The sequence below is a fragment of the Actinoplanes sp. NPDC051494 genome, from assembly GCF_044454705.1.
Lineage (GTDB): Bacteria > Actinomycetota > Actinomycetes > Mycobacteriales > Micromonosporaceae > Actinoplanes.
Genome location: NZ_JBITDZ010000016.1, coordinates 1 through 56,338, shown reverse-complemented (window position 1 = coordinate 56,338; position 56,338 = coordinate 1). Strand labels below are relative to the sequence as shown.

Sequence of the window (56,338 nt, the reverse complement as noted above, 5' to 3'; positions counted from 1 at the left end):
GTCGTCGGGGTGCACGCGCGCCGGATCCGGTCGTGGCGGCCGGTCGTGCGGTGGGGCGTGACCGTCGCGGCCGTCCTCGTGGCGCTGACGCCGCTGATCGTCGTCGGGCTGCGGCAACGCGACGACCAGCTGTCCTGGGTGCCGCCGTTGACGCCCGACGTCGCGTACGCGTTCCCGGCCGCCCTGGTCGGCTCGCCGCAGGCCGCGTGGATGCTGATCGGCCTGGTCACCGTCGCGGTGTGGCGCCCGCTGCCGCACACCCGGGCGATGCTCGCGCTGGCTCTCGTACCCATCGCCCTGATCGCCGTGGTGTCGTTGTCCGGGGCGAACTTCTGGGTGGCGCGCTACCTGCTGATCGTGCTGGCCCCGATCGCCCTGGTGGCCGCCCGCGGGCTCAAGCGCCTGGCCGCCGACCCCCGGGGCGACGCCCGGGTGCCCGCGGTGCGGCTGGCGGTGGTCTGCGTGATCTTCGGGGTGGCGGCGCTGCCCGGCCAGGCCGCCGTCCGCGGCCGGACCGTCAAGAACGGCACCGACCTGCGCTCCACCAGCGCGGTCGTCGCGCAGCAGCGGCAGCCCGGCGACGTCATCGTGTACACGCCCGGGTCCCGTGTGCTGCGGCCCGGCACCGACTACTACCTGCGCGACGTGCCCGGGCGGCCGATCGACATCCTGCTGCTGCGCACCGCGTCCGACGCCGCCTCGCTGCGCGCCGACGAATACGCCGACGCGGCCGCCCGGGTGAGCGGGTCGCCGCGGGTCTGGCTGCTGGTGTCCGGACGCCACAACGACCCGGCCGCCACCCGGCCCGACCTGGCACCGATGCTGGGTTACGCGTACCGCAGGACCGGGATCTGGCAGGTCAAGGACGGCACCCTGGCGCTGTTCACGCGGACCGGGCCCTGATGGCCCAGCGCACCTACGGCCGGATCCTGCGGACCAACGTCTTCTCGTTCTTCAACACCGTGCTGTTCGTCATCGGCGCCGCCCTGCTGGCCCTGGGCCGCTACAGCGACGCGCTGATCAGCGTCGGGCTGGGACTGATCAACGCGGTGCTCAGCGCGGTCCAGGAGATCCGGGCCAAACGCAAGTTCGACCGGCTCCAGCTGCTGGAACGCTCCCCGGTCTCGGTGCTGCGCGAGGGGCGGGAGACCCTGCTCGACGTCGAGCAGGTCGTCGCCGGCGACGTGCTGCTCATCCGCCCCGGCGACCAGATCGTGGTCGACGGCCCGCTGCAGGAGGACGGTGCGGTCGAGGCCGACGAGTCGCTGCTGACCGGTGAGTCCGAGCCGGTGGTCAAGAAGCCCGGCGACGACCTGCGCTCGGGCAGTTTCTGCGTCGCCGGGCAGGGCCGCCAGCTCGCCCGCGACGTCGGCGCGGACAGCTACGCCGGCCGGCTCACCGCCCAGGCCCGCCAGGACACCACCGACACGACGCCGCTGCAACGCCGGATCGAGTTCGTCGTGCGGCTGGTCATCACGCTGACCGTGCTGATGAGCGGGGCCATCATGGGACAGGCCGTGATCGAGGGCGTGACGCTGCTGCGTACCGTCCAGATCGCCGCCGTCCTGTCCGGGCTGATCCCCTACGGCCTGTTCCTGCTCATCGCCGTCGCCTACACCGGCGGCGCCGCCGCGCTGGCCCGGCACGGCGCGCTGGTCCAGCGGGTCAACGCGGTCGAGTCGGTCAGCAACGTGGACGTGGTCTGCACGGACAAGACCGGCACGCTCACCACCGGGGAGCTCAGCGTCGACCAGGTCCGATCCTACGGCGGGCACGACGCCGGGACACTGCTCGGCGGGTTCGCCCGCAGCGTCACCACCGCGAACCTCACCACCACGGCGCTCGCGGCGAGCCTGCCCGGCACCGCCTGGACGGTACGCAACGAGGTGCCGTTCACGTCGGCGAAGCGCTGGTCCGGGCTCACCACACCGGACGGCACGTGGATGCTCGGCGCCCCGGACGTGCTCGCCCCCGACCTGCCCTGCGACGAGCTCACCGCGCGGGGGCTGCGGGTGCTGGTGCTGACCCGTACCGGCGCGCCGGGAGCGGAACCGGAGCTGGCCGGCCTGGTCGCGCTCGCCGACCGGTTGCGGCCCGAGGTCACCGACAGCATCAGCCGTTTCCACGCCGAGGGGGTCGCGGTGAAGGTGCTCTCCGGCGACGACCCGCGGACCGTCGCCGCGCTCGCGGTCCGCGCCGGGCTCGGCGACGGCGAACCGGTGGCCGGCCCGGCGCTCGACGACCTCGACGACGCGGCCCTGGACGCCCTCGTCGCGCGCACCACGGTGTTCGGCCGGGTCGCCCCCGAACAGAAGGAACGCATCGTCCGGTCGCTGCGCCGCCAGGGCCGGTACGTCGCGATGATCGGCGACGGGGTCAACGACGCCCGCGCCCTCAAGAGCGCACAGGTCGGGGTGGCCATGCGCAGCGGCAGCGCGGTGACCCGCGACGTCGCCGACATCGTGCTGCTCGACGACTCGTTCGCCGCGCTGCTGCCCGCCCAGCGCGAGGGCCGGCACATCGTGAACGGCATCGCCACCTCGATGTACGTGTTCCTCGCCCGGGTCGCCTCCCAGGGCCTGGTGATCCTCGCGGTCACCATGCTCGGCCTGGGCTTCCCGTACTCCCCCGCGCAGGTCGGCCTGACTCTGCTCACGGTCGGTGTCCCCACGTTCTTCCTCACCCGCTGGGCGCCGTCCACCCCGCCGGACCCGCGCCCGCTGATCGGCCTGGCCCGGTTCGTCATCCCGGCCGCGCTGGTCACCGCGGGATTCGGCACCGCCGTCTACGCCGTGCTGTACCAGTCCGTCACCACGTTCCTGACCACCGGCGACAGCCCGGCGGACGTGGTCACCGCGTTCGAGGAGTACACCGGTCTGGCGCGTACCGACACCGATTTCGTCGCGGCGTCCGCCGCGATCGGCGCCCAGACCGGCCTGTCCACGTTCTTCTGCCTGGCCTCGTTCGTCCTGATCCTGTTCCTGGCCCCGCCGGTCCGGCTGTTCGCCGCGTGGACCCCACCGACCACCGACCGCCGGCCCACCGTGCTGGTCGCGGTCCTGCTGGTCGCGTTCGCCGCCGTCCTGTTCGTCCCGGCACTGTCCACCTACTTCGGACTGACCGGTCCCGGCCCGGCCGTCTTCAACGCGGTGCTCCCCGCCCTGGCACTGTGGTTCGCCGCGCTGAGCGCCGCGTTCCGGTTCCGGTTGCTCGACCGCGTCCTGGGCCTGCCCGTGCGCTGATGCGGGTGACGCCGCCGCCCGCCGCCGGCCCCGTCCTGAGTCCGGGCAGCTCACGGGGCATCGCCGGGCGGACGGGGCTGCTAGATTGTGCGCCGTCGCATTCAAGATCAACTGGCGGGGGCAGCACAATGGGGATCTCACGGAAGGTCGCAGCGGCCGTACTCACCATCACCGCCGCCGTCTCCGTAGCGGTGGCGGGCGTCGGGACACCGGCATCGGCCGCGAGCACGGGCTGCAACACCGGCTCGAAGCTGACCTGGAACAAGAAATGGTGCAAGACCGGGACGATCAAGCCCAACAAGCAGCACGACCTGCGCGTGTACGGCCACCAGTGCAAGGGCACGAAGTGGCGGGTATGGGACGTCGGCACCGGCAAGACCGTCGCCAGCGGCACCAGCAAGGGCAGCGACCGCACGCTCGACAAGGTGATCAACGGTCTCTACGGCACCTACAAGGCCGAGATCCCCAGCGGCTGCACCAACGACTCCATCAGCCTGTACGACTTCTGACCGGCGGCGATCAGCCCGGGGCGGTGACGCGGTAGATCGCTCCGGCGAGGTCGTCGCTGACGTAGAGGGCCTGGTCGGGGCCCTGGACGGCCATGACCGGGCGGCCCCAGCGGGAGCCGTCGTCGTTCTGGAAGCCGGTCAGCAGGGTCTGCTGGGCGGCGAGGGTGCCGTCGCGCCAGGCGAAGAACGACACCTCGGGGGCGCGAGGCGGTTTGCGGTTCCAGGAGCCGTGGACACCGACCAGCGCACCCTGACCGTAGTCGCCGGCCAGGGTGGCGAAGCTCAGGCCCAGCGGCGCGGAGTGGGCGCCCATGCCCTGCTCAACCGGGGGCAGGGCGGCGCAGTCGAGCTTCGACCCGTCCGGGTTCAGCTGGATGTCGCGCACGAACGGGCGCCGGGTGTAGCTGAGCGCGGTGTCCGCCTCGCCGGGGTTCACGTCCGGGTCCGGGTTGCAGTACGGCCAGCCCAGGTCGCGGCCCTGCTCCAGGCGGGCGAAGGGCTCCAACGGGTGGTCGTTGACGTAGGACTGCCGGACGGGGCCGCTCTTCTCGTACGGATATCCGATGTTGTCCCTGTTGTTGACCGCGGTCCACACCGCTCCGCCGGGGTCGACCGCCAGGCCGGTGCCGTTGCGGACGCCGCGGGCGAAGACCTCGGGTTCGCCGCCGCCGGCGGGTGCGCGCAGGATGGAGGCCCGTTCCGGGGTGGCGTCGCGGTCCCCGGCCGAGACGTTGCCGGTCGAGCCGACCGAGATGTAGAGCTCGCCGTCCTTGCCGACCGCCACGCTCTTGAGCGCGTGGGCGTAGGCGCCGCCGAGCTCGGGGCTCTTCTCGTCGGGCAGGCCGTCGACGACGACCTGGCGGCCCGAGACCGTCCCCTCGCGGTACGTGAAGCTGTCCACCTGATCGCTCTCGGCCACGTACAGCGTGGTGTCCGTGAAGGCCAGCCCGTGCGGCTGGTTCAGCCCGTCGATCAGGGTGCGCTGCGCCGGTGCGGTGTCACCCGGGCCGGGAGTCAGCTCGACGACGTCGCCGGACTTCGGCCGCGACACCAGCAGGCGGCGGTCCGGGGTCCAGGCCAGCAGCCGGGGGTTGGCCAGCCGGGCCCAGACGGTGACCGTCCAGCCGGCCGGGGCCCGCAGCTGCCGGGTCTCGTCGAACGGCGCCGCACCGGTGCCCGCGAGGGGCCGCACAGCGGTGTCGACCAACGCCGGGCTGCTCGGGGAGGCAGCCGGGGGCGGCACCGCCGCGGACGAGGAGCAGGCGGCCAGCGACGGCACCAGACCTACGACGAGCGCCGCACGCACGAGTGATCTCATGGCGCATCTGTACCCGTTTGTCCGCGGCGATGCAAGGATTCCTGGTTGCGCGGCCACCGCGCCGCCTTGATCATCGACGCGTGGGAATCGACCTGCGGTGGCGCTCCCAGACGACCCCGGGACGGACCGGGATCCCAGCGTTCAAGCTCGCGTCGAACGACCGGTGGCTGGTGACCGTGCGGGAGATCGACGAGGCACTCGCGGCGTACGCGAGCGCACCCGCCGAGCTGCGCACGACCCTGGAGGCCGATGCGACGTGGGCGAGCTGGCTGGCGTGGCTCGCCGTGGCCCGCGAGCACGGCGGCTTCGAGGCCGAGTAGCCGGGTCAGGAGGTGAGCGCCGAGCTGGGGGTGAGGTCGCGCCAGGCGCGGACGACCGGGAGCGTGAGCAGCAGTCCGGCCACCGGGATCAGGAACGCCCAGCGCAGGCCGATCGGCTCGGACAGGGCGCCGAGCAGCACCGTGCCCAGCAGCGCGCCGCCGTAGTTGAACAGGTTGACCCGGGCGATCACCTCGTCGCTGCGGCCCGGTGCCGCCGCCCCCGCGACGCTGAACGCGAGCGGCACCAGGATGCCGACCCCGATGCCGGTCAGCGCGAACCCGGCGATCGCCACGCCGACCGAGGCGAACGCCACCACCAGCGCGCAGCCGGCGGCGCAGATCAGCAGGCAGGCGGTTGCCGCCACGGTCACGCCGAGCCGGGGCACGAGGTGGTCGCCGGCGAGGCGGGCGGCCAGGATCGCGGCCTGGTAGGCGGCGTAACCGAGCGGGACGACCGCGGCCGACGCGGCGAGCGAGTCGTCGAGGTAGACCGAGCTCCACGTGCTGACCGCGGAGTCGGTGAGGAACGCGGTGAAGATGAGCGCCCCGCAGAGCATGACGACCCGGCGGGTGCCGGTGCCGGTGGGATGGCCCGGCACGTGGGGCTGCACCGTGCGGCCGGGTTCGAAGTTGGGCCGTCCGGCCAGGGCCGCGACCGCCGCGAAGATCGCCGCAAGGCCGACGCCGAGCGCGGTGGCCGTGCCGGTCGCGGCGACGCCGGACATCAGCAGGGCCGCAGCGATGGCGGCGGCGGTGTACGCCGCGAAGAGGCGGCTCATGACGCTGCGGCCGAGCCGGGCCTGGACGAGCACGCCCTGCATGCTGAGGCTGGCGTCGACCGCGCCCAGCCCGACGCCGTACGCGATGAAGCTGGCCGTGAAGAACAGGTTGGGGGTGTGGACCGTGGTCAGGGCGAGACCGGTCGCCACGACCAGCAGGCCACCGGTGAGGGCGGTGCGGCTGCCCCGGCTCGCCGCCACCCGGTCGGCCAGGACCGAGCCGCCGGCCGCGGCGAGCACGACCAGGAGCAGGATCACCGAGACGTACGTGTCGTCGATGTCCTGCCGGGCCTTGAACGTGGGCAGCGCGGTGACCACCGCGGCATAACCGAGGCCCTGGGCGGCGTAACCGCCGGCGATGAATACCGTGCGCCGCATCAGGGAATCATTGTCGTCGGCGCACCGGTAGGACAATGCCGGTTCGTCTGATGTTTTCCTCGGCGGCACCGGGTAGGCGTCAGCCGCGCACGGCCGCGACCGCCCGGTCGTAGAACTCCTCGACGGGCCGGGCGCCGCCATCCTTGATCCAGGCCTCGACGGCCGCGTCGAGGCAGGCCAGCGCACTGGCCACAATGGCCGTCGCGCGCGGATCGGTGACGCTGCCGGGCGCCACGCCGAGGCGGCGCTCGACGTCCGGGACGAGCTGACCGTGCCAGCGGGACTGTTTCTCCATCTGGCGCGCGCGCAGCGACGGCGTCCCGTGGAACATCTCCGACGTCTTCCGCGCCCACTCGGGCGTGAACTCGCCCTCCTCGACGACCGTCTGCAGCGCCGCCCGCAACGCCTCCCACGGCCCCTCGGACGCCGGCCGGGCCTCGAGGAGCTCCTGGATCCGGGCACCCCGCTCGGCGACGTCCCCGAGCGCGATGTCCTCCTTGGTGGCGAAGTAGCGGAACAGCGAGCGCCGGGAGATGCCGGCCTCGGTGGCGATCTGTTCCATCGTGACCGCGTCGAAGCCCCGCTCCAGGAAGAGCCGCATGGCCGTGGCCGCGATGTCCGCCCGTACCGCCTGACGGGTCCGTTCCCTGAGCCCCATGACGCCGATCATAGCTTCGGTGCCATTCTGGCACTGAGTGCCACACATGGCGTACAGTCCCATCCATGGCACCCGTTGACTATCGCAAGCAGACCACCCTGATCACCGGGGCGAGCGCCGGCATCGGCCGCGAGTTCGCCCGGGCCCTGGCCGCACGCGGCTCCGACCTCGTACTCGTCGCCCGCCGCAAGGACCGGCTCGAGGAGCTGGCGGCCGAGCTGAGCGTCAGGACCACCGTCATTCCGTTCGACCTGAGCGAGCCCGCCGCCGGCGAGCGCCTCTCCGCGGAGGTCGCCGCGCGCGGCCTGAGCGTGACCAGCGTCATCAACAACGCCGGCTTCGGCTCGCACGGCCCGTTCCACACCCTCGACCCGCGACGGCTGCGCGACGAGGTCGCGGTCAACGTCGCCGCGGTGGCCGACATCAGCCGGGCGTTCGTCGAACGGCTGCGCAGCGCCGGAGTCGGCGTGCTGGTCAACGTCGGCAGCTTGGGCTCCTACCAGCCCGGACCGGGCATGGCCCAGTACGCCGCGACCAAGGCGTTCGTGCTCAGCCTCACCGAGGCGCTCTGGTACGAGAGCCGCGGCACCGGCCTGCGCGTGCTCAGCCTCGCCCCCGGCCTGACCCGCACCGAGTTCTTCGACGTGGTCGGCACCGACTCGATGGCCCGCTACGGGCGCTTCGAGACCCCACAACAGGTTGTCGCGTACGGCCTGAAGGCCCTCGACCGCCGCAATCCCCCGCCCAGCGTGCAGTCCGGCGTCACCAACCGCGTCGCGATCCGCGCCACGCGCCTGCTGACCCGGCGCCGCGTGGTCATGATCGGCGGCCTGGCGGACCGCCGGTAGACAGTGTCTACGCGCATCTGGTAGACACTGTCCATGCCCGACGACCTGCGCACCCGCCTGGTGTCAGCCGGCGTCGCGCTCGTCGCCGAGAGCGGCACCGAGGCACTGTCGCTGCGCGAGATCGCCCGGCGCACCGGCGTCTCGCACGGCGCGCCCCGCCGATACTTCCCCACCCACCGCGAACTGCTCGCCGCCGTCGCCCGGGTGGGCTACGACGACCTCACCACCCGGGTCGCGCGGTTGCCGGTGCACGGCGACCCGGGGGTGGACCTGCTCGCCCTGGCCCGGCTCTACCTCGACTTCGCCCGCACCGACCGGGGCATGTTCGAGCTGATGTTCCGCCACGAGCTGCTCACCGGCAACAAAGAGGGGCTCCGGGCCGCGAGCAAGCCACTGTTCGGCGTCCTCATGCAACGACTCGGACCGGAGCGGCCCGACGCCGCCGTCGCCGCCGGGGCCTTCTGGGCCAACCTGCACGGCATCGCGCAACTCTGGCTCTGGGACAGCCTGCCGATGATCACCGGCAGCGACGATCCGGACGCGCTGCTGCGTGCAGCCGTCTCCGCGCACGTGAAACCGGAGCCATGCTGATCCCCCGCCTGCTGCGCGCGTCCCTCCTGCCGGTCGGCCACCTCGCGTTCCGCCCGACGATCGAGGGTCGCGAGCACGTCCCGGCGCAGGGCCCGGTGATCCTCGCCGCCAACCACATCTCGGCGCTGGACAGCTTCCTGATCCCGCTGTTCAGCCCCCGCGCGGTCGCGTTCCTCGCCAAGGCCGAATACTTCACCGGCACCAGCCCCAAAGGCCGCCTGACCAGTGCCGCGATCACCGGACTGGGGGCGATCCCGGTGCCCCGGGGCGCCCACCGGGCCGCCCAGGCCGCCCTGGAGACCGCGCTCGGGGTGCTCAACGAGGGCCGGGCGTTCGGCATCCACCCCGAGGGCACCCGGTCCCGCGACGGCCGGCTCTATCGTGGCCGTACCGGCGTGGCCTGGCTCGCCATGGCCTCCGGCGCCCCGGTCGTCCCGGTCGCGGTGATCGGCACCGACCGGGTCCAGCCGATCGGCTCCCGCTTCCCCCGGCCGGGCAAGGTCACCGTCCGCTTCGGAGCGCCGCTGAGCTTCCCGCAGGTGACCGCCGGTGCGGCCCGGGTCCGCCGGGACGCCACCGACGACATCATGGACGCGATCGCCAAGCTCTCCGGCCAGGACCGTGCCGACGGCTACAACGACCCGCCGGCCGCCGACGTCAAGCAGCCTTGACGGCGAGGCCCACGGTCACCACGTCACCGACGTCGACACGCTCGGCCGCACGGACCACGGCCTTGACCGGCACGACGTACCCACCGTCCCTGGGCCACAGCGACGTCGTCCACTCGGTGGCGCCTATCCGGGCCGTCACCGGGATCATCCCCCAGCCGTAACTGACCGTTCCGGAGACCGCGGCGATCCGTTCGCAGCCGGTCTCCGGCACGGTCACGAAATGGAAGGGCGAGGGACCGCGCCAGTACCAGAGCTCGCCGCTGAACTCGATGAACATGCCCCCAGTGTGCCGCCCCGGCATTGACGGATCGACTACCGTGACACACATCGACGTCGGCCTTTGCCATTGAGGCGGTCACCCGTGCGCATCCCCCGCCCCTCCCTCGGTGCCACCGCCGACGTCGTCGGCCTGGTCCTCGCCGCCATCGCGGCGATCTCGTTCCTGGTCGGGCACGGCGGCTGGCTGCTCGGCCTGAGCTGCGCGGTCCTCGCGGCCGGCGGCGTCGCCCTGCCGCTGTGCTGGCGGCACCGCCGCGCGGTGCTGACCGGCGTCGCCGTCCTGCTCGTCGCCCTCGGCGCGGCCGGCATCGGCGCCGCGACCGGCCGCTCCACTCCCGCGAGCCCCACCGAGGTGGCGGCGGAGCTCAGCTTCAACCCCCAGCTCGAACCGGTGCCCTACTGCTATTCGTTCTCCGGCACGGGCACCATCCCGGACGGCCACCAGCTGCTCATCTTCGACCGGGGCACCGACCCCGACGACCCGACGACGCCCTACTACTTCCACAAGCAGGCCGAACGTACCGAAGGCGGCTGGGTGGCCCGGCGGCTCGGCATCGGCGGCGTGCCCACCGCCGCCGACCCCGACTTCGACAAGGGCGCCCGGATCGATCTGTACGCCCAGCTGGTCACCGAGGAGACCGCCCGGGTGCTGCGGGACCGGTCGAACATCGCCATCTTCCCGGAGAACCCCGCCTCGCAATGGCTGCTGCGGGAGCTGCCGGGCCGGACGCAGGACACCCTCCAGCTGGTACGAGCGTCCGGCACCGGCGACTGCGTCCCCGACTAGCTCCGCAGGCTGGGCAGCACCTTCGCGCCGAACGTCTCGATGAACGCGGTGAGGTCCTGGCCCACGTGGTGCAGATAGATGCGGTCGAAGCCGAGGTCGGCGTACCCGCGCAGCCACTCGATGTGCTGGTCCAGGTCGGCGGAGACGTTCACGACCTTCTTCACCTGCTCGAGCGTCACGCTCTCGCCCACGACGTCGAAGTGCTCGGCCATCTCGAGGTCCCAGCAGATCGGCGGCGGGAAGACGTTGGTGCGCCACTGGTCGTACGCGATCGCCTCGGCCTCCTCCTGCGTGCCCGCCCAGCTGAGGTGGACCTGCAGGCAGACCGGCCCGCGGCCGCCGTTGTCGCGGTAGGCGGCGATCATCTCGCGCAGCCGCTGCTCGGGCGCGTTGACCGTGACCAGCCCGTCGGCCCAGGTCGCGCACCACTTGGCGGTCTCGACGCTGACCGCGGCGCCGATCAGCGCCGGCTGCACCTGCGGGCGGGTCCACAGCTTGGCGCGGTCCACCGCGACCAGTCCCTCGCGGCTGACCTCCTTGCCCTCCAGCAGCCCGCGGATGACGTCGACGGAGGCCAGCAACCGGGCGCTGCGGACGTCCTTGCGCGGCCACGGTTCGCCGGTGATGTGCTCGTTGCTGTACTCCCCGGTGCCCAGCGCCGCCCAGAACCGTCCCGGGTACATCGTGGCGAGCGTGCTGATCGCCTGCGCGATGATCGCCGGGTGGTAGCGCTGTCCGGGCGCGTTGACCACGCCGAAGCTCAGGTTCGTGGCCTGCAGCGCGGCCCCGAGCCACGACCAGGCGAAGGCGGACTGTCCCTGCCGCTCGCTCCACGGGGAGAAGTGGTCCGAGCACATCGCGGCGTCGAACCCGGCCCGCTCGGCGGCGATGACCGCGGTCAGCAGGTCGGCGGGCCCGATCTGCTCATGGGAACAATGGATTCCGTAGTCCGTCATACGGTGCGTACCTACCCACCCGCGGCGCCCGGCAATCGGCCGGGCCGGAGACCGGACCCGTGGTCGCCGATGTGGGGCAGGACACTCATCTGATCACGCCGTGGCGCATCCAGCAGCGACTACACCGGCGAACGCCGGGTATGAAGCCGATCGTGAGTGTCGTTCCGCAGGAGTTGGTCCACAGCGCGCCCATGCTCGATGTCCTCCGGGACGAGCAAGCTTCCTCAGCGGTGAGGCTGCTGGCAGCGGCCTTCGACGGACCCGACGAACTGGCTGCCCTGGCAGCCGTGCACGGCCTCGGGGCCGTCCTGGACGACGAGGCCGACGCCGTTCTCTCCAGGCTCCTGTCGCATCCCCGCACGTTCCTGCGCGAACATGCCGCCTGGGTGCTCCAGTCCCGGTTGCCCCGGTTCGACGCCATCGACCGCCTCGTCGAGGTGGTCGCCGTGGGCGGGTTCTCCGGCATGGTGGCCCAGCGAACCCTGGAGAACTGGGGTCGTCCGGCGGGTGAGCACGTCACCGCCGCGCTGATCCGGATCCTGGCCGAGGTACAGGACCCGCGGGTCCGCGCACGCGTGGTCGAGACCCTGGGCCTGGTCGGTTCCGAGTCGGCCGGCCGGACGATCCGCCGGATCGCTCTCGACCCTCACGAGAGCCTGGCGGCCCGGGTCCGGGCGGTGGCGGCCCTGGGCGACCGGCACGGCGACATGGCCGCGGCCGAGGCGATCGAGTCCCTGCGAACGGGGGACGGGGAGCTCGCCGCGGTGGCGCGACTGGCCGCCGCCGACCTTGCCCTGGTGAGCGGAGCCGTTCCGGCCGACGACGAGCCCGGCTTGCGGATCGCCCAGTTGTTCCTGCACGCGGACATCGACCGGAGGCTGAGCCGGGCCGGCGCGGGGGACAACGGCGGCGTCGCCACCCTGCTGGTCCGGCTCGGCGACGCACTCGCCGCCCAGCCCGGTGTGGGACGGGTGCTGACCATCTCCCGCGGCACCCCGGAGCACGCGCTTGCCGCTCTCACCAGCAGCGAGAAGCACGTACTGGCGGCCGTACCCCTGCTCGGACCAGCGGTGCACGCGGTAGAAGCATGGCCGGCCCGGGTCGCTGTGCGGCGAGGCATCCGCCGCCTGTTGCGTACCCACCACGTGAATGTCATCCATCTGCGGATGGCGGAGGTCGGCAGTCTGGCAGCGGCTGAGGTGGCGGCGGAGATGGGCATCCCGGTCGTCTTCACGCTGGCACCTGATCCACACACCACCATCGACGCCCTGCAACGCGCCGGCGGCCTGCGCCCGGACAACTTCGGTTCGGTCGACGAGCGGGAGCACTACTGGTTCCGGGCCCGGCTCGTGCAACGGCTCGCGGCCGGCGCCGAGCACGTCGTACTGTTCCCCCGCCCGCAGGTCGCCCGTGACCTCAAGGTGCTCACCGGCATCGATATCGATGGCGACGCGAGCCGGTACAGCGTCGTCGCCGAGGGCATCGACCTGCAGGTCAGCCTGGCTGCATCGGCTGAGCTGTCGGACCCGGCCGGCTCGCCCGCCCTGACCGAGCTGGAAGCTCTCGTGGCGTCGCTCCCGCCGGAACGCCACGGCCTGCCACTGGCCATGAGCGTCGGCCGGCTGCACCGGGTCAAAGGAATGGCAACCCTGGTGCAGGCCTGGGCCCGGGATCCCGCGCTGCGCGAGCGGTGCAATCTACTGATCATCGGCGGCGACCTGGCGGATCCGTCCCCGGACGAGCGTGACCAGCTCGAGCTCATCGCGCAGGTGCTGCGCGAGCACCCGGACGCCGCATCCGGTCTGCTCATCCCCGGCCACCGGCCCAACGACGTGGTCGCCCGCTGGCTCGCCGCCGCACACTCCGGCCGTACCCCTCTGATCGGTGCCGGGGGTGTCTATGTGTGCAGCAGCCTGAAGGAGGAATTCGGGCTCGCCCTGCTGGAAGCTCTGGCCGCCGGCCTCGTCGTGGTCGGACCGGACGCCGGTGGACCACCCACCTACATCGAGCATGGCGTCACCGGCATGCTCGCCCGGACCAGCGACCCGGCAGAGCTGGCCGTGGCCTTCCTCGCCGCACTCGACCTGGCCACGCTCCCCACGTCTGCCCGGGTCGCCCGGGCCCGTCACCGGATCAGCGACGGTCTGACCGTGGAGTCCATGGCGGGTACCCTGACCGGGATCTACACGTCTGTGACAGCCCAGGAGGCCCGCTCATGACCTTGCTGGTGATCAGTCCGGACTACGCTTCCCACCTGCTTCCGCTGGCCACCATCGCGACCGCGTGGCAGCGGGCCGGCGAACGGGTCGTGGTGGCGACCGGCCCGGCCACCGCGGGGCTGGTCGCCTCGTTCGGGTTCGACCACAGCGACCTCCCGCTCGGCCGCGGATCCAACCCCGGCGTGATCCGGGCCGAGCAGCAACCGGCCGGTGAGGACGACGCGCTGCGGGGGTTCTTCGCCGCGACCTACCGCGGCATGGTGGAGACGCTGCGATTCCAGGCCGAGGCGCGCCGTAACGACCTGCTGTGGGAGCCGGTCGACCGGGCGCAGGCGGTGCTGAAGGTCATCGAGCAGGTCCGGCCGGACCGGATCGTCGTCGACCACCTCGCCTTCAGCGCCCGGCTGGCCCTCACCGCAGCCGCCATCCCGTACGTGGACGTCGTGCTCGGTCACCCGTCGGCCCTGCCCGTCGCCGACGAGGTCTACGGATACCCGACAGCCTGGCCCGCCGTGTTCCGCCCCGCCGAGACCGAACTCGCCGAGCTGCACCGGCTGTGCCGCGCCGTGCGCGACGAGTTCACCACCGAGTGGAACACCGCGCTGCTGGCACTCGCACCGGCGGCCACACCCGCGACGGACGCCTTCACCGAACACGGCGACCTGGTGCTGTACAACTATCCCGCCGCCCTGCACGACCCGGCGCGCACGGGGCTGCCGCCACAGCACGCCTTTCTCGGTTCGGCCGTCCGCGACGAAACGGCCGCACCCGAGGTGCAAGCCTGGCTCGAGGCCGGCGACCGGCCGTTCGCGTACGTCAGTTTCGGCAGTTTCCTGTCCGCCCGAGCGGACGTCCTGAGCACGGTCATCGACGCCCTGCGACACTCCGGCCTGCGGGTGGCGCTGGCGACCGGATCCGCCCAGGATCTGCCGGTCACACCGGACGACTGGCTGGTGCGCCCTTACCTTCCCCAGACCGCACTGCTGGACAAGGCGGCACTCGCGGTCACACATGCCGGCAACAACAGCGTCACCGAGGCCCTCACGGCGGGAGTGCCGATGCTCGCTCTGCCTTTCTCCACCGACCAGTTCGCGGGCGCGGCGGCCGTCGAGGCCACGGGAGTCGGCGTCGCCCTGGACCCGAACGCGGCGACGGCGCACGACATCGCCTCCACGGTGCGCCAGGTGCTCGACTGCGCCCCGGCCGCCCGCGAGATCGGCACGCGGCTGCGAGCCACCCCCGGCCGGGATCGGGCCTACACCCTGGCCCGTGATCACGTACCCGGGCGCCGGGACGCCTGACGGGTTCAGAATCGCTCTAGTGTTACCGCCATGGCCGACGCTGTGTATCTCGACTGTGACACCGGTGTGGACGACGCCGTGGCCCTGGCACTGCTGCTGCACAGCCCCGGCGTGCAGCTGCTCGGCATCGGCACCGTCAGTGGCAACACCGGTGCGGAACAAGCCGCCCGCAACACCCTCGACCTGCTCGACCTGGCCGGCCATCCGGGCGTACCCGTCGCGGCCGGGGCCCGCCATCCGCTCACCGGCACCTACGGCAGCGGCGCGAGCAGTGTGCACGGTGGCAACGGCATCGGTGGGGTCGTGCTGCCCCGCGCCGCCGCCGGCCCGATCCCCACCGACGCGGCCGACCTGCTGCTCGCCATCGCCCGGGCCCGCCCGGGTGAGCTGCGTGTCCTGGCGACCGGCCCGCTGACCAACCTGGCGATCGCGCTGCGCCGCGAACCCCGCCTGCCGCACCTTGTGCGTGACGTCACCGTGATGGGCGGCGCGGTCCGGGTGCCCGGCAACATCACCCCGCACGCCGAGGCCAACATCGCCAACGACCCGGAGGCGGCGGCCGAGGTCCTGGCCGCGGCCTGGCCGCTGACGCTGGTCCCGCTGGACGTGACGCTCCAGCACCGTCTCACGGTCGAGGACCAGGATCGGCTGCGCCGGCACGGTACGCCGTTGAGCACCGCCCTGGCGGCCACGTTGACCGGCTACTTCGACTGGTACGAGGCATCGTCGGGGCGGCGCGAGGTGCCGATGCACGACGCGCTGGCGGCCGGGGTGCTGACCGGCGCGCTGACCCCGGCCGACGCCCCGATGCTCGCCCTCACCGTCGACCTCGGCGCCGATCGCGGGCGCCTGATCGAGGATCCCGCCGGGGCCCCGGCGACCCGGGTGGTCCTCACGCTGGCCGGGGAGGCGGCACCGGTCATCCGCGACCTCGCGGCCGGCGCCTGACCTCAGTGGGCGCGGTCGCTCCGGTCGCCGAGCAGGCGGGTGGCGAGCACGGCGGCCTGGGTGCGGCGTTCCAGGCCGAGCTTCGCGAGCAGGCTGGACACGTAGTTCTTGATCGTCTTCTCGGCAAGGAACATCTTCCCGGCGATCTCACGGTTGGTCAGCCCCTCCGCGACGTACTCCAGGATCCGGCGTTCCTGATCGGTCAGCGACGCGAGCTCCCGCGGCTGCTCCACACCGTTGCGGATGCGTTCCAGCACCCGCTTCGTGACGGCCGGGTCGAGCAGCGACTGGCCGCCCGCCACCCGGCGCACCGCGTCCACCAGGTCGGTGCCGCGGATCTGCTTGAGCACGTACCCCGAGGCCCCGGCCATGATCGCCGCGAACAGCGCCTCGTCGTCCTCGTACGAGGTCAGGATCAGGCCTTTGATCGCCGAGTCGATCGCCCGGACGTCGCGGCAGACGTCGATGCCGTTGCCGTCGGGCAGCCGGGCGTCCAGCACGGCCATGTCGGGCCGCAGCGCCGGGATCCGCCGGGCCGCCTCCCGCGCCGACCCGGACTCCCCCACCACCTCGATGTCACCGGCGGAGTGCAGCAGGTCGGCGAGCCCGCGACGGACCACCTCGTGGTCGTCGAGCAGGAAGACACGGATCATGCCTCTTTCCTACCGCCCGCCGGGCACACCACCAAGGGCCGAAGGTCCCCCTGCCACGCGTGCGAGAACGCCCGGGTGCCCCGCACGATGAGCACCGGGCATCCGGCGCGATGCAGCAGCTGCATGCTGGTCGATCCGAGCAGCGTGTTCGCCACCGTCCGGTGCCCCCGGTTCCCGACGACCCTCAGCCGCGCGTTGTGCGAGACCGCGACGAGCACGGCCGCGGCACCGTCCGGCGAGACCACCCCCTCGACGTCGACCAGCGGGAACCGTTCCCGCCACGGCACGAGCCGCCGGTCCAGCCGATCCCGGCGCGGAACCGCTGGTGGCCGTCCTCGGCACCGCCGGCGACCGCCCGATCGATCAGGTCGTCGCCGGCCAGGCCCTGCAACGCGTCCTGCTGACCGCGACCGCCGACGGCCGGTCCGCCCGCCGCCCCCTCGACCAGGTTGTGACGGCCTGACTCCCGGCCGAACTTCCACGCAAGTGCGTCCTTGTTTCGGGGCCCGGGATGGACAAAAGTCGACGTCTTGCTGGTGGTTGCCCGGTCGTCGACGAGAGTTCAGGACGAGGTAGAGATGAACCCCGCAGTCAAGACGATCGTGCCCCCGGATCCTACCGGTGCCGCCACACCGGTGGAGTTCGCCGGGCGGCTGCGTGCCCTGATGGCCATGCGCCGCCGCACGCTGGACAGTGTGGCCCGGCGCAGCCGCGATGCCGGGACCCCCATCTCCCGGGCCACCGTCCACAATCTGATCACCGGCGGCGGGAACCCGCGGCAGGAGAGTCTGCTGGGCTTCCTGCGGGGGTGCGGGGTGCCGCCACGCGAGCAGATCCGCTGGCTCATCACGTTCCACGACGTCTACCCGGAGGGCCGCCGGTCCCAGCCGTAGGTCCCGGATGCGGCGGTCAGGAAACTCTCAGGGTCAGCGTCGGCGGCGAGGCCACCATCACAGACGGGGACCGCACCTCGCACCACAGGACCGAACCCGCCGCCTGACCGGTCAGTCGGCGGTGCGTACCTCGTGGTGATGGGCCTCGAGGGCGTCGCCCATGCCGGCCAGGAAGCGCCGCACCGTGGCCAGGTCCTCGTCGGTGAAGTCCCGCATCACCTCGTCGGTGCGCCGGCCGAGCGGGCCGAAGAAGGCGACAGCCAGCGCCTTGCCGGGCTCGCCGTAGCGCAGGTGCACCATCCGGCGGTCGGCGCTCTCCCGGCTGCGGCGCAGGTGGCCCGCGCGTTCGAGACGGTCGATGACCGCCGTGGTCGCCCCCGAGGAGAGGCCGAGCTCCTCGCCCAGCCGGCCCGGGGTCAGCGGCGTGCCGTCGCCCTCGGCCTGCATGACCGCCATCAGCGCCTGCAGATCGGTCGGGTGCAGGCCGTTGCGCTGGGAGAACGCCTGGCCGACGTGCTGAGCGCGGACGCCGTACGACTGCAGCAGGTTGACGATGTCCTCGCGGAGCCGTTCCCGCTCCGTTCCCCGTGGCCGGTACACGCCCCCCAGTCTTGCAGATTCTGCTCCGCCGGGTAACAATCTCGATCGTCGAGATTCTTACTAGTGGAGAGGAAAGCTCGTGTTACGTACCCTGACCGGCCGGGTGACCGCCTGGATCGTGCTGGCTGTCGCCCTGCTCGCGGCCGGGGCGGTCATCGGCCTCTCCGGAGCGGTCCGCACCTCCAACGACCCGACCGCCACCCTACCCGAGGGCGCCCAGTCGACCGAGGTCGCGGCGCTGCAACGGCAGCTGCCCTCGGGACAGAGCACGTCGGCGCTGGTCGTCTACAGCCGGGGCGGGCCGGCGCTGACCGACGCCGACCAGGCCAAGATCGCCGCGGACGCGACCGCGCTGAAGGCCGCCTCGCCGCCGATCATCGCCGAGAAAGGCGACGCCGCGCTGCTCGCCGTCACGATGCCGGCCGACCTGCCCGCCGACCAGCTCATCACCCGGGTGGCCGAGCTGCGGGAGACCGCCCGCGACGGACTCCCCGCGGGGCTGACCGCCCAGGTGACCGGTGGGGCCGGATTCGCCGCGGACATCGCCGACAGTTTCACCGGCGCCAACACCACGTTGCTGATCGTCACGGTGGTCGTGGTCGCGGTGCTGCTGCTCGTCACGTACCGGAGCCCGGTCCTGTGGCTCGTGCCCCTGGCCGTCGTCGGCATCGCCGACCGCGTGGGCAGCAGCTTGATCGCGCTGCTGTCGCGGCACACCGACCTGACCGTCGGCGACTCCACCGTGGGCATCGTGACCGTGCTGGTGTTCGGCGCGGGCACCAACTACGCGCTGTTGCTCATCTCCCGTTACCGCGAGGAGCTGCACCGCTTCGAGGACCGGCGCGAAGCGATGCGCCAGGCGCTGCGCGGGGCCGGCCCGGCCGTGCTCGCCAGCGCCGCGACCGTCGTGCTGAGCCTGCTCACGCTGCTGCTGGCCAGCCTCGGTGACACCGTCGCGCTGGGTGTCACCGCCGCGCTCGGCATCGGTGTCGCCGCGCTGTTCGCCCTGGTCGCACTGCCCGCCGCGCTGGTGGTCTGCGGCCGCGGCCTGTTCTGGCCGTTCGTGCCGCGGGTCGGCGACGCCGTCAAGCACGGCCTGTGGTCGCGGGTCGGCACCGCCGTCGCCAAGCGTCCCGGCGTGGTCATCGCCGCGTCCGTCGTGGTGCTCGGCGTGCTCGCCGCCGGCATCCCCGGCACCCAGCTCGGCCTGTCGCAGACCGACCAGTTCCGGGTCAAGGCCGAGTCGGTCGAGGCCCTCGACACGCTGAGCCGCTCGTTCCCGGCCGGCGCGGCGAACCCGGCGGTCGTGGTCGCCGCCCCCGCCAAGGCCCAGGAGGTGCTCGCCGCCGTCACCGCGACACCGGGCATCGCCCAGGCCCGGATCGCCGAGCAGACCCCGGCGGTGGTCCGGATCGACGCCACCCTCATGGCCGCACCCGAGACCCCCGAGAGCTACGACACCATCCGTACGCTGCGGGGTGCGGTTTCCGCCGTCCCGGAGGCGAACGCCCTGGTCGGTGGCAGTGTGGCGACCTCGCTGGACAACCGCGACGCGGCCCTGCGCGACCTGCGGGTGATCGTCCCGGTGGTGCTGATCGTCGTGCTGCTGGTGCTCGGCCTGCTGCTGCGCGCCGTGGTCGCCGCGGTGTTGCTGATCACCACGGTCATCGCGAGTTTCGCCGCCGCACTGGGCGCCGGGGCATTCCTGTTCCGCAGCGCCCTGGGATATCCCGGACTCGACAATCAGGTCCCGTTGTACGCGTTCCTGTTCCTCGTCGCCCTCGGCGTGGATTACAACATCTTCCTCGTCACGAGAGCCCGTGAGGAAGCGGCACATCGGGGGACCCGGGACGGCATGGTGCACGCGGTCGCCGCCACCGGCGCGGTCATCACCAGCGCCGGGATCCTGCTGGCGGCGGTGTTCGCGGTGCTGGGCGTCCTGCCGATCATCACCCTCACCCAGATCGGCGTGATCGTCGGCGTGGGCGTGCTGCTCGACACACTTCTCGTACGTACCGTGCTGGTCCCGGCGCTGGCGACGCTCCTGGGTGACCGGTTCTGGTGGCCGGCGGATCCGGCCGGCCGGGGGTTGCCGCACGAGCCGTCATGATCGATGCTGGGGGTCCGCGTTCGCGCGATCCGGGGAAAAAATCCCGGCCGGCGTTGAACCCCCGGCATCGTCCGAACGGATGAGGTCCCCGGTTCGGGACAACCGCCATATTTCTTCTTTAATTTGTCCCTAAGAATGCCTCAAGAATCTCGCGCCAAATAGCTTTCCGGCCCTCATGCTCCTACCGTCTGGGAGCCAGCTCATTTGGGGGCCGGAAACGGCGTCGGCAGGCCAGGAAATGGTTGCTGACGATGAGCGCGAGACTACAGAAGAGGTATCACCCATGCGAAGGTCTTACCGCCGGGCCGCTACCCGCCGGGGTCCCGACCGTCGTGTCATCGCCGTCGGCATCGCGGTGCTCGTGGCAGTCGGTGGAGCCATCGGCTTCACGCAGATCTCCAATGCGGACGAGACCAAGGTCGCGTCGTGCGCACCCGCCGAGGCCGCGCCGACCGCGGGCGCCCAGGGCGCCGCCGACCCCAAGGTCGGCACGTACAAGGACAAGGACGGCGACGTCCAGCACAAGGGCGACGGCCAGCTCGCCAAGGGTGAACAGGCCCCGAAGGCCGAGGCGGCCGGCGAGTGCAAGGACGGCGCGACCGTCAAGAAGACCGTGAACGGGCTCGAGATCCTCGCCAACACCTGCGAGGACTCCCGGCTCGAACCGCACGACGGCTTCCAGAACGGCAACCGCTGCGTGTCCACCGAGTTCGGTGAGGTCGGCGAGGCGGCGAAGAACGCCACGCTGCTGATCACCGAATCCCCGCAGAAGGTCGGCGTGGGCGAGCCGTTCACGCTGAAGGTCAGCACCCGCAACCTGATCCGGGACCGCTTCCTCGCCGCCGGGCAGGGCGGCTACTACGTGGAGAGCTCGGTGCTCGCCGACGGCCTGGTCCGCGGCCACTTCCACACCGCGTGCCGGATGCTCTCGAGCACCACCGAGGCCGTCGACCCCTCCCCGGTCCCCGCGTTCTTCGTGGCCACCGAGGACAAGAAGGGCGGCGCGGCCCCGGACACCGTGACGATCCAGGTCCCGGGCCTGCCGCAGGAGGGCATCGCCCAGTGCGCCTCGTGGGCCGGTGACGGCTCGCACCGCGTACCGATGATGCAGCGCGCCAACCAGATCCCCGGCATCGACGCGGTCCGCGTCGAGGTCGGCGCCGGCAACGGCGGTGGCGAGGACGACGGCGACAACGGCGGCGGGAACAACGGCGGCGGCGGCGACAACGGCGGCGGTCAGGCCGACCCGAGCACTCCCCCGGCCGAGGACGACGGCGACAACGGCGGGAACAACAACGGCGGGAACAACAACGGCGGTAACAACGGCGGCGGCGACGACGACCAGCCGGACCCTGAGGAGTCGGCGTCCGCGAGCCCGGAACCGGAGACCAACACCGGCACCACCCCGCCGAAGACCCCGACCGTGAGCCTCCCGCCGACCCAGGCGGCCGGCGACGACGAGGCCGGCAACGACGACACCGGCAACAACAACAATGCCGGCAGCAGCCCCAAGCCGACGAAGACGAAGACCACGGCCCCGCCGGCCCAGTCCGCGGGCGACGGCTCGTCCGACGACGACGAGGACACCGCGGACGAGGCCGAGGAGACCACGCCGGCGCAGAACCTGAGCGGTGGCAAGACCGCCACCCCGAAGGCGAGCAGGTCCACCGAGGCCGCCGCGGCGACCACGACGGAGAACGACGACTCCGGCGCCCCGGACGACACCCAGGTGGCCGAGACCCCCGTCGCGCAGGTCCAGAACGTCGACGGCCAGAAGCTCGCCCTCACCGGCGCCAACGTGATGACGATCGCCCTCGGCGGCGCCATCCTGATCCTCGGCGGCCTGTTCGCGCTGAGCGTCACCCGCCGCAAGCGGGCCGGCGAGCGGTGAGCTAGGAACCGAACGCAACCGGCCCGGGTCGTCCCCCTGACGACCCGGGCCGTTTCGCGATCAGGTCCAGCGACACCGTCCACAACCGGCGGCCCGCGGCGGGATCAAGCGCCCACCGTTCGACGCCGTGGCTGTGCTCGAAGAGGTCCGCGTCGCGATCGACCTCGTGCTGGGAGCGCCGCCGCGGTGAGTGAGCGTCCCCAACGGGGGACTGGTCGCGCGCGCCGGTCGCGGAGGGGGTGCCGGCACCGGTACGGATGAGCGGGTGGACACCCCAGAGAGCCGAATCCCCCGGCAGGCCGAACCGGTGCTGCCGGAATTGCGCAACGCCTGGTGGGAGCACGGGGTCCGGCGCCGCGCCGAGACCGGGGTGTTCGGCGTCTTCGCCGAGTTGCCCGGGCTGGTCGGGCAGGCGGTCGCGGTCAGCTGGCGGGCCGACCGGGTGCGCACGCTCGTCGTCGCGGTCGCCACCCTCGGCGGCGGGGCGATGGCCACGTTCGGGCTGCTGTCGGCCCAGCGGATCCTGGTGGAGCTGTTCAGCGGCGGTCCGACCCCGGATCGCGTACGGGCGGCCCTGCCGGCACTGGCGCTGCTGGCCGCGACCACCGCGGTCCGGGGTGCGCTCGGGATCGCGGTGGGTTACGCGCAGAACGGCCTGGCGCCCCGGGTGAACCAGGCCGCCGAACGCCGGTTGTTCGAGACCACGACCGCGGTGGACCTGACCGCTTTCGACGCCGACTCGTTCGCCGATGACATGGAACGCGCGACCCGGGGCAGCGACGCCGCGATCGCGCTGGTGCAGAACACCGCCAACATGTTCGCCGGCCTGGTCGGACTGCTCGCGGTGGCCGTCGCGGTCGCGGTCGTCAACCCCCTGCTGCTGGCCGCGCTGGTGGTCGCCACGCTGCCCAACGGGTACGCGGCCCTGCGCGCCGGGCACCTGCGCTACGCCACGTTCCTGGCCGGGTCGGTGCGGCGCCGGCGCCTGTGGGTGCTGCAACGGCAGATGGCCGAACGGGACTCGGCGCCGGAGCTGCGCTCGTACGGCCTGCGGGGTTTCCTGCTCGGCCAGTACGACATGGTGATGGGCGCGCAGACCACCGAGGAGCTGGCCCTGGCCCGCCGGGTGACGACCACGACCAGCATCGGCGCGGTGATCAGCGGCCTCGGCCTGGGCGGCGTGTGGGTGCTGCTCGGCCTGCTGCTGTCCGGCGGCCGGATCCCGCTGTCCGCGGCGGTGACGTGTGTCGTGGCGGTGCAGGCCGCGCAGCGCGCCCTCGCGACGGTGACGTTCCAGCTCGACCGGCTCTACACCGACGGGCAGTTCTTCAAGGAGTACGTGGGGTTCCTCGAGCGGGCCCGCGCGTACGTGCCGGCCCCGCGCCCGGCCGGGTTGCCGGCCGCCCCCACGCTGGAGCAGGTGAGCGTGCGCGGCGTCCGGTTGCGGTACCCGGACAAGGACACCCTCGCGGTCGACGACGTGTCATTGACCATCCGGGCCGGGCAGACCGTGGCGTTCGTCGGCGAGAACGGCTCCGGCAAGTCGACACTCGCCGCGATGATCGCCTCCCTGCGCGAACCGACCAGCGGGACGATCGAGTGGAACGGCCGGCCGCTGACCGGCTGGGACCGCGACGCGCTGCGCTCCCGGATCGCCGTGGTGCTGCAGGATCATCACCACTGGCCGTACACCGCGGCGACGAACATCGCGATGGGTGACCTGTCGGTGGCCCCGGAGCAGTCCCGGATCGAGGCGGCGGCCGGCCGGGCCGCGGCCCACGACACGATCCTGGCGCTGTCGCACGGTTACCGCACGCTGCTGGACCGCACGTTCAAGGACGGTGAGGAACTCTCCGGCGGCCAGTGGCAGCGGATCACCGCCGCCCGCGGCCTGTACCGCGACGCCGACCTGCTGATCATGGACGAGCCGTCGTCGGCCCTGGACCCGCGGGCCGAGGACGCGCTCTTCCAGGCGATCGGCGACCGGCAGGGCCGACGGACCACGATCCTCATCACGCACCGGCTGGCGAACGTCATCCACGCCGACATGATCTTCGTGATGCACGACGGCGCGCTGGCCGAGTCCGGCACCCACGACGAGCTCGTCGCCGCGGGCGGGCGCTACGCGGAGCTGTTCGCGCTACAGGCGGCCGGGTACCAAAGACAGTCCTAACGGGACATGGTTCTTCCATCGATGTGCGGGTACGTTGCCTGCGCATGGAGATCTTCGATCAGCTGGCCGAGCTGTACCAGGGCGAGCACAGCCACAACCCCTTCCAGGCCGCACTCACCGAGCGGATCACCGCCGCGATCCCGGCCGGCGCGCCGGTGCTCGATCTGGGCTGCGGCACCGGCGTACCCACCGCGAAGATCTTCGCCGCGGCCGGTCACAAGGTCACCGGCGTGGACGTCTCCGAGGGCATGCTGCGCCTCGCCCGCGAGCAGGTCCCGGACGCCGAGTTCGTGCACGCCGACCTGCGTGAGCTCCCCGGCACGTACGGTCCGTTCGGTGCGGTGACCGCGTTCTTCTCGCTGCTCATGCTCAGCCGCGCCGACATCGAGCGGACGCTGCGCCGCGCGGCCGGCTGGCTCGAACCGGGCGGCCGCCTCGGCATCGGCATGGTGAACATGGACGCCGACAGCCTGCCGGTGGAATTCCTCGGCGTGCCGGTCACCGTGTCCGGATACCCGCAGGACCAGCTCGCGGCCCGGCTCACCGACGCCGGTTTCACCGTCGAGAGCATCGAGACGGTCGACTTCACCCCGGCGGGCGGGCCGCCGGAAAGCCAGATCTTCGCCCTGGCCAGACTCTCAAGCTGACGGTACGCGCAGAGCGGCTTCCGGCTCCCCCACCGGCTCGCGGGGCTCCCCCGCCGCCGGGTCACGGGGATCCGCCGGGAGGCCGCGCTGCCGCTCCAGCAGGTCACGGACGTCGGCCGGGGTGCCGGGGTGGCCGAACAGGTAGCCCTGGCCCAGGTCACAGCCGATCCGCTGGAGCATCCGCCACTGCCCGTCGGTCTCGATGCCCTCGGCGACCGTCTGCATCCGCAATGCCCGCCCCAGCCCGACCATGGCGTCGACCAGCGCCCGGTTGTCCGCACACGTGTCGACCTGCTCCACGAACGAGCGGTCGATCTTGATGATGTCGACGGGCAGCTGCTTCAGGTAGTTCAGCGACGAGTAGCCCGTACCGAAATCGTCGATGGCCAGCCGCACACCCAGCCGCCGCAGCGCCTCCAGGGTCTCGATGGCGGTGCCGATGTCCTGCATCAGCATCGACTCGGTGATCTCCAGGGTCAGGTTCCGGGCCGGCAGCCCGGCGTCCCGCAACGCCGCGGCGACGTCGTCGACCAGCCCCGCGTACTGGAACTGCCGGGCCGACAGGTTCACGTTGATCCGCAGGTCGGCCGCCGCCGGGATCTCCGCCCGCCACCGCGCGAGCTGCTCGCAGGCGTGCCGCAACACCCAGCGACCGAGCGGGACGATCAGGCCGTTCGCCTCGGCCGCGGCGATGAATCGGTACGGACTGAGCAGCCCCTGCCCGGGATGCTGCCACCGCACGAGCGCCTCGACCCCGGTGACCGCCCGCGTCCGGATGTCGACGACCGGCTGGTACAGCACGACGAACTGCTCCTCCCCCAGCCCCCGCTCCATGTCGACCCGCTGCTGCGCCTCCTCCAGCACCGACCGTGCCATCGACGGATCGAACACCGCGTACGCGTTCCGGCCGCCCCGTTTCGCCGCGTACATGGCCAGGTCGGCGTCGCGCAGCAACTCCTCGGCGGCCCGGGTCCCCCCGGCGATCCCGATGCTCAGCGAACAGGTCACCTCCCGGCTGCCCAACCGCACCGGCTCCCGCACGGCCACCAGCAGCCGCTCGGCAAGCCCGACCGCGGCCGCTTCGTCGGTGTCCTCCAGCAGCACCGCGAACTCGTCGCCACCCAACCGGGCCAGCGTGTCCCCGGGCCGCATCTCCGCGCCGAGCCGAGTCGCGACGGTGGCCAGCAACGTGTCGCCGAGACTGTGCCCCAGCTCGTCGTTGACCAGCTTGAAGTCGTCCAGGTCGAGCAGCAGCACCCCGATCTGCGTACCGTTGATCCGGCCGACCGCCTGCCCCAGCCGGTCCCGGAACAACGCCCGGTTCGGCAACCCGGTGAGCGAGTCGGTGAACGCCTGCCGGCTGAGCTGCTCCTCGAGCGCCCGCCGGCCCCCCATGTCCCGGAGGCTGACCACGGCCGAGCGAAGGTCCGGGTCCCCCACCCGGTTGGTCCCGATCACGTCCAGGTAGACCCAGGCCCCGTCGGCCCCCCGCATCCGCATCTCGCACCGGTCGGTGTGCCCCTCCGCCGAGGCGAGCAGGGCATCCAGCCAGCTCTTGGCCAGAGCCCGGTCCTCCGGGTGGACGAGAACCCCGAGCAGCTCCCCGGTGATCTCCTCCGGCGCCCGCCCCAGGATCCCCCGCACCGACCGGCTCACATACCGCACCCGATAACCGGCGTCGATAGCGAAGACCGCATCGGACGAAGCCTCCAGCAACCGCTCGGTCCGATACTCGGCCGACCGCCGCCGGGCATCGAGCCGCCGCCGGCTCTGCGCCCCGACAGCACAGACCGCGATGACGCTGGCGGTGATAGCGGTCAACGTGAAGACCGAGACGACACTCCCCCCGTTCCGCGCGGGCAGCAACATCAGGAACCCGGCGACGGACGCGGCCCCGATCCCGATCACCACCCGGGGCGGATACAGCGCGGCCGACGTGACGAGCAACAAAGCGACGCAGGGAAGGTAGGCGGTGACCCCCTGAGCGTCCTGAGCCGCGAAAAGCCACAGCACAGGAAGCTCGGCCGCCCACCACAGCACCAACCACTTACGCACCACCAGGCTGCGCACATACCGCCGCCACGGCAACGCCAAAGCCCCGAGCTGCACCAGAGCGGCGGTGACCAGAGCCGGCACCACCCACCACCGCAGCCCAGCCGCCCAGTCCACCCCCACCCGGACCGCGGCCAGCACCGAAACCCCAGCCGCCAGCCCCGACCCCAGCCGAATCTGCCGAGCCCAGTACTCCGCGGTGTGGTCGTCGATCCCAGCCCGCTCCATGCCGCACCCCATCGGCACCCCGAGCCCCCTCGTGAGCGGTTCGCCCACCCGGCCCGCCCCAGCCCGGCCCACCCGACCCCGCCCGGCCCCGCCCGCTTGATCCAGCCCACAGTCCAGCCGGCCTGCCCGGCCCTCCCCACCCCGACATACCCGGCCCAGCCCGGCCCGGCCTGCTTGCCCAGCTCTCCCGGCCCGACGGACCGACCCCACCCGACCCACAGCCCACAGCCCACAGCCCACAGCCCACAGCCCACAGCCCACAGCCCACAGCCCAGCCTGCTTGCCCGGCTCGCCCGGCCCGACGGACCCGGTGGACCCGACCCGGCCCGACGGACCAGGTGGACCCGGCCCAGCCCGGCTGCGGGCCCGCCCCGATATCCCACCCGCCCGAACCGGCCTGCCCCGCCGAACCGCTCGCCGACCCGCCGGCGCGACATCCCGCGCCCCGTCCACGAGCGGCATCCCGGGCAGCCCAGACACCGCGACCGGCACCTCGACGGGGACCGCCGCCGTGGACGAGACCTGAACCTCGGCCTGGGCTGTAGTTCGGAATCGCGACCAGGGAGCAGGAGTCGCGGCAGACGCTCCTCCCTTGGCCGTTGAGGAAACCGGCACCGTGGACGAAGGTTGGCCCTCAGCCACAACAGGCACCTCGGTCGGGACCGGCACTCCGCTCCCGACCTGTGCAGCGACCGGCACTCCAGCCGTAACCTCCGCCGAATCTCCCGCCCCGGCCGGAACCCGCGACCAGGTCGCTTCCTCCACCGCATTCTCCGGGCCGGCCTCAACCCGCGCTTCGGGCGGGACCTCCTCCACGCCCGACGGAGACGGAGAACCGGCCGACATTCGCCGGGGAACCCGGTGTGATGCTTGCTCGGTGGCTGGCGGCGGAGCGACCTCCCGGGCTTTTCCCTCGAGTGCGGCCGCTGCAGCCGCCCGGAAGTCATCGGGGCTCACGCCCGAGCGACGCATCTTCGCCGCGTGACGCTGCCGCAATCCCCACGCACGATGACGCTCGTGCTCACTCCGGAATTCATCAGCCGCGGCTGAATAGTTGCGACGCTTGGTGCGGTCGCGCATTTTCGCCAGTTCTACGGTGGTGAACATCTGGAGCTGCCGCATGGACCAATTGTCCTGCAGCGAACCGGCGACCGTCCAGCCCGATCAGCTGGCCAACTGGCTAAACTAAAGTTACTTCTCCCAGGCGCTCTCCCAGCTGGGATTCAGTCGCCACCTGACCCAGGGATATCAACTTTTTCCGACATTAATATGTTCAGCCTAAAAGTCGTTTCGACGACGCCCAGGAGTAGCCTTTCGATCGACCCGTACGGCATTTATTAAATCCACCGACTCGGAATTCTCGACCTGAAATGCTATCGACTCAGCGACGCCGGGCCGAGCTGCGATGGAGGGGCGCGTTCGACCACGGGTTCGCCCGCTGAGCCGGCACCTGAGTCACGCGCGACCCGGCCCGGACTCAGCTCGACGAGGCTGTCACGAGCCAGAGCCGGATGAGCTCGCGACGCGGTAGTGCGGGGCGAGGGGCGTGGCCTGCCGGAGGCGGCACCGTCGGACCCCCGCGGTGCCGCCTCCGGGTTCGGGTCAGGTTGCGGGGGTCAGTTCAGCTGGCCCTGGATGAACTCGGTGGCGTCGTCGGCGAATTTGGCGTAGTCGAGGTGGGCTGCGAGGCTGGTTCCGCCCTGGCAGAACTGGTCGTTGCGGTTGCAGAAGGACCGGGTCCGGTCCTGGAAGGTGTCCAGGCGGCCTGCTCCGCGGGCGAAGATGCCCGACTGGGTGCCGTTGGTGACGTTGAAGTCCTCGCCGGCGGTGAAGGTCGGGTCGCCGAACAGGATGACCGCTGCCACCTTGTCACCCAGGGCGGCCGGGATGGCGGCCTGACCGGTGGCCCGGCCGGCTACCGAGCGGCCCACGAGGGCGTCGCCGACCACGTTGGCTCCCTGGGAGTAGCCCATCAGAACAAAACGGGTGCCGGCGCAGGCTGCCGCCGTTCGTTGCACGTTGCCGGCCAGGGCTGTCACGCCCTGCCGGACGCTGGCCTGGTAGTTGAAGTTCGCGGGGTAGTCGACCGCTGTCGTCTTCACGGTCTGCGGCAGCTCCCGGGTGAGCTGCTGCGCCAGCGGCGTGAGCAGGATGCCCAGCCCCGGTCGTTCGGTGGTGCCCCGGGCTCCGATCACCTCGACGTCCGGGCAGGCGTTCGCCGGGGCCTGCGCCGCGAACGTCAGCGGGGCCACCACGAGGCCGGCCGCGCCGACTGCTCCTGCCGCCGCGATGGTGAGTACTTTGCGTAACCGCATGCCGTCATCCCTTCGATGGCCGAGTGGGCCAAAAACTGGCCGACAACTTCATGCACTTGGTACGCAAGAAGGGCCTGGGACGGACGTGTGCTGCTTTTTTCCTCACAGCTTCGTGCTGGTTTGATCCCGGACGCGATCGACTCCGTAGCGGGGCCGGGTCAGCTGTCGAAGTCCACGATCACTTTCGGTGAGATCGGGACGGCCTGGCATGTCAGGACGTAGCCGGCCGCCAGCTCCGCGGGGTCGAGGGCGAAGTTGCGCCGCATGCGCACCTCACCCTCCACGACCCGGGCCCGGCAGGTGCCGCAGACGCCGCCCTTGCACGCGAACGGGAGGTCCGGGCGGGTGCGCTGGGCGCCTTCGAGGACGGTCTGCCCGGCCGGCACCACCAATGCTGTCGTACGCCCGTCGAGCTGCACCGTCACCGCGCTGCCGGGACCGGCGGGCTCGATGGTCCGGACCGGTTCGGGCGGGGCCTCGTCCACCCAGAACAGTTCGCGGTGGATCCGGGCGGGCGGCACCTGCCAGCCGGCCAGCACCGCGGTGGCGTCGGTGACCATGCCGAACGGGCCGCACAGCCACCAGTGGTCCACGCCGGGGATGTCGATCAGCAGCGGGACCAGGGTGCGCAGTTTCTCCGCGTCGAGCCGCCCGGTCAGCAGGTCGGCCTCGCGGGCCTCCCGGGACAGTAGATGCACGAGCTCCAGCCGGTCCGGGTACGTGTCCTTGAGGTCGGCGAGGTCCTCGGCGAACATGACCGTGCTGGCGCGCCGGTTGCCGTACAGGATGGTGATCTGGGTGCCGGGGACCCGCAGCAGTGACGCCGCGATCGACAGCACCGGGGTTATCCCGGAGCCGGCGGCGATCAGCACGTGCCGGGCGGCGCCGGTGAGGTCGGGCGTGAAGGTGCCGCTGGGCGGGGCCACCTGGACGGTGTCACCGGGGCGGACCTTGTGCACCAGCCACGACGACACCTGTCCGCCGGGGACCTCGCGGACGCCGATCCGGGGCCGGGACCCGGCCGGGGCGCAGATCGAATAGGTACGCCGTTCGTCGTCGCGCCGCACGGTCAGCGACTGCCCGGGCCGGAACGCGAACGTCGCGGCCAGGTCGGCGGGGACGTCGAAGGTCACCGCGACGGCGTCGGCGCACAGCTGCTCGACGGCCGCGACCCGCAGCGGGTGGAACGCCACTCAGATCTCCTTGACGTGCTCGAACGGTTCCCGGCAGGCCGGGCAGCGGCGCAGGGACCGGCAGGCGGTGGCACCGAACGCGGTGATCTCCTCGGTGTCCCCGTGCCGGCAGCGGGGACAGGGCACCGGTGGGCGTACCGGGAACAGGGTCAGCGGAACGGGCCCCGCGGTCCGGTGCGGAGCGGGACCGGGCGGGGAGATCCCGGCGGCGGCGAGCTTGTCGCGACCGGCCGGGGTGATCCAGTCGGTGGTCCAGGCCGGGCTCAGCACGGTCCGCACCTCGACCCGGGGGTGGCCGGCCGCCCGCAGCGCCCCGGCGAGGTCGTCGCGCATGGTCCGCAGCGCCGGGCAGCCGGAGTAGGTCGGCGTGATCGTGACGACGACCCGGTCCGCGAGCTCCTCGACCGACCGCAGGATGCCCAGGTCGGCCAGGGTGAGCATGGGCAGCTCCGGGTCGGTGACCAGGGCGGCCACCGCGGCGGCGGTCACCAGGTGCCTCCCGGGGTGTCGCGGGCGACGCCCTGCAGCTCGGTGAGGATCTCGCGCATCGCCGGGGTGTGCCGCCCGCGGGGTTCGCCGGGGCCCCAGGCGGTGGCTTTCAGGCCGGCCGCGTCGAGCACCCGCGCCCAGACCGATTCGACCTCGGGCCGCACGGTCGCCGGGTCGACGCCGTGTCCGGTGGCGGCCAGGCGGAGTTCGATCTCGTGCGGGGTGAACAGGTCGCCCGCCGCGATCGCCTCCACCGCGTCCTGCATGCGGGCCCCGGAGAGGTCCGTGCCGTCGCCGAGGCGGACCACCCACTGGGCCGCGTACTCCCGGTGGTAGGTGACCTCCTTGACCCCCTTGGCGGCGATCGCGGCGAGCACCGGGTCGCCGCAGCGGGTGAGGCGTTCCAGGACGGCGAGCCGCCAGGACGACAGGGCCAGCAGCCGCGCCACGAGGTGGGCGAAGTCCGGGTCGGCCCGCTCCACCAGCCGTACGTTGCGGAAGTCGCCCTCGTCGCGCAGGTAGGCGAGCTGGTCCTCGTCGCGGCCGGCGTCCTCGACCGCCGCGGCCCGGGTGAGCAGCAGGCGGGCCTGGCCGAGCAGGTCGAGCGCGATGTTGGCGATGGCCAGCTCGTCCTCGATCTCGGGGGCGCGGGTCACCCACTGCTGCAGCCGGTGGGACAGGATCAGCGCGTCGTCGCCCAGCATCAGGCAGTAGGCGGCCAGGTCGGCCCGGTCCGTCCCGGGCGGCACCGTGGTGTCCAGCCCGTCGAACGGGTCGGTGAAGCCGGTGCCGTATGCCCACCGGGTGTCCTCGTCAGGATCGTCCATCGTCGCCTCAGATGTGCGGTACGGAGCCGGGTATGGAGTAGTACGTGGGGTGCCGGTACGCCTTGTCGGCGCTCGGTTCGAAGAACGCCTCCTTGTCGTCCGGGCTGGACGCGACCACGTCCGCGGAGCGCACCACCCAGATGCTCACGCCCTCGTTGCGACGGGTGTACAGATCCCGGGCGTGGTGCACGGCCATCTCGTCGTCGGCGGCCCGCAGCGAGCCGACGTGCACGTGGTTGAGGCCGCGCTTGGCGCGCACGAACACCTCGTACAGCGGCCATTCGTGGTTCATGGGTGCCGCCTTTCCCCGGTGAGAGCGCGAGCGGCATGTGCGGCGGCGGCCTCGCGCACCCAGGCACCGTCCTCGTCGGCCTGGCGGCGGCGGGCGACGCGTTCGGCGTTGCAGGGGCCGTCGCCGGAGATGATCCGGGTGAGCTCGTCCCAGTCCGGCTCGCCGAAATCGTGGTGGTCGCGGTCCGGATTCCAGCGGAGGGCCGGATCGGGCAGGGTGACGCCGAGCGCGGCGGCCTGCGGCACGCTCATGTCGACGAAGCGCTGGCGCAGCTCGTCGTTGGTGTGCCGTTTGATCTTCCAGGCCATCGACTGCGCGGAGTTGGGCGAGCGGTCGTCGGGCGGGCCGAACATCATCAGCGACGGCCACCACCAGCGGTTCACCGCGTCCTGCACCATCTCGCGCTGCCGCCCGGTGCCGCCCATCATGGTCATCAGCAGCTCGTATCCCTGCCGCTGGTGGAACGACTCCTCCTTGCAGATGCGGATCATCGCCCGGCCGTACGGGCCGTAGGAGCTTCGGCACAGCGGCACCTGGTTGCAGATCGCGGCGCCGTCGACGAGCCAGCCGATCACGCCCACGTCGGCGAACGTCAGCGTCGGGTAGTTGAAGATCGACGAGTACTTCTGCCGGCCCTCGATGAGCCGGCGGGTGAGGTCGCCGCGGTCCGCCCCGAGCGTCTCGGCGGCCGAGTACAGGTACAACCCGTGGCCGGCCTCGTCCTGGACCTTGGCGAGCAGGATCGCCTTGCGCCGCAGCGAGGGCGCCCGGGTGATCCAGTCCCCCTCCGGCTGCATCCCGATGATCTCCGAGTGCGCGTGCTGGGCGATCTGCCGGATCATCGTCCGGCGGTAGGCCTCCGGCATGTCGTCGCCGGGCTCGATGCGCTGGTCACGCGCGATGGTGTCCTCGAAGGCGCTCATCGGCGTGACTGCAGCGTGTAGTAGCGCCCGGTGACGAACGCGGCGTCGCTGAGCGAGGCGGTGGCGGCCGGGTTGGCGCCCGTACCGTGCAGGTCGCTGAACGCCGAGGTCTGGTTGACGAACACGCCGCCGGTGAGGTTCTCCGAGAGGTGGACCCCGGCGTCGAGGGCCGCTTCCCGGGCCTGGTCGAGGAAGGTCTCCGAGGTGGAGTGCACGAGCGCGGTGAGCGCGCCGTGCTGCCGGACCGTCCGGGTGAACAGCTCGAGCGGCGTGGGCGTGGTGATGACGAACGAGACCGGCCCGAACCACTCGCGGGTGTAGGTCTTCTCGTCGGAGGGGTCGAGGCGCACGACCACCGGGGTGGTGGCGTGCAGCACGCCGGGCAGCGTGCCGGCCTCGGCCAGCCGGGCCCGCACGTCGTCGTTGACGATGGCGCCGAGCGTGCCGGCCGCCCGCTGCGGGTCGCTGAGCAGCTTGTCGAGCGCGGCGCTCAGGTCGGCGCCGAACTCGGCGGGGCTCTTGTGCCCGGCGTCGGTGTCGATGCCGGCCGGTGCGATCAGCAGGTTCTGCGGGGTGGTGCACATCTGCCCGCTGTACAGCGACAGGGAGAACGCGAGGTTGCGCAGCATGCCCTGGTAGTCGGCGGTGGAGTCGAGGATGACCGTGTTCAGGCCGGCCTTCTCGGTGTACACGACCGCCTGGCGGGCGTTGGCCTCCAGCCAGTCGCCGAACTCGCTGGACCCGGTGAAGTCGACGATCCGTACGTCGGGATGGGTGGCCAGGGTGGCGGCGATGCCCTCGCCGCGCTGCTCGACGGCGAGCGTCACCACGTTCGGGTCGAGGCCGGCCTCGGTGAGCACCTCGCGGCAGACCTGCACGGTGATCGCGAGCGGCAGCACCGCGCCGGGGTGTGGCTTGACGATCACCGGGTTGCCGGTGACCAGGCTCGCGAACAGGCCCGGATAGCTGTTCCAGGTGGGGAACGTGGTGCAGCCGATCACCAGCGCGACGCCGCGGCCGACCACCGTGCTGGTCTTCTCCAGCCGTAGCGGATCGCCGCCACGCTGCGGTTTCGACCAGTGCGCGACCGCCGGGATCCGGGTCGACTCGGCCAGCGCGACCGCGACGGCTTCCAGTCCCCGGTCCTGCGCGTGCGCGCCACCGGCCTGGAACGCCATGACGAACGCCTGCCCGGTCGTCACCTGCACGGCGTGCGCGAGCTCGAAGATCCGCGCGTTCAGCCGGGCCAGGATCTCGGCGGCCACCCCGGCGCGTCCGTGCGGCCCGGCGGCACGCCACCCCGGGGTCGCCGCGCGCGCTGCCGCGATCAGGTCGTCCGGGTCACCTTTCGGATAGGCGACGTCCGCGTCGAGCTCGGTCGACACGGTCGTGGTGGCACCGGGCACCTCGATCGGGAACTCTGCCCCGAGCAGCGCCCGGAACGCGGCCTCGCCGTCGGGCGCGGCCTGCTCGCCGTACACGGACTTGCTGGGTGACTCGGGGTACGCGGACCAGTAGTCCCGCGCGGCCGCGGCCTCGATCGCGCGGTCCAGCAGGTCGCGGTGCCGCTCGTAGAACTCGGTGGGGCTTGTCACCAGCGCTCCTTTGCGATTGGCTGTGTACCTATTTACCGTCCGTTCGGTCGGTTAATCAAGACCTGAGGCACAGATGGCACTTCCTCCGCACGACCGGCAGAGACGTGGCCGGCCCGGTCATGACCTCGACGCGGTGCTGGCCGCGGCGGTCGCGCTGTTCAACGAGCGGGGCTACGACGCGACCAGCATGGACGACGTGGCCCGCGGTCTGGGGATCACCAAGTCGAGCGTCTACCACCACGTGCGTGGCAAGCAGGACCTGCTGCGGATGGCGATCGACCACGCCCTCGACGGGCTGGACGACGCGATGACCCAGGTGCGCGGGCTGCCCGACGCGACCGCGCTGGAACGCCTCGAGACGCTGATCCGGCTCAGCGTGCTCGTGCTGACCTCCCGGCTGCCGTACGTCACGCTGCTGCTGCGCGTGCGCGGCAACAGTGACGTCGAGCTGGCCGCCCTGGCCCGGCGGCGCGCCTTCGACCACGACGTGACCGCGCTGGTGAAGGCGGCCCAGGCGGAGGGCTCGGTGCGGCCCGACGTGGATCCCGCGACCGCCGCCCGGCTGCTGTTCGGCATGGTCAACTCGCTGGTCGAGTGGTACAGCCCCGGGCGCGGCAACGCCGGCACGCTCGCCTGCACCGTGACCGCCCTGGCCTTCGACGGATTGCGGACCCGCCACCTCTAGGAGTTGATCATGCAGGATCGCACCCCCCGGCGGGACGCGCTCGACCCCGTCGAACGGGCCTCCGTCCCCGAACTGCGCGAGCTGCAACTCTCCCGGCTGCGCTGGTCGCTGTCGCACGCGTACGCGCGGGTGCCGGCGTACCGGACCCGTTTCGACGAGCACGGCGTGCACCCCGGCGACCTGCGGTCGCTGTCCGATCTGGCCCGCTTCCCGCTCACCGACAAGGCCATGCTGCGCGACAACTACCCGTACGGCATGTTCGCGGTCCCGCGGGCCGAGATCTCCCGCCTGCACGCCTCCTCCGGCACCACCGGGCGGCCCACCGTGGTCGGCTACACCCGCTCGGACGTGCGCACCTGGGCCCGGCTGATGGCCCGCTCGCTGCGCGCCGCCGGGGGCCGGGCCGGCGACCGGGTCCACGTCGCGTACGGGTACGGCCTGTTCACCGGTGGCCTCGGCGCCCACTACGGCGCCGAGGAACTGGGCTGCACGGTCATCCCGGTGTCCGGCGGCATGACGGAACGTCAGGTCATGCTCATCACCGATCTGGCCCCCGACGTCATCATGGTCACGCCCAGCTACATGCTCGCGATCGTGGACGAGATGCGCCGGCAGGGCGTCGACCCGCGCGGCACGTCACTGCGGGTCGGCGTGTTCGGCGCCGAACCGTGGACCGAGGACCTGCGCGCCGAGATCGAGGACCAGCTCGACCTGCACGCCGTCGACATCTACGGCCTGTCCGAGGTGATGGGCCCCGGCGTGGCGGTCGAGTGCGTGGACACCAAGGACGGCCTGCACGTCTGGGAGGACCACTTCTACCCGGAGATCATCGACCCGCTCACCGGCGCGGTGCTGCCCGACGGCACGCCGGGCGAGCTGGTCCTGACGTCGCTGACCAAGGAGGCCATGCCGGTCGTGCGGTACCGCACCCGCGACCTGACCCGGCTGCTGCCCGGCACCGCCCGGCCGATGCGCCGGATCGAGAAGATCACCGGGCGCACCGACGACATGATCATCCTGCGCGGCGTCAACCTCTTCCCCACCCAGATCGAGGAGCTGATCCTGCGTACGCCGTCCCTGGCCCCGCACTTCCAATGTGTCCTGACCCGCACCGGGCGCCTCGACGAGCTGACCGTCACGGTGGAACGCCGCCCCGGCACCGCACCGCCGGACGGTTTCGCCGCGGGCCGGGACCTCGCCACGATGGTCAAGAACACCATCGGGGTCACCGTCACGGTCGACGTCATCGAGCCGGACGGCGTCGAGCGCTCCCTCGGCAAGATGCGCCGCGTCGTCGACCGCCGCTGATCAGCGCAGGTCGGTGTCGCTCGGACATCCCGGATCCGGGCGCCGGGCGCGCGAGATCTGCCCGCACAGCATCCGGAACACCGGCTTGCCGGCCCGGTCCAGACCCATCACCAGCATCGCCTTGTCGACCGGCACCGGGGAGCCCGGCCCGAACGAGATGGTGCCGGTGGCCCCCTCCAGCGGGCTGCTCCCGGTGATCATCGCCAGTCCCTGGGCGACGGTGCCCCGGGTCACCCGCGTGGTGCCGTACCGCTGGCCGCGGGCGATCGCCTCCCGGATCGTCACCAGCGAGTCCCACCCGAACATGGCCCGGCTGGCGCCGTCGTTGCCGCAGATGTCGCCGTACCCGGCCGCCTGGTACGCCGTGAAGAACACCACCTCCCGCGACAGGTCGGCGCAGGCGAACGGCCAGGCGAGGCTGCTCGCCTGGGTGAGGTAGTCCAGCGGCAGGTTCGCGATGGTGCCCAGCTGCCCGGAGGACACCGCGCTGGCGATGGCGTCGCCGGCCAGCAGCTCCGGGTAGTCGCCCGGGCAGGAGACCGTCAGATCGCGCAGGAACTGCCGGAACTCGCCCGGCCGGCCCGCGAAGAAGATCAGATGCCCGCGCCGGGCCGAGCACGCCTGCCGGGCCAGGACACTCAGCGGGTCACCGCCCGGGGCGCCCGGCGTGCGGTACGCCCGGTACCCGCGCACCTCGATGCCCACGTGCTCGAACTGGGTCCGTACGTTCTGGGCGAGGTTCCCGCTGTACAGGTCGTCGGGATCCCCGGAGTAGTAGATGTCGGCCGCCGTCGCCTTCTTCCGGCTCCGGGCGTAGTAGGCCGCCACCGCCGCCTCCCGCAGGTTGGCCGGCCCCACCTGGTGGTACGACAACGCCGTACGGGTCAGGTCGTCGGACGACAGCAGCGTGCCCAGCGTCGGGATCCCGGCCCCGTCGAGGGTTCGGATCGCGGCCCGGACCCCCTCCTTGCTGACGCCGAGCCCGGTGACGGCCACGATGCCCAGCCGGTCCTTGGCCGCGGCGATCAGCTCGGCGGCGCGCCCGCCGTGCGCCATCAGGCCGCCCGCGTTGGCGAGCAGGATCCGGATCGGGACGTTGTCGCCGCGGGCCTCGAGCTGCTGGAGCGCGAGCCCGCGCAGCTCGGCCAGCACCGAGGCGTACGAGCTGCCGTTGTCCCCGGTGAAAGCGCCCAGGTAGACCACGGTGACCACATCGGGATCGGCCATGACCTCGGCGTTGGTGTCCTCGATGGTGGCCGCGACCGCGCGCAGTCCGGCCGCGGTGCCGGGCTCGCCGCTCACCTCGTCGCCGAAGAACCGGAACCGGTCCCCGGCCAGTCCGACGCACTGGCTGCCCTTGTCACCGAGCGACTCGCGCTGCAGTGTCTGCCCGGTCCCCGGCCACCACAACGGCTCGCACCGGTCGTGGTTGCGGATCGGCAGCGTCAGCATCGTGGCGATCAGCAGCAGCGGCAGGACCAGCGACATCCACGGCGTCCGCCGGGCCGGGAGACCGACCTGGCCGAGGTCGTTCCAGGCCCCCGGGCCGCCCAGCTCGGCCGGCAGCTGGAAATCGAGGAACGGTGAGCGGTCCGTGGCGAAGACCCAGTTCTTGCGGCGCCACGTCCGGTACGCCATCGGGGCGTCCGCCGGTGCCGCCGGAACCGTGCCGGCCGGGACCGCCGCGTCGGTGAGCACCAGCAGCGGGTCCCGGCGGATCCGGGGACGGCCACCGGACCGGCTCTCCACCGCGTCGGCCCGGATCGTCGCGAGCAGATTCAGCAGGCGCTCCCCCGGTGGCTCCCGGGCGTCGAGCAGCAGCACCGGGTACCGGGTCCGGCGCCGGCCCGCACCGAGCAGCCCGGTGCGCCGGTACGACCGGCGCAGGTCCTCGACGAACGCCTCGGTCAGCAGCAGGTCGAGCTCGTCGCGGTGCGTGTCGGCGAAGTCCGGGCGGGCCAGGTCCCGCGCCAGGCTGTAGAAACCCCGGCCGCGGGCCATCTTCTGCTTGGCGAACCACCGCGGCGGGCGCCACGAGGCCCGCAGCAGGGCCAGCCCGAGCCGGGGCGCGAACCGGGCCGGCACCCGGATCCACCAGGGGAAGTCCCCGACCGCGTCGGCCAGGTCCTGACCGAACTCGTTGCCGCCCACCCGCTGGCGCAGATGGGTGCGCAACCGGCCGGCGAGTTCGGCCTCCTCGCGGTCCCCCACGCCCTGCGGCAGCGGCTCCAGGTGCGACAGCCAGAGGGCGAGACCGTAGTGCGGGAACCGCAACCGGCGACCCCGGGCGCCGTCGCCCGCCAGGTCGGTGACCGCCACGTCGAGCACGTCCTCCACGGTGGCGGCGCCACGGCGGGTGCCGGTCCGCGCGTACGGGATGCCGCGCCCGCCGCGCAGCCAGTCCTCGGCGCCGTCGAGCGGGCCGGTCCGCACCGCCGGGGACCGCACCAGCCGCACGATGGGCAGCAGCCGCTCGTCGCCGTACCGCCAGGGCCGCCGGGTCAGCGCGGCCACGAGGCGCAGCAGGTCGGCGGCCCCCTGGAACTGCATCCCCGCGGTGGTCTGCCGGTCGGCGTCCCAGTGCCTGCGCATATCCATCCTCCATCGGACAATGAGGAGGGAGACTACCGCGCCACGTCGCCCGGAGTAGCTTTTCCGCTACCCATTGGAGTTAATCCGCGAGGTCACATTTTCCCGGCCCCTACCCCTAGGATGTGCCGGATGACGGGTACCCCACCGATCGACACCACGGTCGCGCATCCGCACGGCGTCGCCCGGACCCGGTGACCACCCCACGTGATCCCGGGGTGCGCTCGGTCTCCCGCGCCCTGGAGATCCTCAGCGCGTTCAGCACCACGCACCCACGGCTGCGCCTCGCGGAGCTGGCCGACGCGGTCGGTCTGCCCAAGCCCAGTGCCCGCCGCCTCGCGCTGACCCTGATCGAGCACGGCTTCCTGCGCCAGGACCCCGACGGCGCGTACGAGCTGGGCACCCGCCTGCTCGAGCTGGGCAGCCAGGTCGCGGAGACCTCGGTGATCGCCCACCGCACCCGGGCGGCCGCCGACGAGCTCTCCCGTGCGACCGGTGAGACCGTGCTGGTGGCCGAGGCGGACTGGGCGTCGCTCTCGCTGCTGATCGTCGGCAAACGCCGTCCCGTGCACCCGGCGGCGGCCACGTCCCCGGTCGGGCGCCGGCTGACCATCACCAGCGGCTGCATGGCCAAGGCGGTGCTGTCCGGCCTGCCCCCGGAGGGCGCCGACGAGATCCTGCCCCACCTGCGGCTCGCGCCCCGCACGGCACGCACCATCGTCGACCCCGCCCGGCTCGCCGACGACGTGCGGGCCAGCCGGGCCCGTGGGTACGCGGTCCAGTCCGGCGAGTTCCTGCCCGGGATGGCCGGCGTCGCCGTACCCGTCCGGGTCCGCGGGAAGGTCGCCGGCACGGTGGCCGTGCTCGGCCCGGCCCGCCGCAACCCGCGGGCCGAGCTGGACCGGACCGGTCACCTCATCCTCGGGGTCCTGGCCCGCCACCATCCCTCGTCGTAGCACGAGCCGCCGCCGGTCGCGTTCCGCGGTGCGGAACGGGCTCTCGTGGCGACCGCCCGCGCGTGGCTACGCTCCGCCCAGTTGATCAAGGCTCAGTTGATCAAACGCTGGTCAGGAGACCTCTGTGCGAAACACCGACATGCCGGCCGGGGACGACGAGGGCGGCAACACCACGCTCATCGTGATCGGACTGATCATCGTGTTCCTCGCGGCGATGGGGACGCTGGTCTACCTCGCGGTGGGCGGCTGAGGCCGGCCCCGGGTCAGAGCTGGACGATCTGTCCGACGCTCGGGGGCACGCGCCCGGCGAGCACCTCGCGCCACGCCGCCCGGAACGCTTCCGGCCCCTCGGCCACCCGGATGTCGATCCGGCCGGCCACGTCCCGTGAGAACCGTTGCCAGGAATCGGCGAAGCGGCGGTCGAGCTCCGCACGACCCCAGTCCTGGCCGCGTTTGCGCATCTGGACCGGGGCGAAGAACACCTCACCGGCCGCGGCGGCGTTCGGCACCTGCCCGGTCAGCCCGACCGCGATGTCCCGCACGAGCCGGTCGCCGAGGTGCTCGCGCAGCCCGGCCCGGACCGCGGGGGCGCCGGACAGGTCCAGGTAGACCGTCGGCTCCCCGGCCAGGGCGCCGATGTCGTCGTAGGACAGCACCTCGTCGTAGCAGCCGAGCGAGCGGGTGAACCCGACGTTGCCGGCCGAGGTGAGCCCGATCAGCCGGGGGCCGCCGGACCGCAGCTCGAACGCGGCGGCGTACGCGGTCTTGCTGGAGGCCGACGACAGCAGCAGCGCGGACGCGCCGTAGAAGTCGTTGTCGGCGACCTGGTCGGCCAGCATGAACGAGGTGAAGAACAGCGGCCGCAGCAGGATCAGCAGGTCCTCGTCGGCGGGCCGGTAGGCCGGGTCGCCGGTGGTGACCCGGTAGGAGTTGTACGGCGAGGGCAGCCCGGCCCGATGCTCGCTCGCGTCACGGAACCCGCGCTCGTCCACCCGGTCCGGCCGCACGACCAGGTGCCCGGCCGGCGGCAGGTAGCCGTAGAACCGCTGCCCCTCCACGATCCCGGGGGTCGCGGATCCCACCACGTCGGCGAACCCCCACAGCGGCGGCAGCCCCCACCGCGACCCGAGGCCGCGGGGCTCCGGCGGGAAGAACTCCCAGTAGCGCATGGCGTCGCCGAGCACCGCGTACGTCACGTTGTTGGCGGTCAGCCCGACCCGGTCCACCCGCAGCAGCACCTCCCCGCCGGCGAGGTCCGGCGTCCCACCGTCCACGACGGTGGTCCTGTCAAGATCGTCGCGAGCCACGGCGAACGTCCACGAAGCACCCATGCCCCTGACGCTAGACACAACTGCACGGCAAGTGCAAACTTCTGCCCCGGGGGCCGATATAAGCTCGGCGCGATGAAGAGGTCACCGATGATCCGCCTGCTGGCCGCCGGCCTCGCCGCCGCGGTCGCCGGCGGGTGCGGCAGTGATCCGGAGCCGTCGCCACCGCCGTCGCCATCGCCACCGCCGTCACCGACCGCGACCTCCGACGCGGTCCCGGCGATCACGCGGCAGGTCGACGCCGCCGGGGACCTGCTCACACTGAGCGTCGGCGCGCTGGTCCGCAGCGGGGACACCGTGGTGCTCACCGTGGGGACCCGGGTCGACCGGGCGGCGAGTTCCGGGGCCGGGCAGATCATCCGGCGGTTCTCCGCGAGCGGCACCACCACGTTCGACGGCGCCCGGCTGGTCGACACCGCGCACCGGCGCGTGCACCTCGTGGCCGAGGGGGACGGCGGGTGCGTGTGCTCGCGGCGGGTCCGGATCGGCGAGGGCGAGACGAAACCGCTGACGGCCGCGTTCGCCGGCGTGCCCACGGACGTGACCACGCTGTCGGTGATGCTCCCCTACGCTGGGGTGTTCGCCGGCGTGCCGGTCGTCGACGGTCCCGCCCCGGCCGACCTCGATCTCGCGGGCGCGGTGTCGCTCGGTGCGGACCTGGACGCGTACTCCGAACGCCTCGATGTCGGGCTGCGGACCCGGCGGGGATCCGGTCAGGTCGATCTGGATCTGGACACCGACGTGCTGTTCCGGGTGGACAGCGCCCAGCTCACGCCGGAAGCCGGCAAGACGATCGCCGCCGCCGTCGAGGACCTCAGGGCGGCCGGTCCCGGGCCGCTGACCATCACCGGTCACACCGACGACACCGGCAGCACCGCGCACAACCAGGAACTCTCCCAGCAGCGGGCCGAGTCGGTCGCGAAGGCATTGCATCTCCCGGCCGCGCAATGGCCGCGGTCCGTGGCGGCCAAGGGCGAGACCGATCCGGCCGTGCCGAACAACGACGCCGCCAACCGGGCCCGCAACCGCCGGGTCACCGTCACCTTCAAGACCACGAAAGAGCAACAGCAGAAGGCCACCGAAGTGCCACTGCCCACAACCGACGGGGTACGCGGGAAAGCAGCCGAAGGCGTCGAGATCACCCTCCCCCTGCACCGCGGCACGGTGCGGTTCACCCCCGGCCCGGCGACCCGCAACGGAGCGTTCCTGCAGGTCGACCTCGTGGCAACCGCGGTCGGCACCGGCACGGCGACCATCCTGGACTTCCTTGGGCAGGGCGTGTTCACCGCCCGCGACGAGTTCGACCCCTACGCGCGTTACGGCGCGGCCGGTATCCGGATGATCGCCGGCGGTTCGTCCTCGTTCGGGCTCGACTACGAGGTGGAACCCGGCGACCACCGCTGCCTCTGCGACCGCCTCCTCAACCAGCCCATCCCGGCCGGCACCAGCCAGACCCTCTCCCTGTGGTTCCCGGCGCCCCCGGACGGCACCGCCACGGTGACCCTCGACGTCCCCGACCGGCTGCGCATCACCGACATCCCGGTGCGCTAGTTTCCGCCCCGGAACCGGGCCGCCGTGGTGAAGTGGAGACATGCCGACCCTGACCGCGGTGGGAGTCGGGGACGGTGCCTGCAGCATCGTCGCCGCGTCCTGCCCCCGCCACCCAGCCTGCCCTTGCGTCCGATCCGTCGGCGTCGTCGACTGCGGCAGCTACAAGGGATCAGCGACGCACGCGGCAGAGGCACTGCGGGCGGCTCTGGGCGGACGCGTGACATCGCTCGATGCGATCGCTGTCTCCCATTTCGACACCGACCACTGGGAGGGCCTGACCGCGTTCGGCGCCATGACGAGGCCCGGGCTCGACTCCCTGAAGGTCTATGTCCCGCATCTGCCGGCCAAGCTGGCCGGGACCGGGGCCGCTTTCGTGACCACCCGGTCGTCGGACGGCACCATCACCTCGATGCTGCGAACGGATCTGCTGCCGCTGATGGCGCCGGGCCGCTTCCCGGACATCATGCCGGTCGCCCGGGGCGATCACGCCACGGTCGGCGGGGTGCGGATGGACGTCCTGTGGCCACCGGAGAAGCTACCCGAGAGCGACCTGCTCGCCATCCGGAACGCGGTCGCCGACGTCAAGGAACTCGCCGGGACGCTGGCTCACCACGGCGCCCCCGGGCTACGGAAGTCGCTCGAGGGCCTCACCGGCGAGGACCTCGACGATGAGCCGATCGGGGAGACGGGCGGGGAGGCGGGCGATGCGCTCCTGCGTGAGCCCGACGCCGACGAGACGGCTCCCCGCACCGTCTTCGGCAAGCATGTGTTGCGGGGCCTCGACAAGAAGCTCGACCGGGCCGCGGTCGAGAAGGAGGTCAAGCGGGTGTTCACGCGGGTCCGGGCGATGAACAACGACTTGTCGGTCATCCTGCTCACCGAGGACGACTCCGCGCTCCTGCTGGGCGACGCGTCGGGCCGGGTGGTCGACAGAGCGCTGGCGCCGGTCCTGGGACGGCTCACGCAGGTACGGGTGATGCTGGCACCGCATCACGGCAGCCAGCCGCTGCCGAAGCGGCTCCCGGATGCCGCGTTGTGCATCGCCCAGGCCGGCCTCTCCCATGCGCCCGGGTGGGAGAAACACCATCGTGGCAAACATGGCGTCAGTGGTTGTGTCTGCCTGCACGGCCTCGACGGGCTCACCGCGCGGTGGTGACCGGCCGGCCGGGATCGCCCCCGGCCGGCCGATCGGCGCGTCCTAGCCGGTGTACAGCGCCGGGCGGTCCATCAGGGTGATCTCGACGCGTTCGCCGGTGCGCAGCGCGGCCACCGACGCGTCGGAGACCACCGCGGCCGCGTAGCCGTCCCAGGCCGACGGGCCGGCCGGGGGCAGGCCGGCGGCGACGGTGTCGAGCCATTCCTGCAGCTCGACGTCGTAGGCGCGGGCGAAGCGCTCGCGCCAGTCGAGCGGGACCGGGCTGGCCACCCGGCCGCCGCTGCGGACCACGACCTCGGCCTGGGTGCCCAGCTCGGCCGTGCCGTCCTCGCCGATGACCTCGCCGCGGATGTCGTAGCCGTACCGGATGTTGACCGACAGCTCGACGTCGATCAGCGCGCCGCCGGCGGTCTCGAGGAGCAGCAGCAGCGGGTCCTGCAGGTCGCCGCCGTTGCGGTTCCTGCGGGGTACGAGCACCCGGGCCGCCGTGATCTCCTCGCCGAACAGCCAGCGCACCATGTCGATCTCGTGCACCGCGGTGTCGGTGATGATGCTTTCCTTCTCGTAGAAGCCCGGCACCCCGGCGTTGCGGTGGGCGCAGTGCATCATGAGCGGGGCACCGATCTCGCCGCTGTCGACCGCCGCCTTGAGGGTGCGGTAGGCCGCGTCGTACCGGCGCATGTAACCGACCTGCACCAGCTTGCGCCCGGCCGCGACCTCGGCCGCGACGATGCGCCGGCAGGCTTCCTCGGTGGTGGCCAGCGGCTTCTCGCAGAAGACCTGCTTGCCCGCGGCGATCGCGGCGAGGACGTACTGCTCGTGGGTGGGCCCCCAGGAGCAGACGACGACCGCGTCCACCGCGGGGTCGGCGACGAGGTCCTCGCCGGTGGCGTGCACCGTCGCGCCGGGCAGGCCCTCGGCCACCCGCTTGGCGACCTCCGCGTCGACGTCGGTGATCGCGGTGACGGTGGCGCCGGCCAGCACCCGGGTCATCCGGCGCAGGTGGTCCTGGCCGATCGCGCCGGTGCCGATGAGCCCGATCCGTACCATCAGCGGCCCAGCTCGTGGGAGAGTTCGGCGAGTTCGTCGCCGCCGGCCATCTGCGTGGTCAGCTCGTCGAGGCTGACCTGGTCGCGGGTCTTGTCGAGCACGGCACCGCCCAGCTTGAGAATGATGAAGTGGTCCCCGACCAGGTACGCGTGATGGGGGTTGTGGGTGATGAAGACGACCCCGAGGCCGGCGTCGCGGGCCGCGGCCACGTACCTGAGCACCACCCCGGACTGCTTCACGCCCAGTGCGGCGGTGGGTTCGTCGAGGATGAGCACCCGGGCGCCGAAATAGACGGCCCGGGCGATCGCGACGCACTGCCGCTGGCCGCCGGAGAGCGTGCCGATGGGCTGGTTGATGTCGTGGACGACGATGCCCATCTTGCGCAGTTCATCGTCGGCGATGCGCCGCATTTCCTTGATCTTCATCCCGGCGAGCGGGAAGGAACCCGCCGTGAGCTCGGCACCGAGGAAGAAGTTGCGCCAGACCTCCATGAGCGGCACCACGGCGAGGTCCTGGTAGACCGTGGCGATGCCGTGGTCGAGGGACTGCCGCGGGGAGCCGAACGTGACCGGCCTGCCGTCGACCAGCATCGTGCCGGAGGTGTGCGGGTGCAGCCCCGACATGATCTTGATCAGGGTCGACTTGCCGGCCCCGTTGTCGCCGAGCACGCAGGTCACCTCGCCGGCGTTGACCGTCAGGCTGACGTCGTGCAGGGCACTGATCGCACCGTACGACTTGCCGACGCCGGACATCTCGATGAGTGCCGTCATGACGTCCTCCGCGTGGTGGCCATCCGCTTCACGTACAGGTTCACCATGACCGCCAGCAGCAGCATCACGCCGAGGAAGGCCTTGAACCAGTTGGGGTCCCAGCCGGCGTACACGATGCCCAGGTTGGTCATGCCGAAGATGAACGCGCCGATCGCCACGCCGGCCGCGTTGCCGAAGCCGCCGGTGAGCAGCGTGCCGCCGACGACCGCGGCGATGATGTACAGGAACTCGTTGCCCACGCCGTTACCGGCCTGCAGCGTGTTGAACCGGTACAGCGTGTGCATGCCGACGAACCAGCCCAGGAACGACACCGCCATGAACAGGCCGATCTTGGTACGGACCACCGGCACCCCGACCGCCCGGGCGCTGTCCAGCGCGCCGCCGACCGCGTAGATCCAGTTGCCCCGCCGGGTCCGCTGCAGGATCCACGCGGCGAGCACGACGAACAGCACCCACCAGAGCACGGTGATCCACACGGTCACCGGGCCGGCCTTGAAGCTGGACCCGAACACCGCGTTCAGCGAGTCGAACCCGGCGATCTGGCTGATGTCGGGGCTGGTGACCGAGCCGGTGACCAGCTTCGTCACGCCGAGGTTGGCGCCCTGGAGCACGAAGAACGTGCCCAGGGTGATCAGGAAGCTCGGGATGCCGGTGCGCATCACGAGGTATCCGTTGACGAAGCCGACGAACAGGCAGAACACCAGCGACAGCAGCGCGCCGACCCACAGGTTGACCCCGAAATACCAGCAGAACATCGAGTTGACCAGCGCGCCGGTGGTGGTGATGACACCGGCGGACAGGTCGAACTCGCCGCCGATCATCAGCAGGCCCACCCCGACGGCGACGATACCGATGGTCGACGACTGGTACAGCACGGTGAAGAACGACTCCGCGGAACGGAACGCCGGCGCCACCGCGAGGAAGAACACGAAGATGACGACGGCGGCCACCAGCGCGCCGACCTCCGGCCGGCCCAGCAGGCGGTTCGCGAGCGGGGGCCGGCCGCCGCCGGAGGGTTCCGGCGGCGCCGGGAGCGGTGGTGCCGCCCGAACGCTGCTACTCATGTGGTCCTCCGACTACCGCGTGTTGTTCTTGGTGAACGGCAGGATCGTCGCGACGTTCGTCTTGTCGACGAACGACGGGCCGGTCAGCACCGGCCGGCCGCCACCGATGTCGTTGCCGTTCTTCAGGTACAGGTACAGCGAGCTGATCGCCAGGTAACCCTGGGCGTACGGCTGCTGGTCGACCGAGAACTCGATCTTGCCGTCCTGCACGTTCTGCGCGACCTGCGTGTCGAGGTCGAACGTCGCCACCTTGGCGGTGCTGGCCGAGGCCTCCTGCGCCTTCAGTGTGTCGAGCGCCACCTGCGAGTTCAGCGTCATGACGTAGTCGATCGACGTGTCCTGCGCGAGCTTCGCCTGCAGCGTCGATGTGACGGCCGCGTCGTCGGCGCCGTTCACCTGGATGTTCTCCGTGCCCGGCACCTTGTTCTTGAGACCGGCGCAGCGGGCCTCGAGGGAGACCGAGCCGGCCTGGTGGATCACGCACAGCGGGTGCTTGGCGCCGGACGCGGCGATCCGCTCACCGGACGCCTCACCGGCGACGGTGTCGTCGGAGCCGAAATACATCAGCGCGCCGAGCTGCTTGTACTGGTCGATGCCGGCGTTGAGGCCGACCACCGGGATCTTCGCGTCGGTGGCCGCCTTGACCGAGCCCTGCAGCGCGGCCGGGGTGACCAGCGTCGTGGCGATGCCGTTGACCTTGGAATCGACCGCGTTCTGGATCAGCACGGCCTGCTTCGAGGCGTCCGGGTCGTTGGAGTACTTGAGCGTGACTCCCTCGTCCTTGGCGGCCTGCTCGGCCCCGGCCTTGACCTTGTCCCAGAACGTGTCACCGGGTGTCTCGTGGGTGACGAACGCGATCGTGAACCCGGAGCTGCCGGCCGCGTTGCCGCCGCCACCGGTGTCCGTGTCGTCCGTCTTCGCCCGGCCACCGTCGCTGCACGCGCCGACGCCGAGCGCCACCACGGCCGCCACTGCGAGAAACCGGCCGCCTCGAATGAGAGTCATTACTTTTTGCCTCCAGATATCAACTTGCCTCGCAGAGTGTAAGGACGCGCGGCATCGATAGCGTCACAGGTAGAGCCGTTGGGCGCGCTTCGCGGTGTCGTAGGCCGCCCGCGCGGCCCGGGTGGACCCCAGCTCGGAGACCTCACCGACCGGCACGTCCCACCACGATTGCGACGACGGCACGGGCGCGCGCGGGTCGGTCTCGATGTGCACGACGGTGAGCCGGTCGCCGGCCCGGGCCCGCTTCAGCGCCTCCACCAGGTCGGCGATCGTGCGGCAGCGGATCACCGCGGCCCCCAGGCTCTCGGCGTTGGCGGCAAGATCGACGGGCAGACGACCCCCGTCGTAGTCGTCGTCCGCGCCCCGGTACCGGTAGCTCGTACCGAAGCGCTGCGATCCCAGTGACTCCGACAGCGCGCCGATCGATGCGAAACCGTGGTTCTGGACCAGCACGATCACCAGCTTCACCCCGTCCGCGACGGCGGTGACGATCTCCTGCGCCATCATCAGGTACGACCCGTCGCCGACCAGCGCGAACACCTCACGGGTCGGGTCGGCGAGCTTGATGCCCAGCGCCCCGGCGATCTCGAAGCCCATGCAGGAGTAGCCGTACTCGACGTGATACTGCTTGGGATCCCGGGCGCGCCACAGCAGCTGCAGGTCACCGGGCAGGCTCCCGGCCGCCTGCACCACGACGTCACGCTCCCCGCACGCGTCGTTGACCGCGCCGATCACCTCGCTCTGCGCGGGCAGCGGCCCGTGCCCGAGGTGGTAGGCCCGATCCACCTCCCGCTGCCAGGCCGCCACCTCGTCGACGTAACCGGGGGTGAAACGGATGCCGTCCAGGGCGACGGTGAGGGCCTTCAGGCCGCTGCGGGCGTCGGCGACCAGGGCGGTCGCGGCCTGCTTGTGGGCGTCGAACGCCGCGACGTTCAGGTTGACGAACCGGACATCCGGCGCGAAAGCGGTATGTGACGCGGTGGTGAAGTCGCTGTAGCGGGTCCCGACGCCGATGACGACGTCGGCCTCGCGCGCCAGGCGGTTCGCAACGGGGGTGCCGGTCGAACCGATGCCGCCCACCGCGTTCGGGTGGTCCCAGCGCAGCGCCCCCTTGCCGGCGTGGGTGTCGGCGACCGGGATGCCGGTGGCCCGGGCGAACGCGTCCAGCTCGGCCGACGCCTCCGCGTACACCGCTCCCCCGCCGGCGATGACCAGCGGCCGGGCCGCGCCCCGGAGCACCGCGGCGGCCCGCTCCAGCGCCGCCGGCTCCGGCTCGGGACGCGCCACGTGCCAGACGCGCCGGGTGAACAGCTCGTCCGGGAAGTCGTACGCCTCGGCCTGCACGTCCTGCGGCAGGCTGAGCGTGACCGCGCCGGTCTCGGCCGGGTCGAACAGCACCCGCATCGCGGCCAGCAGCGCCGGCGGCAGCTGCTCGGGACGCCAGATCCGGTCGAAGAAGCGCGACAGCGGCCGGAAGGCGTCGTTCACCGAGACGTCGTAGGTACGCGGATCCTCCAGCTCCTGCAGCACCGGGGCCGCGACCCGGGTGGCGAAGATGTCGCTGGGCAGCAGCAGCACCGGCAACCGGTTGACGGTGGCGAGCGCGGCACCGGTCAGCATGTTGGTCGAGCCGGGCCCGATCGAGGCCGTGCACGCGTACACGGACAGCCGGTTCCTCATCCGCGCATAGCCGGCCGCCGCGTGCACCATGGCCTGCTCGTTGCGGGCCAGGCGGTAGGGCAGGTCGGCTTCGCCGGTACGTTGCGCCTGCAGCAGCGCCTGCCCGATGCCGGCCACGTTGCCGTGCCCGAGGATGCCGAACACACCCGCGATCGCGCGCTGCTCGACGCCGTCACGTTCGGTCCACTGGTTCGCCAGGAACCGGACGACGGCCTGCGCCACGGTGATCCTCACGACCGCCTCCTCTCCCGGACCGAGGTCAGCGGCAGCCGCGGATCCATCTGCTGCCCGTGCCACGAGCCGCGGACCCAGGCGTGCGCCGGGTCGTCGGAGAACAGCCAGCTGCGCTCACCCGCCCCGGCCATCACGTTGAGGTAGTACATGTCGTAACCGGGTGCGGCCATCGAGGGGCCGTGCCAGCCGTACGGGATCAGCACCACGTCCCCGCTGCGCACCTCGGCGCAGACGTCGATGTCGTGGCCCGGGCGGCCGTACACCCGCTGGAAGCCGAAACCGGACGGCGTGCCGGTGACCTCGTAGTAGTAGATCTCCTCGAGGGCGTTCTCGCCCTCGGTCGTCTCGTCGTGCTTGTGCGGCGGGTACGACGACCAGTTGCCGCCGGGGGTCAGCACCTCGACCGCGATCAGCCGGTCCGCCTCGAACGAGTCCGGCGTGCAGAAGTTGTTGACCTGCCGGCTGGCCTGCCCGGCGCCGCGCAGTTCCACCGGGACGTCCTCGGCGGGCCCGTAGCGGAACGGCAGGGTGCGGCCGGCCCGGGCGGAGGGCAGCGCGAACCGGCCCCCGTTCCCGGACCGCAGCGTCACCGACGACCCGGCGGGCAGGTAGGCGAAATCGGTCACCCGGGTGAACACCGAGCGCCGGCCGGTCAGTGTGAGCCGCTCGTCGTCGCAGGTCACGTCGCACCCCCCGGACAGCGGCAGCACCAGCACCTCGTCGTCGCCGGTGTGGAAGCTGACCCGCTGGCCGATGCCCAGGTCGAGCACCCGCAGCCCGGTGTACGCCCAGCCGGCGCTCTCGGGCGTGACCGTCACGTCCCCCCGCCGGCCGCGGTGCAGCACCCGGCTCACAGCAGACCCACCGCACGGTCCACCGAGCCGGCGACGTCGCCACCGGGCGGGTACAACAGGCTGCGCCCGATCACCAGCCCCCGTACGGCCGGCAGCGCCAGGGCCTTGGCCCAGCTCGCGTACGCGGCCCCGGGGTCGTCGGCGACCTCACCGCCGAGCACCAGGGCGGGCAGCGTGGTCGCCGCCATGACCCGTTCCATGTCCGGCACGACCGGCACCTTCAGCCAGGTGTACGCCGAGGTCGTGCCCAGTCCGGCCGCGACCGACACGGCCCGGATCATCGCCTCGGGGGTGAGCTCGTTGTGCAGCCGCCCGTCGACCTCACGGTGCGCGACGAACGGCTCGACCAGCGCCATCAGCCGGTGGGCGGCCAGCGCCCCGACGGCCTGACCGCAGCTCTGCAGCGTGGCGGCCGTCCCGGGGTCGTCGGGGTCGATCCGCAGCAGCATCTTGCCGCCCTCGAAGCCGGCCGCGGCCAGGCTGTCCGCGTCGTACGCGGTGAACCGGTCGTCGATCTCGAACGCGCTGCCGGCCAGGCCGCCGCGGTTCATCGACCCGAGCACCACCTTGTCCTCGAGCGCGCCGAGCAGTAGCAGGTCCTCGAGGATGTCGGGGGTGCCGAGCACGCCGGTGACGCCCGGGCGGGCGAGCGCGGTGCACAGCCGTTCCAGCAGGCCGGCCCGGTTGCCCATGGCGAGCGGGTCGGCGCCGGCGCGCAGGGCACCGCGGGCCGGGTGGTCGGCCGCGATGATCATCATCCGGCCGTGCGCGCCGCGCCAGGATTGCGGGCGCCGGCGGCGTTTGGTGGCCGCGGCTATCGCGTACGGCCGCTGCACCCTGGCCGTGGTCAGATCCTCGATCTCAAGCACTCAGCACCGCCTTGACCTCGTCCTCGGTGGGCATGGCATCGGCGCAGGCGAGCCGGGAGGCGACCAGCGCCCCGGCGGCGTTGCCGAAGCGCAGGATCGCGGCGAGGTCCCAGCCCGACAGCAACCCGTGGCACAGCGCGCCGCCGAACGCGTCCCCGGCACCGAGCCCGTTCACCACCTGGACGGCGACCGGCCCGGCCCGTTCGACGTGATCGTCGCGCACGCCGAGCACCCCGTCCGGTCCCATCTTCACGATCACCAGATCGAGGCCGATGTCGCGCAGCGCCTTCGCGATCGCGAGCGGCTCGCGGGTCCCCACCGCGGTGTGGCACTCGTCGAGGTTGCCGACCGCGACCGTGGCGTGCGGCAGGGCCTGCTGGTACCACTGCCGGGCCTCCTCGCGCGACGCCCAGAACATCGGCCGGTAGTCGAGGTCGAGCACGGTGATGCCGCGGCGGCCCCGGGCCCGCAGCGCGGCCAGCGTCGCCGAGCGCGAGGGCTCCTGGCACAGCCCGGTCCCGGTCACCCAGAAGACCGCCGCGTCCCGGATCGCGCCGAGGTCCAGCTCGGACTCGCGGATCTCCAGGTCGGGGGCCTTGGGGTAGCGGTAGAAGTACAGCGGGAAGTCGTCCGGCGGGAAGATCTCGCAGAACGTGACCGGGGTCGGCAGTCCCTCGACCGGGCTCACGAACCGGTCGTCGACCCCGAACGTCCGCAATGCCCGGTGCAGGTATTCCCCGAACGGGTCGGCACCGGTCCGCGAGATCACCGCGCTGCGCCGGCCGTATCGGGCGGCGGCGACCGCGACGTTGGCGGGGCTGCCACCGAGGAACTTCTCGAAGGTACGGACGTCGGGCAGCGGCACCCCGATCTGTTGCGGATACAGGTCGACGCCGATGCGCCCCATCGTCAGCACTTCGTCCACGGGCATGAATCCCCCTGTTTTGTTACCACGTAATAACGCGGATGCTTCCAGGTCAATACTTGCCTAAAGCCTTTAGGTAGTTACATAATGAGTTATGGCTCGTGCCGGACTGACCCCTGACCGCCTCACCCTCGCCGGGGCGGACCTCGCCGACGAGATCGGTTTCGACCAGGTGACCGCCTCGGCGCTCGCCCGGCAGTTCGGCGTGCAGGTCGCGAGCCTGTACTCGCACGTGCGCAACACCCACGACCTGCGTACCCGGATCGCCCTGCTGGCCCTGACCGAGCTCGCCGACCGGGCCACCGAGGCGCTGGCCGGGCGCTCCGGCAAGGACGCGCTGATCGCGTTCGCCGGCGTCTACCGCGACTACGCCCGGGCGCACCCCGGCCGGTATACCGCCACCCAGTTCCGGCTCGATCCCCAGACCGCGGCCGCGAGCGCGGGCGTGCGGCACGCCCGGATGATGCGGGCCCTGCTGCGCGGCTACGAGCTGGGCGAGCCGGACGAGACCCACGCGGTCCGGTTCCTCGGCAGCGTCTTCCACGGGTACGTGAGCCTGGAGGCGGCCGGCAGCTTCGACCACAGCGACCCCGGCTCCGCGGAGACGTGGGCGCGGATCCTCGACTCGCTCGACACCATGCTCCGGAAAGGCTTCTCGTGATCACCACCCCCCTCACCGACTCCCTGCTGCACGGCGCCCTCGACCTGGAGCGGACCGGCGACGGTGTCGTGCCGCACCGGTTGCCCGCGGCGGCCCGGGCCCAGTTCCCCGACCTGCAGCTGGGCATGGCGGAGGCCGAGCCGTCCGGCGTACGCCTCGCGTTCCGCACCGCCGCGACCACCGTCGAGCTGGACGTCTCGCCCACCCGCCGGGCCTACGCGGGCGCCCCGCCCCGCCCGGCCGGCGTCTACGACCTGCTCGTCGACGGTCACCTGACCGCGCAGGCCTCGGCGACCGGCGGCACCACCGTGACGATCGACATGAGCACCGGCGCCACCACGACGACCACCGAGCCGGCCGGTACGCTGCGCTTCACCGGGCTCCCGGCCGGCGACAAGGACGTCGAGATCTGGCTCCCGCACAACGAACGCACCGCATTGGTCGCGCTGCGCACGGACGCGCCGGCGTCCCCCGTCGCCGGCAACCGGCGCGTCTGGCTGCACCACGGCAGCTCGATCAGCCAGGGCTCCAACGCCACCAGCCCGGCGGCCACCTGGCCCGCCGTGGCCGCCGCCCGGGCCGGGGTCGCGCTGATCAATATCGGCCTGAGCGGCAACGCCCTGCTCGACCCGTTCACCGCCCGCGCGCTGCGCGACACCCCGGCCGACCTGATCAGCATCAAGATCGGCATCAACCTGGTCAACCACGACCTGATGCGGTTGCGCGCGTTCACCCCGGCGGTGCACGGCTTCCTCGACACCATCCGCGAGGGCCACCCGCAGACACCGCTGCTGGTGATCTCGCCGCTGCTGTGCCCGATCCACGAGGACACCCCCGGCCCCGGCGCGTTCGACCAGGCCGCGCTCAGCACCGGCCAGGTCCGCTTCGTCGCCACCGGCGACCCCGCCGAAACCAGGGCCGGCAAGCTCACCCTGCGCGTGATCCGCGCCGAACTGGCCCGCATCGTCACCCAGCGCGCCGCGTCGGACCCCGCCCTGCACTACGTGGACGGCCTCGACCTCTACGGCGAGGGCGACCCCGAGCTCCCGGACGCGCTGCACCCCGACACCGCCACCCACCGCCTGATCGGCGAACGTTTCGCCGACCGCGCCCTGCGCTGCAAACTTCCTGCACATTCATATCGTTGACACCCGTAAAGTCACAGAATTATGTTATGGACGCATCGCATTTAGGTGCGTCTATTCATATTCTGCCGGGGACATCGATTCCCCTTTCGCGTGACGAAGGCGGGACAACCAATGAGAAGACAACGGGTGCTTGCCGTGCTCGCCGCCGGTGCGACCACGGCGGCGATCGGGGTGGCCCTTCCCATGCCCGAGGCGGCCGCGGCGACCGGCACGGTCACCGGCTTCGCGACCCGCAACGGCGGCACCACCGGCGGCGCGGGCGGGACCACCGTGCGGGCCACCACCGGCACCGCCATCCACACCGCGCTGTGCGGCCGGGCCAGCAGCAGCACCCCGATCATCATCGAGGTCAGCGGCACGATCAACCACGGCAACACCACCAAGGTCTCCGGGAGCAGCTGCAACACCGCGGCCGACGTGATCGAGCTCAAGCAGATCAGCAACGTCACCATCGTCGGCGTCGGCAGCGGGGCGGTCTTCGACCAGCTGGGCATCCACATCCGCGAGTCCAGCAACATCATCATCCAGAACGTGACCGTGCGGAACGTCAAGAAGTCGGGCTCCCCCACGTCCAACGGCGGCGACGCCATCGGCATGGAGAGCACGGTGCGCAACGTCTGGGTCGACCACGTCAACCTGGAGGCCTCCGGCGGCGAGTCGGCGGGTTACGACGGCCTGTTCGACATGAAGAACAACGTGCAGTACGTGACGCTGTCCTACAGCACGCTGCGCAATTCCGGCCGGGGCGGACTGATCGGCTCCAGCGAGGACGACCGGACCAACGGCTACGTCACTTTCCACCACAACCTTTATCAGAACATCGATTCGCGTACGCCGTTGCTGCGCGGCGGAATCGCGCACATCTACAACAACCACTATCTGAACCTGAACGAATCCGGGATCAACTCCCGGGCCGGGGCCAGTGCCAAGGTGGACAACAACTACTTCGAGGACAGCAAGGACGTGCTGGGCACGTTCTACACGTCCGAGGCCGGCTTCTGGCAGGTCAGCGGCAACATCTTCGACAACGTGACATGGTCCGCCCCCGGCACCGACACCAACCCCGCAGGGCCGAACCCGCAATCGAACACCACGGTCAGCATCCCGTACGCGTACAGCCTCGACGCCGCGAGCTGCGTCCCGTCGATCGTCGCCCAGACCGCGGGTGCCAACAAGGGTCTGCAGGTCTCCAACGGCAGCTGCGGGACCACCCAGCCGACCACGCCCGCGCCGACCACCCCCGGCACCTCGCCGGCCCCCACCACCCCGGCTCCCACCACCCCGGCTCCCACCACACCGCCGCCCTCGTCGGGTACCAACCTCAGCATCGGCGCCGGCTCGGACGGCTCCAGCAAGGCCACGGGTACCGGCTACGGCGACGTCCGCGACGGCAGCCTCACCAGCTACTGGTCCCCGGCCGGCACCACCGGTGACATCTCCATCAAGTGGACAGCGGCCACCACGGTGTCCCGCGTCGTCATCCGCGAGGCCTCCGGCTCGGCGGGAGCCATCGGATCCTGGCAGCTCATCAACTACAGCACCGGAGCCGTCCTGGCCTCCGGAACGGGAGCGGGCACCATCAGGTTCCCGGCGACCGCGCTGACGAAGCTGACGTTCCGGATCCTCACCGCGAGCACCACCCCGAGGATCGCCGAGTACGAGACCTACGCGAGCTGACCCGCACCGGACTCGTGGGGGCCCCCCCCCCCCCCGGGGGGCCCCCCCCCCCCGCGCGCCCCCCCCGGGGGGGCAGGGGGGGCCCGCGGGGGGGGGGCACGTTCAGGTAGGGGCGGGGGCCCCGCCCCCGACCATAGCCCCCC

52 protein-coding genes (1 of these 52 cut by a window edge) are annotated in these 56,338 nt (G+C 72.0%); 26 read left to right on the top strand and 26 right to left on the bottom strand.

Going from position 1 to position 56,338, the window contains the following annotated elements:
• From ACIA6A_RS38145 to ACIA6A_RS38135, 3 genes are all read left to right on the top strand, one after another.
• Positions 1–903, top strand: partial view of a hypothetical protein gene (locus tag ACIA6A_RS38145; protein WP_396102964.1) — the 3' portion only. Its footprint begins 630 nt before the window's first position; 903 of the gene's 1,533 nt are visible here — the last part of the coding sequence; its start codon lies beyond the left edge, outside the window; it ends in the stop codon at positions 901–903.
• On the top strand, positions 903–3,242 hold the full coding sequence (locus ACIA6A_RS38140; RefSeq protein WP_396102963.1) for an HAD-IC family P-type ATPase: 2,340 nt from the start codon (positions 903–905) through the stop codon (positions 3,240–3,242). The genes ACIA6A_RS38145 and ACIA6A_RS38140 overlap by 1 nt, the downstream gene beginning before the upstream one ends.
• A 128-nt stretch (positions 3,243–3,370) precedes the next feature.
• Positions 3,371–3,751: a hypothetical protein gene (locus ACIA6A_RS38135; RefSeq protein ID WP_396102962.1), complete on the top strand. Its 381-nt coding sequence runs from the start codon at positions 3,371–3,373 to the stop codon at positions 3,749–3,751.
• Between the two features lie 10 nt (positions 3,752–3,761).
• Here the strand turns inward: ACIA6A_RS38135 and ACIA6A_RS38130 are convergent, their stop codons facing one another.
• Positions 3,762–5,069, bottom strand: a complete 1,308-nt coding sequence (locus tag ACIA6A_RS38130) for a PQQ-dependent sugar dehydrogenase (RefSeq protein WP_396102961.1) — start codon at positions 5,067–5,069, stop codon at positions 3,762–3,764.
• Positions 5,070–5,149: 80 nt separating this feature from the next.
• On the opposite strand from ACIA6A_RS38130, the gene ACIA6A_RS38125 reads away from it, so the two are divergent.
• Positions 5,150–5,389, top strand: coding sequence for a hypothetical protein (locus ACIA6A_RS38125; RefSeq protein ID WP_396102959.1), 240 nt, complete (start codon positions 5,150–5,152; stop codon positions 5,387–5,389).
• A gap of 5 nt (positions 5,390–5,394) precedes the next feature.
• Here the strand turns inward: ACIA6A_RS38125 and ACIA6A_RS38120 are convergent, their stop codons facing one another.
• Both ACIA6A_RS38120 and ACIA6A_RS38115 read right to left on the bottom strand, forming a co-directional pair.
• Positions 5,395–6,546: an MFS transporter gene (locus ACIA6A_RS38120; RefSeq protein WP_396102957.1), complete on the bottom strand. Its 1,152-nt coding sequence runs from the start codon at positions 6,544–6,546 to the stop codon at positions 5,395–5,397.
• Positions 6,547–6,625: 79 nt separating this feature from the next.
• Complete coding sequence (locus tag ACIA6A_RS38115; protein ID WP_396102955.1) at positions 6,626–7,204, bottom strand: TetR family transcriptional regulator; 579 nt, start codon at positions 7,202–7,204, stop codon at positions 6,626–6,628.
• Between the two features lie 65 nt (positions 7,205–7,269).
• Between ACIA6A_RS38115 and ACIA6A_RS38110 the strand changes: the two genes are divergently transcribed.
• The 3 genes from ACIA6A_RS38110 to ACIA6A_RS38100 are packed head-to-tail and all read left to right on the top strand — an operon-like array spanning position 7,270 to position 9,314.
• The gene (locus ACIA6A_RS38110) at positions 7,270–8,052 is read left to right on the top strand and encodes an SDR family NAD(P)-dependent oxidoreductase (RefSeq protein ID WP_396102953.1); all 783 of its coding nucleotides are present in this window, start codon (positions 7,270–7,272) and stop codon (positions 8,050–8,052) included.
• A 33-nt stretch (positions 8,053–8,085) separates the two neighbouring features.
• The gene (locus tag ACIA6A_RS38105; RefSeq protein ID WP_396102951.1) at positions 8,086–8,643 is read left to right on the top strand and encodes a TetR/AcrR family transcriptional regulator; all 558 of its coding nucleotides are present in this window, start codon (positions 8,086–8,088) and stop codon (positions 8,641–8,643) included.
• Positions 8,637–9,314, top strand: a complete 678-nt coding sequence (locus ACIA6A_RS38100) for a lysophospholipid acyltransferase family protein (RefSeq protein ID WP_396102950.1) — start codon at positions 8,637–8,639, stop codon at positions 9,312–9,314. The genes ACIA6A_RS38105 and ACIA6A_RS38100 overlap by 7 nt, the downstream gene beginning before the upstream one ends.
• Here the strand turns inward: ACIA6A_RS38100 and ACIA6A_RS38095 are convergent.
• The gene (locus ACIA6A_RS38095) at positions 9,301–9,591 is read right to left on the bottom strand and encodes a DUF1905 domain-containing protein (RefSeq protein WP_396102948.1); all 291 of its coding nucleotides are present in this window, start codon (positions 9,589–9,591) and stop codon (positions 9,301–9,303) included. The genes ACIA6A_RS38100 and ACIA6A_RS38095 overlap by 14 nt on opposite strands.
• A gap of 84 nt (positions 9,592–9,675) precedes the next feature.
• Between ACIA6A_RS38095 and ACIA6A_RS38090 the strand changes: the two genes are divergently transcribed.
• The gene (locus ACIA6A_RS38090) at positions 9,676–10,380 is read left to right on the top strand and encodes a hypothetical protein (protein WP_396102947.1); all 705 of its coding nucleotides are present in this window, start codon (positions 9,676–9,678) and stop codon (positions 10,378–10,380) included.
• Here ACIA6A_RS38090 and ACIA6A_RS38085 read toward each other — a convergent pair.
• The gene (locus tag ACIA6A_RS38085) at positions 10,377–11,336 is read right to left on the bottom strand and encodes a TIGR03885 family FMN-dependent LLM class oxidoreductase (protein ID WP_396102946.1); all 960 of its coding nucleotides are present in this window, start codon (positions 11,334–11,336) and stop codon (positions 10,377–10,379) included. The two genes, ACIA6A_RS38090 and ACIA6A_RS38085, sit on opposite strands and share 4 nt — an antisense overlap.
• Positions 11,337–11,488: 152 nt before the next feature.
• On the opposite strand from ACIA6A_RS38085, the gene ACIA6A_RS38080 reads away from it, so the two are divergent.
• The 3 genes from ACIA6A_RS38080 to ACIA6A_RS38070 are packed head-to-tail and all read left to right on the top strand — an operon-like array spanning position 11,489 to position 15,804.
• Positions 11,489–13,555: a glycosyltransferase gene (locus ACIA6A_RS38080; protein ID WP_396102945.1), complete on the top strand. Its 2,067-nt coding sequence runs from the start codon at positions 11,489–11,491 to the stop codon at positions 13,553–13,555.
• Positions 13,552–14,856: a nucleotide disphospho-sugar-binding domain-containing protein gene (locus ACIA6A_RS38075; protein ID WP_396102944.1), complete on the top strand. Its 1,305-nt coding sequence runs from the start codon at positions 13,552–13,554 to the stop codon at positions 14,854–14,856. The genes ACIA6A_RS38080 and ACIA6A_RS38075 overlap by 4 nt, the downstream gene beginning before the upstream one ends.
• Positions 14,857–14,886: 30 nt before the next feature.
• On the top strand, positions 14,887–15,804 hold the full coding sequence (locus tag ACIA6A_RS38070) for a nucleoside hydrolase (protein WP_396102943.1): 918 nt from the start codon (positions 14,887–14,889) through the stop codon (positions 15,802–15,804).
• Positions 15,805–15,806: 2 nt separating this feature from the next.
• On the opposite strand, the gene ACIA6A_RS38065 is transcribed toward ACIA6A_RS38070, so the two are convergent.
• Both ACIA6A_RS38065 and ACIA6A_RS38060 read right to left on the bottom strand, forming a co-directional pair.
• A complete protein-coding gene (locus ACIA6A_RS38065) occupies positions 15,807–16,457 on the bottom strand; it encodes a response regulator (protein ID WP_396102942.1) in 651 nt (216 codons plus the stop codon).
• Positions 16,454–16,744, bottom strand: coding sequence for a universal stress protein (locus ACIA6A_RS38060; protein WP_396102941.1), 291 nt, complete (start codon positions 16,742–16,744; stop codon positions 16,454–16,456). The genes ACIA6A_RS38065 and ACIA6A_RS38060 overlap by 4 nt, the downstream gene beginning before the upstream one ends.
• 38 nt (positions 16,745–16,782) lie before the next feature.
• On the opposite strand from ACIA6A_RS38060, the gene ACIA6A_RS38055 reads away from it, so the two are divergent.
• Complete coding sequence (locus tag ACIA6A_RS38055; RefSeq protein WP_396102940.1) at positions 16,783–16,920, top strand: hypothetical protein; 138 nt, start codon at positions 16,783–16,785, stop codon at positions 16,918–16,920.
• Between the two features lie 115 nt (positions 16,921–17,035).
• On the top strand, positions 17,036–17,350 hold the full coding sequence (locus ACIA6A_RS38050) for a helix-turn-helix domain-containing protein (RefSeq protein WP_396102939.1): 315 nt from the start codon (positions 17,036–17,038) through the stop codon (positions 17,348–17,350).
• Between the two features lie 111 nt (positions 17,351–17,461).
• Here ACIA6A_RS38050 and ACIA6A_RS38045 read toward each other — a convergent pair whose 3' ends face one another.
• Positions 17,462–17,950, bottom strand: coding sequence for a MarR family winged helix-turn-helix transcriptional regulator (locus ACIA6A_RS38045; RefSeq protein WP_396102938.1), 489 nt, complete (start codon positions 17,948–17,950; stop codon positions 17,462–17,464).
• Positions 17,951–18,029: 79 nt separating this feature from the next.
• Between ACIA6A_RS38045 and ACIA6A_RS38040 the strand changes: the two genes are divergently transcribed.
• From ACIA6A_RS38040 to ACIA6A_RS38025, 4 genes are all read left to right on the top strand, one after another.
• On the top strand, positions 18,030–20,060 hold the full coding sequence (locus tag ACIA6A_RS38040) for an MMPL family transporter (protein ID WP_396102937.1): 2,031 nt from the start codon (positions 18,030–18,032) through the stop codon (positions 20,058–20,060).
• A gap of 283 nt (positions 20,061–20,343) precedes the next feature.
• On the top strand, positions 20,344–21,951 hold the full coding sequence (locus ACIA6A_RS38035; RefSeq protein WP_396102936.1) for a hypothetical protein: 1,608 nt from the start codon (positions 20,344–20,346) through the stop codon (positions 21,949–21,951).
• A gap of 265 nt (positions 21,952–22,216) precedes the next feature.
• Positions 22,217–24,124 (top strand): ABC transporter ATP-binding protein, encoded by a 1,908-nt coding sequence (locus ACIA6A_RS38030; RefSeq protein WP_396102935.1) that lies wholly within the window; start codon positions 22,217–22,219, stop codon positions 24,122–24,124.
• 44 nt (positions 24,125–24,168) lie between these two features.
• On the top strand, positions 24,169–24,771 hold the full coding sequence (locus tag ACIA6A_RS38025; RefSeq protein ID WP_396102934.1) for a class I SAM-dependent DNA methyltransferase: 603 nt from the start codon (positions 24,169–24,171) through the stop codon (positions 24,769–24,771).
• Here the strand turns inward: ACIA6A_RS38025 and ACIA6A_RS38020 are convergent.
• From ACIA6A_RS38020 to paaN, 8 genes are all read right to left on the bottom strand, one after another.
• Complete coding sequence (locus tag ACIA6A_RS38020) at positions 24,763–27,051, bottom strand: putative bifunctional diguanylate cyclase/phosphodiesterase (protein WP_396102932.1); 2,289 nt, start codon at positions 27,049–27,051, stop codon at positions 24,763–24,765. The two genes, ACIA6A_RS38025 and ACIA6A_RS38020, sit on opposite strands and share 9 nt — an antisense overlap.
• A gap of 1,616 nt (positions 27,052–28,667) precedes the next feature.
• Entirely contained in the window at positions 28,668–29,366 is a 699-nt protein-coding gene (locus ACIA6A_RS38015) for a cutinase family protein (RefSeq protein WP_396102931.1), read from the bottom strand.
• A gap of 158 nt (positions 29,367–29,524) precedes the next feature.
• Positions 29,525–30,559: a 1,2-phenylacetyl-CoA epoxidase subunit PaaE gene (gene paaE / locus ACIA6A_RS38010; RefSeq protein WP_396102930.1), complete on the bottom strand. Its 1,035-nt coding sequence runs from the start codon at positions 30,557–30,559 to the stop codon at positions 29,525–29,527.
• Positions 30,560–31,051: a 1,2-phenylacetyl-CoA epoxidase subunit PaaD gene (paaD, locus tag ACIA6A_RS38005; RefSeq protein ID WP_396103118.1), complete on the bottom strand. Its 492-nt coding sequence runs from the start codon at positions 31,049–31,051 to the stop codon at positions 30,560–30,562.
• Positions 31,045–31,875 carry a 1,2-phenylacetyl-CoA epoxidase subunit PaaC gene (gene paaC / locus ACIA6A_RS38000; protein WP_396102928.1) on the bottom strand — a complete coding sequence of 277 codons (831 nt, stop codon included), beginning with the start codon at positions 31,873–31,875 and terminating at the stop codon, positions 31,045–31,047. Before paaC ends, paaD begins: the two co-directional genes overlap by 7 nt.
• Before the next feature lie 7 nt (positions 31,876–31,882).
• A complete protein-coding gene (paaB, locus tag ACIA6A_RS37995; protein ID WP_396102927.1) occupies positions 31,883–32,167 on the bottom strand; it encodes a 1,2-phenylacetyl-CoA epoxidase subunit PaaB in 285 nt (94 codons plus the stop codon).
• Positions 32,164–33,090 carry a 1,2-phenylacetyl-CoA epoxidase subunit PaaA gene (gene paaA / locus ACIA6A_RS37990; protein WP_396102926.1) on the bottom strand — a complete coding sequence of 309 codons (927 nt, stop codon included), beginning with the start codon at positions 33,088–33,090 and terminating at the stop codon, positions 32,164–32,166. Before paaA ends, paaB begins: the two co-directional genes overlap by 4 nt.
• Positions 33,087–34,688: a phenylacetic acid degradation protein PaaN gene (paaN, locus tag ACIA6A_RS37985; RefSeq protein ID WP_396103117.1), complete on the bottom strand. Its 1,602-nt coding sequence runs from the start codon at positions 34,686–34,688 to the stop codon at positions 33,087–33,089. The genes paaA and paaN overlap by 4 nt, the downstream gene beginning before the upstream one ends.
• A gap of 70 nt (positions 34,689–34,758) precedes the next feature.
• Here paaN and ACIA6A_RS37980 point away from each other — a divergent pair, with 70 nt between their 5' ends.
• A complete protein-coding gene (locus ACIA6A_RS37980) occupies positions 34,759–35,370 on the top strand; it encodes a TetR/AcrR family transcriptional regulator (protein ID WP_396102925.1) in 612 nt (203 codons plus the stop codon).
• A gap of 9 nt (positions 35,371–35,379) precedes the next feature.
• On the top strand, positions 35,380–36,678 hold the full coding sequence (gene paaK, locus ACIA6A_RS37975; protein ID WP_396102924.1) for a phenylacetate--CoA ligase PaaK: 1,299 nt from the start codon (positions 35,380–35,382) through the stop codon (positions 36,676–36,678).
• Here the strand turns inward: paaK and ACIA6A_RS37970 are convergent, their stop codons facing one another.
• Positions 36,679–39,270: a hypothetical protein gene (locus ACIA6A_RS37970; protein WP_396102922.1), complete on the bottom strand. Its 2,592-nt coding sequence runs from the start codon at positions 39,268–39,270 to the stop codon at positions 36,679–36,681. It abuts the gene before it with no gap.
• 191 nt (positions 39,271–39,461) lie between these two features.
• On the opposite strand from ACIA6A_RS37970, the gene ACIA6A_RS37965 reads away from it, so the two are divergent.
• Positions 39,462–40,223, top strand: a complete 762-nt coding sequence (locus ACIA6A_RS37965) for an IclR family transcriptional regulator (protein WP_396102921.1) — start codon at positions 39,462–39,464, stop codon at positions 40,221–40,223.
• A gap of 124 nt (positions 40,224–40,347) precedes the next feature.
• Positions 40,348–40,473 carry a hypothetical protein gene (locus ACIA6A_RS37960; protein ID WP_396102920.1) on the top strand — a complete coding sequence of 42 codons (126 nt, stop codon included), beginning with the start codon at positions 40,348–40,350 and terminating at the stop codon, positions 40,471–40,473.
• Between the two features lie 13 nt (positions 40,474–40,486).
• On the opposite strand, the gene ACIA6A_RS37955 is transcribed toward ACIA6A_RS37960, so the two are convergent.
• Positions 40,487–41,554, bottom strand: a complete 1,068-nt coding sequence (locus ACIA6A_RS37955; RefSeq protein ID WP_396102919.1) for a DUF2855 family protein — start codon at positions 41,552–41,554, stop codon at positions 40,487–40,489.
• 72 nt (positions 41,555–41,626) lie between these two features.
• Here ACIA6A_RS37955 and ACIA6A_RS37950 point away from each other — a divergent pair, with 72 nt between their 5' ends.
• Both ACIA6A_RS37950 and ACIA6A_RS37945 read left to right on the top strand, forming a co-directional pair.
• A complete protein-coding gene (locus ACIA6A_RS37950; protein WP_396102918.1) occupies positions 41,627–43,102 on the top strand; it encodes an OmpA family protein in 1,476 nt (491 codons plus the stop codon).
• A gap of 217 nt (positions 43,103–43,319) precedes the next feature.
• The gene (locus ACIA6A_RS37945) at positions 43,320–44,258 is read left to right on the top strand and encodes a hypothetical protein (protein WP_396102917.1); all 939 of its coding nucleotides are present in this window, start codon (positions 43,320–43,322) and stop codon (positions 44,256–44,258) included.
• Positions 44,259–44,300: 42 nt separating this feature from the next.
• On the opposite strand, the gene ACIA6A_RS37940 is transcribed toward ACIA6A_RS37945, so the two are convergent.
• The 8 genes from ACIA6A_RS37940 to iolC form a co-directional block, all read right to left on the bottom strand.
• Complete coding sequence (locus ACIA6A_RS37940; RefSeq protein ID WP_396102916.1) at positions 44,301–45,308, bottom strand: Gfo/Idh/MocA family oxidoreductase; 1,008 nt, start codon at positions 45,306–45,308, stop codon at positions 44,301–44,303.
• On the bottom strand, positions 45,308–46,078 hold the full coding sequence (locus ACIA6A_RS37935; RefSeq protein ID WP_396102915.1) for an ATP-binding cassette domain-containing protein: 771 nt from the start codon (positions 46,076–46,078) through the stop codon (positions 45,308–45,310). Before ACIA6A_RS37935 ends, ACIA6A_RS37940 begins: the two co-directional genes overlap by 1 nt.
• Complete coding sequence (locus ACIA6A_RS37930) at positions 46,075–47,142, bottom strand: ABC transporter permease (RefSeq protein ID WP_396102914.1); 1,068 nt, start codon at positions 47,140–47,142, stop codon at positions 46,075–46,077. Before ACIA6A_RS37930 ends, ACIA6A_RS37935 begins: the two co-directional genes overlap by 4 nt.
• 12 nt (positions 47,143–47,154) lie before the next feature.
• Positions 47,155–48,147, bottom strand: a complete 993-nt coding sequence (locus ACIA6A_RS37925) for a sugar ABC transporter substrate-binding protein (RefSeq protein ID WP_396102913.1) — start codon at positions 48,145–48,147, stop codon at positions 47,155–47,157.
• A gap of 63 nt (positions 48,148–48,210) precedes the next feature.
• Positions 48,211–50,061, bottom strand: a complete 1,851-nt coding sequence (iolD, locus tag ACIA6A_RS37920; protein ID WP_396102912.1) for a 3D-(3,5/4)-trihydroxycyclohexane-1,2-dione acylhydrolase (decyclizing) — start codon at positions 50,059–50,061, stop codon at positions 48,211–48,213.
• Positions 50,058–50,915: a 5-deoxy-glucuronate isomerase gene (iolB, locus tag ACIA6A_RS37915; protein ID WP_396102911.1), complete on the bottom strand. Its 858-nt coding sequence runs from the start codon at positions 50,913–50,915 to the stop codon at positions 50,058–50,060. The genes iolD and iolB overlap by 4 nt, the downstream gene beginning before the upstream one ends.
• A complete protein-coding gene (locus ACIA6A_RS37910) occupies positions 50,912–51,784 on the bottom strand; it encodes an aldolase (protein WP_396102910.1) in 873 nt (290 codons plus the stop codon). The genes iolB and ACIA6A_RS37910 overlap by 4 nt, the downstream gene beginning before the upstream one ends.
• A complete protein-coding gene (iolC, locus tag ACIA6A_RS37905; RefSeq protein WP_396102909.1) occupies positions 51,777–52,715 on the bottom strand; it encodes a 5-dehydro-2-deoxygluconokinase in 939 nt (312 codons plus the stop codon). The genes ACIA6A_RS37910 and iolC overlap by 8 nt, the downstream gene beginning before the upstream one ends.
• 88 nt (positions 52,716–52,803) lie before the next feature.
• Here iolC and ACIA6A_RS37900 point away from each other — a divergent pair, with 88 nt between their 5' ends.
• The 3 genes from ACIA6A_RS37900 (at position 52,804) to ACIA6A_RS37890 (ending at position 56,195) form a co-directional block, all read left to right on the top strand.
• Positions 52,804–53,370 (top strand): TetR/AcrR family transcriptional regulator, encoded by a 567-nt coding sequence (locus ACIA6A_RS37900; protein ID WP_396102908.1) that lies wholly within the window; start codon positions 52,804–52,806, stop codon positions 53,368–53,370.
• Entirely contained in the window at positions 53,367–54,518 is a 1,152-nt protein-coding gene (locus ACIA6A_RS37895; protein ID WP_396102907.1) for a GDSL-type esterase/lipase family protein, read from the top strand. Before ACIA6A_RS37900 ends, ACIA6A_RS37895 begins: the two co-directional genes overlap by 4 nt.
• A gap of 111 nt (positions 54,519–54,629) precedes the next feature.
• On the top strand, positions 54,630–56,195 hold the full coding sequence (locus ACIA6A_RS37890; protein WP_396102906.1) for a polysaccharide lyase family 1 protein: 1,566 nt from the start codon (positions 54,630–54,632) through the stop codon (positions 56,193–56,195).
• Positions 56,196–56,338: the final 143 nt, after the last annotated feature.

Excerpts from the sequence above, each read along its gene's own strand:
- ACIA6A_RS38140 (WP_396102963.1), top strand. The coding sequence starts at position 903 with ATGGCCCAGCGCACCTACGGCCGGATCCTGCGGACCAACGTCTTCTCG.
- ACIA6A_RS38135 (WP_396102962.1), top strand. The coding sequence starts at position 3,371 with ATGGGGATCTCACGGAAGGTCGCAGCGGCCGTACTCACCATCACCGCC.
- ACIA6A_RS38130 (WP_396102961.1), bottom strand. The coding sequence starts at position 5,069 with ATGAGATCACTCGTGCGTGCGGCGCTCGTCGTAGGTCTGGTGCCGTCG.
- ACIA6A_RS38120 (WP_396102957.1), bottom strand. The coding sequence starts at position 6,546 with ATGCGGCGCACGGTATTCATCGCCGGCGGTTACGCCGCCCAGGGCCTC.
- ACIA6A_RS38115 (WP_396102955.1), bottom strand. The coding sequence starts at position 7,204 with ATGGGGCTCAGGGAACGGACCCGTCAGGCGGTACGGGCGGACATCGCG.
- ACIA6A_RS38110 (WP_396102953.1), top strand. The coding sequence starts at position 7,270 with ATGGCACCCGTTGACTATCGCAAGCAGACCACCCTGATCACCGGGGCG.
- ACIA6A_RS38105 (WP_396102951.1), top strand. The coding sequence starts at position 8,086 with ATGCCCGACGACCTGCGCACCCGCCTGGTGTCAGCCGGCGTCGCGCTC.
- ACIA6A_RS38100 (WP_396102950.1), top strand. The coding sequence starts at position 8,637 with ATGCTGATCCCCCGCCTGCTGCGCGCGTCCCTCCTGCCGGTCGGCCAC.
- ACIA6A_RS38095 (WP_396102948.1), bottom strand. The coding sequence starts at position 9,591 with ATGTTCATCGAGTTCAGCGGCGAGCTCTGGTACTGGCGCGGTCCCTCG.
- ACIA6A_RS38085 (WP_396102946.1), bottom strand. The coding sequence starts at position 11,336 with ATGACGGACTACGGAATCCATTGTTCCCATGAGCAGATCGGGCCCGCC.
- ACIA6A_RS38075 (WP_396102944.1), top strand. The coding sequence starts at position 13,552 with ATGACCTTGCTGGTGATCAGTCCGGACTACGCTTCCCACCTGCTTCCG.
- ACIA6A_RS38070 (WP_396102943.1), top strand. The coding sequence starts at position 14,887 with ATGGCCGACGCTGTGTATCTCGACTGTGACACCGGTGTGGACGACGCC.
- ACIA6A_RS38065 (WP_396102942.1), bottom strand. The coding sequence starts at position 16,457 with ATGATCCGTGTCTTCCTGCTCGACGACCACGAGGTGGTCCGTCGCGGG.
- ACIA6A_RS38050 (WP_396102939.1), top strand. The coding sequence starts at position 17,036 with ATGAACCCCGCAGTCAAGACGATCGTGCCCCCGGATCCTACCGGTGCC.
- ACIA6A_RS38035 (WP_396102936.1), top strand. The coding sequence starts at position 20,344 with ATGCGAAGGTCTTACCGCCGGGCCGCTACCCGCCGGGGTCCCGACCGT.
- ACIA6A_RS38025 (WP_396102934.1), top strand. The coding sequence starts at position 24,169 with ATGGAGATCTTCGATCAGCTGGCCGAGCTGTACCAGGGCGAGCACAGC.
- ACIA6A_RS38020 (WP_396102932.1), bottom strand. The coding sequence starts at position 27,051 with ATGGAGCGGGCTGGGATCGACGACCACACCGCGGAGTACTGGGCTCGG.
- ACIA6A_RS38015 (WP_396102931.1), bottom strand. The coding sequence starts at position 29,366 with ATGCGGTTACGCAAAGTACTCACCATCGCGGCGGCAGGAGCAGTCGGC.
- paaC (WP_396102928.1), bottom strand. The coding sequence starts at position 31,875 with ATGGACGATCCTGACGAGGACACCCGGTGGGCATACGGCACCGGCTTC.
- paaB (WP_396102927.1), bottom strand. The coding sequence starts at position 32,167 with ATGAACCACGAATGGCCGCTGTACGAGGTGTTCGTGCGCGCCAAGCGC.
- paaA (WP_396102926.1), bottom strand. The coding sequence starts at position 33,090 with ATGAGCGCCTTCGAGGACACCATCGCGCGTGACCAGCGCATCGAGCCC.
- ACIA6A_RS37980 (WP_396102925.1), top strand. The coding sequence starts at position 34,759 with ATGGCACTTCCTCCGCACGACCGGCAGAGACGTGGCCGGCCCGGTCAT.
- paaK (WP_396102924.1), top strand. The coding sequence starts at position 35,380 with ATGCAGGATCGCACCCCCCGGCGGGACGCGCTCGACCCCGTCGAACGG.
- ACIA6A_RS37970 (WP_396102922.1), bottom strand. The coding sequence starts at position 39,270 with ATGCGCAGGCACTGGGACGCCGACCGGCAGACCACCGCGGGGATGCAG.
- ACIA6A_RS37955 (WP_396102919.1), bottom strand. The coding sequence starts at position 41,554 with ATGGGTGCTTCGTGGACGTTCGCCGTGGCTCGCGACGATCTTGACAGG.
- ACIA6A_RS37950 (WP_396102918.1), top strand. The coding sequence starts at position 41,627 with ATGAAGAGGTCACCGATGATCCGCCTGCTGGCCGCCGGCCTCGCCGCC.
- ACIA6A_RS37940 (WP_396102916.1), bottom strand. The coding sequence starts at position 45,308 with ATGGTACGGATCGGGCTCATCGGCACCGGCGCGATCGGCCAGGACCAC.
- ACIA6A_RS37935 (WP_396102915.1), bottom strand. The coding sequence starts at position 46,078 with ATGACGGCACTCATCGAGATGTCCGGCGTCGGCAAGTCGTACGGTGCG.
- ACIA6A_RS37930 (WP_396102914.1), bottom strand. The coding sequence starts at position 47,142 with ATGAGTAGCAGCGTTCGGGCGGCACCACCGCTCCCGGCGCCGCCGGAA.
- ACIA6A_RS37925 (WP_396102913.1), bottom strand. The coding sequence starts at position 48,147 with ATGACTCTCATTCGAGGCGGCCGGTTTCTCGCAGTGGCGGCCGTGGTG.
- iolC (WP_396102909.1), bottom strand. The coding sequence starts at position 52,715 with ATGCCCGTGGACGAAGTGCTGACGATGGGGCGCATCGGCGTCGACCTG.
- ACIA6A_RS37900 (WP_396102908.1), top strand. The coding sequence starts at position 52,804 with ATGGCTCGTGCCGGACTGACCCCTGACCGCCTCACCCTCGCCGGGGCG.
- ACIA6A_RS37890 (WP_396102906.1), top strand. The coding sequence starts at position 54,630 with ATGAGAAGACAACGGGTGCTTGCCGTGCTCGCCGCCGGTGCGACCACG.